This window comes from Halomonas sp. I1 (assembly GCF_032334135.1).
Lineage (GTDB): Bacteria > Pseudomonadota > Gammaproteobacteria > Pseudomonadales > Halomonadaceae > Halomonas.
In genome coordinates, this window is record NZ_JAVXUS010000010.1 from 1 (window position 1) to 56,813 (window position 56,813).

Here is a 56,813-nt window from a genome sequence, read left to right on the forward strand (position 1 = left end):
CTACGAGCTACGAGCTACGAGCTACGAGCTACGAGCTACGAGCTACGAGCTACGAGCTACGAGCTACGAGCTACGAGCTACGCCCCCCCGCCCGGGATGTTCGAGTGGTAATTTCCGTCGTCTGCTCTTGACGCGAGGCTCACGTCAGTCGTCATCCTGCTCGCCGCTCGCCGCTCGCCGCTCGCCGCTCGCCGCTCGCCGCTCGCCGCTCGCCGCTTACGGCTCACCGAGGGTTTCCAGCGGCCAGCGGGGGACGGCCTGCATCTGCCCGGGCTCGTCGTGTTCGCCGGCACGCAGGCGTTGTGCGCCCGCATAGGCGATCATGGCGCCGTTGTCGGTGCAGAAACGGCCACGTGGATAGTAGACCCTGGCGTCACGCTTGGTGGCTTCGTGCTCGAGGCGTGCGCGCAGGCGATGGTTGGCGCTGACGCCGCCGGCCACCACCAGTCGTGTCAGGCCGGTGGCGTCGAGGGCGCGTCGGCACTTGATCGACAGGGTGTCGACCACCGCGTCTTCGAAGGCGCGCGCCACATCGGCACGGGCCTGGTCGTCGAGCATGCCTTTGGCCTCGAGCTGGCGGATGGCGGTCAGGGTGTGGGTCTTCAAGCCGGAAAAGCTGAAGTCCAGGCCCGGGCGATCGGTCATGGGTCGCGGGAACCGTAGCCGGCCCGGGTCGCCGGTTTCGGCGAGCCGGGCCACCGCCGGACCGCCGGGGTAGTCCAGATCGAGCATCTTGGCTGCCTTGTCGAAGGCCTCGCCAGCGGCGTCGTCCACCGATTCGCCGAGCAGTCGGTAGCGCCCGATCCCTGCGACCTCCACCAGTTGGGTGTGCCCGCCGGAGACCAGCAGGGCCACGAAGGGGAAGTCGGGGGGATCATCCTCCAGCATGGGGGCCAGCAGGTGGCCTTCCATGTGGTGAACGCCGAGTACCGGAATGCCGAGGGCCCGGGCCATGCCGTGAGCGGTGCTGGCCCCGACCATCAGGGCGCCGACCAGGCCCGGACCGGCGGTGTAGGCGATGGCGTCGAGGTCCCGGCGGCTCGCGCCGGCGTCGTCGAGCACCCGCTGAATCAGCGGCAGCAGGCGACGGGTATGGTCGCGGGAGGCCAGTTCGGGCACCACGCCACCGTATTCGGCGTGCATGGCAATCTGGCTATGCAGGGCGTCGGCCGCAAGGCCTCGCTCGGTGTCGAAGAGGGCGACGCCGGTTTCGTCGCAGGAGGTCTCGATGCCCAGTACGCGCATGGTCATGGCTCGGTGGATCGGAAATGGCGGTATTCTACGCGTTTTGGCCATGAGGCGGCAGGGGCCGTCCGCGAAACCAGGGCTATCGCAGTTAAGCGTTGTCGCTCGGGCTGCTCCGTCGACAGGCCTGCGAGGGGGCGCTGTGAATCCTTCCCTGGAGGCTACCGATGCCATCCATGGCATCGGACCCCCTCTTCGGCCTGTCCCCGGCGCCCCTCGCCAGATCCAGCTGCGATAGCCCTGTCCGCGAAACGGTTTGCATGGCAGCACCACGACGACTAGAATACTGTGCGCTGCAAGACTGGGTCGTGCGCCCGGGGTTCGTTTTTTCGTTTTCGCCGCGCTGCGGCTCGTCCGAGCGAAGCGTGATGAATGCCCCAAGGCGTGCGTTCGAACCGAACTCAAGTTTTCAAGGTAGGTGAGTGCTTAATGCCTTCTGTCAAAGTACGCGATAACGAGCCGTTTGACGTCGCGCTGCGTCGCTTCAAGCGTTCCTGTGAAAAAGCCGGTGTGCTCTCTGAGGTTCGCCGTCGCGAGCAGTACGAGAAGCCGACTGCGGAACGCAAGCGCAAGGCGGCGGCTGCCGTCAAGCGTCACGCCAAGAAGCTCCAGCGTGAGCGTAAGCGTTTCGAACGGCTCTATTGATCCGTACTTGGGGCGGCCCTTCTCGGGTCGTCTCGGGAGGACGCCAAGCGGCCGCCAATCGGTGGCCGCTTGTTTTTGCGTTGTTCTTCTCGCCCTCGTTTTCTCCGCTTTCGGGATAGCCTGAATGGCTGGACAGATTCCGCAACGTTTCATCGATGACCTGCTGGCTCGTACCGATGTGGTCGACATCGTGGGTGAGCGGGTCAAGCTCAAGAAGGCGGGGCGCAATCACTCGGGGCTGTGCCCCTTCCACCAGGAAAAGTCGCCGTCGTTCACCGTGAGTGCCGACAAGCAGTTCTATCACTGTTTCGGTTGCGGCGCTCACGGTAACGCCCTGCGCTTCTTGATGGAGTATGACCGTCTGCGCTTCCCCGAGGCCGTGGAGCAACTGGCCGCTCGGCTAGGGCTCGATGTGCCGCGGGAGGGCGATGACGACCCTCGCCAGCAGGCACGTGAGCGCAAGCGCAAGGAAGGCGTCAACCTCCTGGAACTGGCGGCGAGCTTCTTTCGCGAACGCCTGAAGATGCCGGAAGGGGACGCGGCTCGTGCTTACCTCGACAAGCGGGGGCTCTCGCCGGAGGTGGTGCGCGATTTCGGTATCGGTTTCGCGCCCGCGGAGTGGGAGGCGATGCGTCATCACCTCGGCGAACGCGGCATCAGCGAGGCTGTCCAGATTGAGTATGGGCTCCTGGTGCACCGGGAAGACAGCGGCCGGACCTATGATCGCTTCCGCGACCGGGTGATGTTCCCGATTCGTGATATTCGCGGTCGTACCGTGGCTTTCGGCGGACGGGTGCTGGGCGATGCCAAGCCCAAATATCTCAATTCGCCTGAGACACCGGTGTTTCACAAGGGGCGCGAGCTCTACGGCCTCTACGAGGCGCGTCAGGCCAATGCTCGGCTGGAGCGTCTGGTGATCGTCGAGGGCTACATGGATGTGGTGGCCCTGGCCCAGTTCGGCATTCGCAATGCGGTAGCCACGCTGGGGACGGCGACCACCGAGGATCATCTGTCACGGCTTTTCCGCGTGGTCGATGAGGTGGTGTTCTGCTTCGATGGCGACCGTGCCGGCCGTCAGGCGGCGGACCGGGCCTTGCGCACGGCGTTGCCGATGATGATCGACGGTCGTCAGGCACGCTTCCTGTTCCTGCCCGAGGGGGAGGACCCGGACACTCTGGTGCGTCGAGAGGGTGCCGAGGCCTTCGAGGATCGGGTGACCTGTGCAAGCCCGCTGTCGGAGTTTCTGTTCGAGCTGGCGGCGCAGGGGCGTGACCTGGCGCGCATCGAAGAGCGAGAGCGGTATGCCAGTCAGGTGCTGGAGGCGATCGGGCTTCTGCCCGAGGGAATGCTGAAATCCCTGTTGCTGACGGAACTCTCGCGACGCACTGGCGTCGACCAGTCAAGCTTCGAGTCCTTGATGATGCGCCACGCCGGATCGGAACCTGGCGGTCGCCCTCCGGTGGAGGAGGCCGTTACGCCTCCGATGGCCGAGGCGGCAGCGTCGGACGAGGCGCCGACAACCGATGGAGCGCTTGGTCTGATGGCGCGTGCTCTGCAATTGCTGGTGCATGAGCCTGGCCTGGTCGAACGTCTGCCGGAGAGCGACGACTGGTGCGCCCATGAGGATGGGGATGCCCGACTGTGTCGCGAGGTGGTGCGCCTTCTCAAGGCGGGACGTTATCGCAGTGCTCAGGTGCTGCTGGCGCACTTTCATGGCACGCCGGAAGGCGAGCGCCTGGCGGCGCTGGCACGCCGAGAGCCTCTGGTGCCAAAGAGGCTGCGGGGTGTCGAGCTGGATAACTGGGTGGCGTATTTCCAGCGCCACCGTCGGAAGCGTTCCCCGCAGGAGGAGTATGACGCCCTGCTGGCCCGGAGTCGTACCGGCGAGCGGTTGTCGCAGGAAGAGCGCCAGCGGCTGAACGAACTGTTGATGGAGCTGAAGGGATGAGAGCCGTGCCGCCGTCCGGGCAGGCCCTGAAACCGCCGGGAAAAGTGGCGCGAGGGTTGATTTCTCTCCTACCATCACCACATTAAGAGCGTAACCGAACGGGACGCAACCGGACAAACTAACACACCTGAATGACCGCGCAAATACACCGAACTAGCAAAACAGTACGCTAAACCGCTATACTGTTCGGCTTATCGAGTTTTTCTCCGCCTCAGTGCTTCAGGTGCTTCATTCTTCTTCGTCGAGATAGGGTTTCTATGGCTGGAAATGCGCAGCAGCAGTCACGTCTGAAGGAGTTGATCGCGCGCGGCAAGGAACAGGGCTTCCTGACCTATGCCGAGGTCAACGACCATCTACCCGAGGATATCGCCGACCCGGATCAGGTGGAAGACATCATCGGCATGATCAACGACATGGGTATCAATGTCGTCGAGGAAGCCCCCGACGAAGACACCCTGATGATGGCCGATCAATCCACCGACGAGTCGGCGGCCGAGGAGGCCGTGGCGGCGCTGGCGGCGGTGGAAAGCGATGTGGGCCGCACCACCGACCCGGTGCGCATGTACATGCGCGAAATGGGGACCGTGGAGCTGTTGACCCGCGAAGGCGAGATCGAGATCGCCAAGCGCATCGAGGAAGGGACTCGAGAGGTAATGTCGGCGCTGGCCTATCTGCCCGGTGCCGTGGACTCCATCCTCGAGGCCTATGATGCCACTCAGGATGAAGAAGCCCCGGGGCGTCTTTCCGACCTGTTCTCGGGGTTCATCGATCCCGACGAGGGAATCCCCGGAGTGGCCGAGGCAGATGTGCCGGAGCCCGAACCCGAGCGCAATGCCGCGGACGGCGAAGCGTCCGACGAGGATGACGACGCCGAGGAAGAAGAAACCGGCGGTGGCCCGGATCCCGAAGAGGCGAAGGCTCGCTTCGAGCAGATCCGCGAGCAGAACGAGGCAGCCCGCCGCGCTATCGAGGCGCATGGTCGCGATGCCAAGCAGGCTCAGAGTGAACTGGCACGGCTCGCCGAGCTGTTTTCGCCGATCAAGCTGGTGCCCAAGCATTTCGAACGCCTGGTCGGCCAGGTGCGCATCAGTGTCGAGCAGGTGCGTGCTCAGGAAAAGGCGATCATGCAGTTGTGCGTCAAGAAGGCGAAGGTGCCGCGCAAGACCTTCATCAAGTCCTTCCCGGGCAATGAGTCCCGTCAGGACTGGCTGGATGGTTTCATGGCCGAGAATGCCAGGCACGCCGACCGGCTCGCGCCGCTGAAGGGCGATATTCAGCGCGCCCAGCGCAAGATCGCTTTCGAGGAAGAGATGGTGGCGCTGCTGGTGACTGACCTCAAGGAAGTCAACCGCAGGCTTTCCATCGGCGAGGCCAAGGCCCGCCGGGCCAAGAAGGAAATGGTCGAAGCCAACCTGCGCCTGGTGATCTCCATCGCCAAGAAGTACACCAACCGTGGCCTGCAGTTCCTGGACCTGATCCAGGAAGGCAACATCGGCCTGATGAAGGCCGTGGACAAGTTCGAATATCGTCGTGGCTACAAGTTCTCGACCTATGCCACCTGGTGGATTCGCCAGGCGATCACGCGCTCGATCGCCGACCAGGCGCGGACCATTCGTATTCCGGTGCACATGATCGAGACCATCAACAAGCTCAATCGTGTCTCGCGCCAGATGCTGCAGGAAATGGGCCGCGAGCCGACACCCGAGGAGCTTGGCGAGCGCCTCGAGATGCCCGAGGACAAGGTGCGCAAGGTGCTCAAGATCGCCAAAGAGCCGATCTCCATGGAGACACCCATCGGTGACGATGACGATTCGCACCTGGGGGACTTCATCGAAGATGGCACCATGATGCTGCCCATCGACTCGGCGACCGGCGAGGGGCTGATCGAGGCCACACGCAATGTGCTCGGTGGTTTGACGGCGCGAGAGGCCAAGGTGTTGCGCATGCGTTTCGGCATCGACATGAACACCGACCACACTCTCGAAGAGGTCGGCAAGCAGTTCGACGTGACCCGCGAGCGAATTCGCCAGATCGAAGCCAAGGCCTTGCGCAAGCTGCGCCACCCATCACGCTCCGAACCGCTGCGCTCCTTCCTCGATGAGTAGTCGTCGGTAGTGAATGGATGGCAGTGTCTCGTGCCATGCCTGAAGACGAACGGCCCGCGAAAGTTTCGCGGGCCGTTCGTCGTTATGCCACCCGGTAAGTGTTGCGTCACTCCCGGGCAGCCAAGCGGCGGCGTACTAGGAGTACCAGCTCCAGCATGGCGAACAACAATAGGGTGTAGCCGAACAGTTCGGTGATTTCTTCCGCTGCATCCTTGAAAGTGCGCAAGTAGTGGTCACCCAGAATTGCCTGCCATAGCTCGCTGCGCCCATAGAGGCGCGAAAAGGCATAGGTGGTCAGGAAGCCGGCCGAAAAGAGACCGAAGGAGAAGGTGCCGGTCATCGATTCGAGCTCGGCCACGAAGGCGCGGCGTTGTCGGATCACCACGAACAGCACGGGTAGCACCAGTAGGGTGACCAGTGTTTGCCAGGCGCCATCGAAGACGTGGGTGTCGAGCCAGGCATCCTGTTCACGGATCAGCGAGGCGCCGAGCAGGCCGACCAGTAACAGGGCGACATTGGGCAGCTGGCGCTGAATCAGGCGGGTGGCGAGGGCCAGTCCCGTTGCCAGCAGCAGCAGGACGGATTGGGTAATTTCCGTGAAGCCGGATTCCGAGAACTGGACGCTGGGGAGCCGTTGGGCTTCATGCATCACACCTTCCATCAGGGCGGCGATGATCAGGAGGTAGGCGAGGGCTCTCAGGCAGGTGGCACGAAAGCTGATCCGGTCGGGAGAGGTCTTGAGCATCCATCTTCTCGCGGCATGGTGTATCGAAGGCCGCTATTATACGCAACTTGTCCCGTCGTCGCCCGGGTGCTAGCGGGTGACATCTTGCCTTGCCGCCTCTTCCACGAGCCAGTCGTGAACGGCTTTCACGCGTCGGTCGTCCAGGGCGCCAGCGGCGTAGACGATACCATAGCGCATGCCGGTGGCGACGCGCTGCTCGAGGGGAGCGATCAGGGCACCGGTATCCAGTTCATTGGTGATCAGGGTCTGGCGGGCGATGGCCACGCCCATGCCGGCGATGGCGGCTTCCATGGTCAGATGGTTGCGATTGAAGGTATAGCCACGGTGAACGTTCACCGAAGGGGCTTCGATGGATGCCAGGTAGTGTTCCCATTCGCCATAATCACGGCTCCCTCGCCAGGCGGTAACGTCGTGCAGCAAGGGGTACCAGGCCAGGTCCTCGGGGCGACGCAAGGGCGGGCGCCCGCGAAGCAGGGAGGGCGAGCAGACTGGAAAGATGGTCTCCTCGATCAGCGGTGTGATGGCCAGTCCCGGTGTCTGGCCATCATTGAGATCCAGGGCGAGGTCGAAATCCCCCTCCCGCAGCGAGATGCTGCTGTCCTCGGCAGTGACGTGCAACTCGATGTCGGGGAAGCGCGCCTGCAGCCGGGGCAGGCGGGGCATCAACCACTTGTTGAGAAAGGAGGGGACGCTGCGTAACCGGATGATGCCGCTCATCACGCCGCTGCGCAGTCGCTTCACCTCGAGACCCACGGCCTGATAGGCATCATCGACCACCGTCGCCAGTCGTCGGCCTTCCTCGGTCAGGGCGAGTCGACGGGGCAGGCGCCGGAATAGCTTGAAGCCCAGGCGCGCCTCGAGCTGCTTTATCTGCTGGCTGACCGCCCCCGTCGTGACATGCAGCTCTTCCGCTGCCCGTGTGAAGGAGAGGTGGCGTGCGCTGACGGCGAAGACCTTCAGCCAGGCGTGGGTCTGAGAATTGAGAAGACGACTCATGGTTTAGTCATACTATATTGAAAGCGAGATATTCTCGATTGCTCCTGGGAAAACCTGGCCCCAACATAAGGGTCAAATGAGGTGAATACCAGTTGGCTTTAGCTTGACTGATAGAAAGCGCCAGTAAAAGGCTCCCGATAAGCACCTTCCTCCAGACCCTGACGATCGCGTCCATTCGGCCGCGCAATGAGGCTCCACCATGGCAATCAGCGTCTTCGACTTGTTCAAGATCGGTATCGGCCCCTCCAGCTCCCATACGGTAGGCCCGATGCAGGCGGGTCATGATTTCGTCCAGGCGTTACGTGGCCGCGACCTGCTCGAACGGGTCGCGCGGATAGAGATCCATCTGCACGGGTCGCTATCGGCCACCGGCAAGGGGCATGGCACCGATCGAGCGACCATCATGGGCTTGATGGGCGAGCGTCCCGACCTCATCGACCCGGCGATCGTCTCGCCCTGTATCGAGGAGCTGTTGGAATCCCAGACCCTGCTGCTCGATGGACACCTGGCGATCCCCTTCGTCTGGGCCCGTGATCTGCAATGGCACGACGAGAGTCTGCCCTATCACCCGAACGCCATGACCCTGGTGGCTCATGGTCATGCCGGTGAGCTTTATCGCAATGTCTTCTACTCGGTGGGAGGTGGCTTCGTGGTCGACCAGGGGCAGGTCGATCGGGATGAACTGGATGCCGATAACACGGCCTTGCCTTATGAGTTCAATAGTGCCGCCGAGCTGCTGGCGCTGTGCCGCCTGCATGACCTGCGCATCAGCGAGCTGATGATGGCCAACGAGAAGGCCTGGCGGGAGGAGCCCGAGATCCGTGCCGGTCTCTGGCGAATCTGGGAAGCCATGCAGGATTGCGTCAACCAGGGGTTCGCGCACGAGGGCATCCTGCCTGGCGGTCTCGAGGTCAAGCGACGCGCCTCTGCCCTGCATCAACGGCTGCTGGCGATGGAGGACGACGCCAGCCTGATCACCACGACGTTTTCCGCGATGGACTGGGTCAATGTCTTTGCCCTGGCGGTGAACGAGGAAAACGCCGCCGGTGGACGGATGGTCACGGCGCCCACCAATGGTGCAGCAGGTATCATCCCGGCGGTATTGCACTATTACATGAAATTCCAGCCGGACGCCTGCGAGCGCAATGTGGTGGATTTCCTGCTGACCGCTGGTGCGGTAGGTATCCTGTGCAAGAAGAATGCCTCCATTTCCGGTGCCGAGGTGGGATGCCAGGGCGAGGTGGGCTCCGCCTGCGCCATGGCCGCTGCCGGACTCACCGAGGTGATGGGTGGCAGTGTCGGTCAGATCGAGAATGCCGCCGAGATCGGCCTCGAGCACAATCTGGGCCTGACCTGCGACCCGGTGGGCGGCCTGGTGCAGGTGCCCTGCATCGAGCGTAACGCCATTGCCTCGGTGAAGGCGATCAATGCGACCCAGATGGCCTTGCGCGGCGATGGGGAGCATTTCATCTCCCTGGACAAGGCGATTCGCACCATGCGCGATACCGGCGCCGACATGCAGGAGAAGTACAAGGAGACCTCCAAGGGTGGCCTGGCGGTCAACGCCATCGAGTGCTGAACGATCTCTCTGTCGGGCGGCGGATGCCGTCCTGTCTGGCGCGTCGCTCCGGTGGCGCGCCTTTTTTATTTGCAACCTATTGAAATGGCGGTATCTACGCCATTGGTCGAGTTTAACGTTTCGATGGTTGCCGGTCCTCGTTTCGTCCTCTAGCTTACGTTGACGTAAAGGTTAAAGAGTCCTCGGGGCTTGGGCCTCGATGCCGGCGACCACGTCATGGTCTCGGTTTACAACAATGACAACAGCAACGTAACGACGGGCCGCCCCGGCGGCCTCGAGAGGACCTCACATGACCCAGGAGTTCGTGCTCGAGACTCGCGGGTTGACCAAGCAATTCCGCGGCTTCACCGCCGTGGACGACGTCGACCTGCAGATTCGGGAAGGCCATATCCATGCCTTGATCGGCCCCAACGGCGCCGGCAAGACCACCGTCTTCAACCTGCTCACCAAGTTCCTGCCGCCCAGCCGCGGCGAGATCCTCTATCGCGGCAAGCCGATCACCGGGATGAAGGCCAACGAGATCGCCCGGCTCGGCCTGGTGCGCTCCTTCCAGATCTCGGCGGTGTTCGCCCACATGACGGCGCTGGAGAACGTGCGGGTGGCCCTGCAGCGCAAGCTCGGCACCTCCTTCCATTTCTGGAAATCCGAGAAGACCCTGGAGCCCCTCAACGAGCGGGCCATGGCGCTGCTCGAGGAGGTCGATCTTCAGGACTATGCCGACGTGCTCACCGTGGAGATGCCCTATGGACGGAAGCGCGCTCTGGAAGTGGCCACCACCCTGGCCCTGGAGCCTTCGGTGATGCTGCTCGACGAGCCGACCCAGGGTATGGGGGCCGAGGACGTCGACCGCATCGTCGAGCTGATCCGCCGGGTCTCGGCCGGTCGCACCGTGCTGATGGTGGAGCACAACCTCAGCGTGGTCAGCCGGCTGTGCGATCGCATCACCGTGCTGGCGCGCGGCGCGGTGCTTGCCGAGGGCGACTATGCCAGCGTCTCGCGGGATGCTCGCGTCCGGGAGGCCTACATGGGCAGCGAGGCGGATGAGACAGAGGAGGCCGGCGCATGACGGAGGCCGCACTGGAATATCGAGACCTCGACGGTGCCGAGATGCTGCGCGTCCGCGACCTGCACGCCTTCTACGGCGAGTCGCACATCCTGCATGGGGTCGACTTCGACGTGCGCCGCGGTGAGCTGGTCACCCTGCTGGGACGCAACGGCGCCGGGCGCAGCACCACCCTGAAGGCAATCATGAACATGGTCGGTCATCGCACCGGTTCGATCGTCATCAACGGCAACGAGACCCTGGCCATGCGCCCCCACCGCATTCCACGGCTGGGCGTGGGTTACTGCCCGGAGGAGCGGGGCATCTTCGCGAGCCTCGACGTCGAGGAGAATCTGCTGCTGCCGCCCACGGTGCGCTCCGGCGGAATGAGCCTCGACGAGATCTACGCCATGTTTCCCAATCTCTACGAACGGCGCCGTAGCCAGGGCACCCGACTCTCCGGCGGCGAGCAGCAGATGCTGGCCATGGCGCGCATCCTGCGCACCGGGGCCCGCTTGCTGCTGCTCGACGAGATCACCGAAGGGCTGGCACCGGTCATCAACCAGGCGCTGGGCGAGGTGCTCGTCGAGCTCAAGGCGCGCGGCATGACCATCGTGCTGGTAGAGCAGAACTTCCGCTTTGCCGCGCCACTGGCGGACCGCCACTTCGTCATGGAGCACGGCCGCATCGTCGAGGAGATCTCGGCCGCCGAGCTGCCATCCCGGCGTGAGCACCTGAATTCCCTGCTGGGGGTCTGACGGCAATGCCGCCGTCCAGGCCACTCCACCATCTCTCGACAACAACAAACCGCCCCTTCGGGGCATGGAGAGCACAATGAGCTTCAACAAGCGCAGTCTCGCCGGCGCCATCGCCGTCGCCGCCACCGCCCTGGCCACCGGCACCGCCCAGGCCCAGATGAGCGACGATGCCGTGCGCATCGGCTACCTGGCCGACATGTCCGGCACTTATCGCGACCTGGCCGGCCCCGGTGGCCTCGAGGCCCTGAACATGGCCATCGAGGACTTCGGCGGCGAGGTGGGCGGGGTGCCCATCGAGGTATTCAGTGCCGACGACCGCAACAGCGCCGACGTGGGTGCCAACACCGTGCGCGGCTGGATCGACCAGGAGAACGTCGATCTGGTGGCCGGGATGGTGGCCTCCTCGGTATCCATCGCCGTGACCAAGGCCCTCGAGGAGGCGAACGGACTGGCCATCATCTCCGGCTCTGCCGCTTCCAGCATCACCAACGAACACTGCACGCCGAACCATATCCATTGGGTCTACGACACCTATCCGCTGGCCAACGGCACCGCCAAGGCGGTGGTCGAGCAGGGTGGCGACAGCTGGTTCATGCTCACCGCCGACTATGCCTTCGGCCATGCCCTGGAGGGCGACGTGACCAAGGTGGTGGAGGAGAACGGCGGCGAGGTGGTCGGCGGGGTACGTCATCCCTTCCCGACCAGCGACTTCTCGTCCTACATCCTCCAGGCCCAGGGTTCCGGGGCGGAGATCGTCGGCCTGGCCAACGCCGGCTCCGACACCGTCAACGCCATCAAGACCGCCAGCCAGTTCGGTCTGACTCAGGCCGGCCAGCAACTCGCCGGTCTGCTGATCTTCCTCAACGACGTTCATGCCATGGGGCTGGAGGCCACCCAGGGCCTGCTGCTGACCACCGGCTGGTACTGGGACATGGACGAGCAGTCCCGCGAGTGGGCCGAGCGATACTTCGAGCGCGTCGGGCGCATGCCGACCATGGTCCAGGCCGGCGTCTACTCCAGCACCATGCATTACCTGAACGCCGTGGAGGCCGCCGGCACCGACGAGCCCGAGACGGTCCGCGCCCGGATGGCCGAGACCCCGGTGGAGGACTTCTTCGCTCGCAACGGCCGCATCCGCGCGGACGGTCGCATGGTCCACGACATGTACCTGGCCGAGGTGAAGTCGCCGGCCGAGTCCAGCGGCGAGTGGGACCTCTACGAGATCAAGAGCACCATTCCCGCCGACCAGGCCTACCGCCCGCTCGACGAGAGCCAGTGCGACCTGGTTAACCAGTGAGCGGAATCCGACAGGGTGATCGCGGTTAGTGTCGGTCGGGGCTGATTCGGCGACAGGTCTGCGAGGGGGCGCTGTGAACCCTTCCCTGGGCGCTACCGACGCCCTGCGGCGCTCTCGCGTCCCGCTACGCTTGCAGGTCCGGTGCTGGCCATCCGTGGCTAGCCCGTTCGGAGGAATCCTCCTCACCCCTGGCGTAGGACCCCCTCTGTGACCTGTCCCCGGCGCCCCGCGCCGCATCCGACGGCGATGGCCCTGCGGAATCTGAATACGGCGGCGGCTGATGCCGTCGGTCCCTGATGGCGAGGAGACCCTTCTTATGACCATGATATTCGGGGTGCCGCTGGCGGTATTCATGGGCCAGCTGATGCTGGGCCTGATCAACGGCGCCTTCTATGCCCTGCTGAGCCTGGGGCTGGCGGTGATCTTCGGCCTGCTGAAGATCATCAACTTCGCCCACGGGGCCCAGTACATGCTGGGCGCCTTCGCGGCCCTGCTGGGCCTGCAGTATCTGGGCCTCGACTACTGGCTGGCGCTGCTGCTGGTGCCCCTGGTGGTGGGTGGGCTCGGCATGGTGATCGAGCGCACCATCCTGCGCCGCATCGCCCATCTCGACCATCTCTATGGTCTGCTGCTGACCTACGGGCTGGCGCTGATCTTCGAGGGCACCCTGATCAACCTCTTCGGCGTGTCCGGCGCTAGCTATCCGGTGCCCGAGGCATTGCAGGGCGGTCTCAACCTGGGCTTCATGTTCCTGCCCACCTACCGCGGCTGGGTGCTGGTCGCAGCACTGGCGGTGTGTCTCGCGACCTGGTTCATCATCGAGCGCACTCGCCTCGGCGCCTACCTGCGGGCCGGCACCGAGAACCCGGCGCTGATGCAGGCGTTCGGCGTCAACGTGCCCCAGCTGGTCACCCTGACCTACGGCTTCGGGGTAGCGCTGGCGGCCTTCGCCGGGGTGCTGGCCGCGCCTCTCTACCCGGTTTCGCCGACTATGGGCTCGAGCCTGCTGATCGTGGTCTTCGCCGTGGTGGTGATCGGCGGCATGGGCTCGATCCTCGGTGCCATCCTCACCGGCCTGGGCATGGGCCTGGTCGAGGGGCTGACCAAGGTGTACTACCCCGAGGCCGCCAACACCGTGATCTTCCTGGTGATGATCCTGGTGCTGATGCTGCGTCCCGCGGGACTCTTCGGCAAGGAGGCATGACATGACGGCCACCACCCAGACCCTTTCTCCCTCGATGAAGCGTCGTCGGCGCGCCCGGCAGCGTCGCGGGGCCCTCTACCTGGCCCTGCTGGCCATCGGCCTGGTCGCACCCTTCGTCGCCTATCCGGTGTTCCTGATGAAGGTGCTGTGCTTCGCGCTGTTCGCCTGCGCCTTCAACCTGCTGCTGGGCTACGCGGGCCTCCTGTCCTTCGGCCACGCGGCCTTCCTGGCCACCGGCGGCTATGTCACCGGCTACCTGCTGTCGAGCCATCCGGGCCTGACGCCGGAGACCGGGATCCTCGCCGGGACGCTCGCCAGCCTGATCCTCGGCCTGGGGTTCGGCGCCCTGGCGATCCGCCGCCAGGGCATCTACTTCGCCATGGTCACCCTGGCGCTGGCGCAGATGGTGTTCTTCTTCTACATCCAGGCGCCCTTCACCGGCGGCGAGGACGGCCTGCACGGTGTGCCCCGCGGGCGACTGTTCGGCCTGGTCGACCTGTCCAGCAACCTGGCCATGTACTACTTCGTGTTCGCGGTCTTCGTGATCGGCTTCGCCATCATTCAGCGCACCGTGCACTCGCCCTTCGGCCAGGTGCTCAAGGCGATCCGTGAAAACGAACCGCGGGCCGTGTCACTGGGCTATAACGTCGATGCCTACAAGCTGCTCGCCTTCGTGATCTCGGCGGGCCTGGCCGGCCTGGCGGGCGCCACCAAGACGGTGGTCTTCCAGCTGGCCTCGCTTACCGATGCCCACTGGCATATGTCCGGCGAGGTCATCCTGATGACCCTGCTCGGCGGGGTGGGCACCCTGTTCGGCCCGCTGATGGGGGCGGGGCTGGTGGTCAGCCTGCAGACCCAGCTCGCCCAGTCGCCGCTGGGTAACTGGGTCAGCGTGATCCTGGGGGCGATCTTCGTGGTCTGCGTGCTGAGCTTCCGTAGCGGTATCGTCGGCGAGATCGACAAGATCGTGCGCAAGAACTTCAAGTGAGAACGCTGTGTCTTGCCGGCATGAGCGTCAAACGTTCGGTCGGCGCTGTGCCGGCAGGCTCGGGCCGAGCTCGGCGACCAGGTAGTCGAGGAACTGCCTGACCTTGGGGGAGCGGTGTCGATGGCGCGGGTAGACGGCCCAGACCGCGGTGTCGTCGTGTCGGTAGGCATCGAGCACGCTGATCAGCTCGCCCCTGGCCAGGTGAGTGTCGACATAGTAATCGGGTAACTGGGCGAGTCCCAGGCCCTTGAGGGCGGCATCGAGCAGGGCCGGACCGGAATTGCCACGCCAGGGGCCGTCGATACGTATCTCGCGGCGGATGCCGTTGACGTCGAAGCGCCAATGGTCACGGGTGCCTATCAGGCAGCGGTGGCGGGACAGCTCGGAAAGCGCATGGGGCTGGCCGTGGTGGGTGAAATAGTCCGGCGAGCCGACCACGTACTCGCGACGCTCGCACAGCCGGCGGGCAATCAGTGTCGAGTCCTGTAGCGTACCCATGCGAATGGCGATATCGAAGCCTTCGTCGATGATGTCGACTCGCCGGTTGGTGAAATGCATGTGCACCTCGAGCTGCGGGTGGCAGCGCATGAAGTCGTGGACCAGCGGTGCCAGGTAGCGCTCGCCGAAAGTGGTGGCGCAGGTCAGGCCGAGCAGGCCGCTGGGGCGGGTCTGGAGTTCCTTGACCGCCGCTTCGGCTTCACGGAAGCCGTCGAACAGGTGGTGGCAGTGCTGGTAATAGAGGCGGCCGGCTTCCGTCAAGCGGATGCGGCGTGTCGTCCGGTAGAGCAGAGGGGTATCCAACTGGTTCTCCAGTTGGCTGACCAGTCGGCTGACGTGGGAGCTCGAGACCCTCAGTCGCTCGGCGGCGGCATTGAAGGCGCCCAGACGCACGACCTCGATGAAGGCTTCGACCCGATCCCAGCGTTGCATGTTGGCGTTCCCGCTCTATTGTTGCCAGATGACAATAATGTCATGCGTTTGATGCAGTTTATACCGGCCGGCACTCTTGCCTAGACTTCAGGGATGCCAATTACCCACCGAGAGGATGGATCATGAAGTCTCGTGCCGCCGTGGCCCTGGAAGCGGGCCAACCCCTGCAGCTGACCGAAATCGATGTCGAGGGCCCGAAGTCCGGCGAAGTGCTGGTGCGCATGGCCGCTACCAGCGTTTGTCATACCGATGCCTATACGCTGTCCGGCGCCGATCCCGAGGGCAATTTCCCTGCGGTGCTGGGCCATGAGGGCGCCGGGGTTGTCGAGGAAGTGGGCGAGGGCGTTACCAGCCTGCGCCCGGGCGATCATGTCATCCCGCTGTATACGGCCGAATGTGGCCAGTGCAAGTTCTGCCTGTCCGGCAAGACCAACCTGTGTGGCTCGGTGCGTGCGACCCAGGGCAAGGGCGTGATGCCGGATGGCACCAGCCGCTTCTCCCTCGAAGGTCAGAAGCTGCACCACTACATGGGCTGTTCCACCTTCAGCGAGTACACGGTGCTGCCGGAGGTGTCGCTGGCTTCGGTGTCGAAGCAGGCGCCCATGGACAAGATCTGCCTGCTGGGCTGCGGTGTCACCACCGGTATCGGCGCCGTCATGAACACTGCCAAGGTGGAGCCCGGGGCGACGGTCGCGGTGTTCGGCCTGGGTGCCATCGGCCTGGCGGTGATCCAGGGCGCGGTGATGGCCAAGGCGAGCCGCATCATTGCCATCGACGTCAACCCGGAGAAGTTCAAGCTCGCCGAGCAGTTCGGGGCGACCGAGTTCGTCAATCCCAAGGATCACTCGGCTTCCATCCAGGAAGTGATCGTCGACCTGACCGACGGTGGTGTCGATTACTCGTTCGAGTGCATCGGCAACGTCAATGTCATGCGCTCGGCCCTGGAGTGTTGCCACAAGGGGTGGGGCGAGTCCGTGGTTATCGGCGTGGCCGGGGCCGGCGAGGAGATCTCCACCCGCCCCTTCCAACTGGTCACCGGTCGGGTCTGGAAGGGCTCTGCCTTCGGTGGCGTCAAGGGGCGCACCGAGCTGCCGGGCTATGTCGAGCGTTACATGAACGGCGAGATCAACATCGACGACTTCATTACCCACGATATGCCCTTCGAGGAGATCAACGAGGCTTTCGAACTGTTGCACCGTGGGGAGAGCATTCGCACTGTGCTTCATTATTAATACGCCCCGATATCGCGCGAACCGTAATGACTGATTCACGCTCGGTGTCGTTCGAGTCGCATCGATCGATGCGCCCTCGACACCGGGCGAATCTCCTGAGGAGTCGCTCATGACCATGACCGAACACCTTGAACTGGTCTCGGCCAACCGCAGCTTCGGTGGCTGGCACAAGCGCTATCGCCATCGTTCGCGGGCGCTGGATTGCGAGATGGTGTTCGCTATCTATCTGCCGCCCCAGGCCGAAACCGAACGCGTGCCGCTGTTGTGGTGGCTGTCGGGCCTGACCTGCACCGACGAGAACTTCATGCAGAAGGCGGGTGCCCAGCGCCTGGCTGCCGAACTGGGCATCGCCATCGTCTGCCCGGACACCAGTCCTCGCGGCCTGAACCTGCCGGGCGAGGACGACAGCTACGACTTCGGCACCGGGGCTGGGTTCTACGTCAATGCCTCCGAGGCGCCCTGGAAGGATCACTACCGGATGTACGACTATGTGGCCGAAGAGTTGCCATCCGTGGTGCGCCAGCACTTTCCGGTCAATGGTCGCGAGTCGATCAGCGGACACTCCATGGGAGGACACGGGGCCCTGATCATGGCCTTGCGTCGTCCCGGCCATTATCGCTCGGTGTCGGCGTTTGCCCCGGTGGTCAACCCGACCCAGTGTCCCTGGGGGCGCAAGGCATTCAGTGCCTATCTGGGCGAGGACGTCAGTCGCTGGACGCAGTACGATGCCTGTGAGCTGGTGGCACGTGGTGCATCCCGACAGCCGCTGTTCATCGATCAGGGCGAGGCCGACGACTTCCTGGACGAGCAACTGTGTCCGGCTCGGCTGGAAGCGGTATGCGCCGAGCACGACCATCCGCTGACGCTGCGTCGCCAGCCCGGCTATGACCACAGCTACTTCTTCATCGCCAGCTTCATCGATGATCATCTGCGTTATCACGCCGAGCGCCTACACGCCTAGTGTCTCGGCACTGACATTTTTTCTCGTGACTCGCGCGCCGGTCCATTCCTGGGCCGGCGCGTTTGTTGGCGATGACGTGTCGTATCTCGGAGCGGCGCGCACATATCAAAAACCGACGTCATTGTCCCAGGACAACGGGAAAGGGGGCGCCGATAGGCAAATTTGACATGCCAGAAAACGACACAAGGATTACATTCTGAAGTGAGCTTGTCTGATCGCGACAGACGGCTCGGTCAACGGCGTCCGACGCCTTTCGACAATAACAAGATGGTCCACGATAACCGTGCTGGAGTTTCAAGATGACAACCGCTGCCCAAGCCCCGCCCAAGACCTCTCCCCAGACGCCTCCGCAGACGCTGGGATTTCTGCTGCTGGAAAACTTCACCCTGATTTCGCTGGCCTCGGCCATCGAACCCTTGCGCATGGCCAACCAGCTGGCCGGCCGAGAACTCTATCGCTGGTACACGCTGAGCATGGATGGCAACGCGGTACGTGCCAGCGATGGTCTGCAGGTTACGCCGGATGCTTCCACCACGGTCCCGTTGGCGCTGGATACGGTGATCGTCTGCGGGGGCGTGGCCCCGCATCGTAGCGTCCAGCGTGAACATGTCGGCTGGCTGCAGGCCCAGGCGCGTCGCTCGCGTCGACTGGGGTCGGTGTGCACGGGTAGCTGGGCGCTGGCACGGGCCGGGTTGCTGGACGGCTATGAGGCCAGCGTTCACTGGGAGTGCCTGGCTGCCATGCAGGAAGCCTTTCCCAAGGTGTCGTTGACCACACGGCTGTTTTCCATTGATCGCGACAGGGCTACGTCCTCCGGCGGCACGGCGCCTCTGGACATGATGCTGACCTTGATCGGGCGTGACCATGGCCGGGAGCTGTCGGCGGGGATCTCCGAGATGTTCATCTATGATCGCGTGCGCGGTGAGCAGGATCAGCAACGCGTGCCGCTCAAGCATGTACTTGGCACCACCCAGCCTCGGTTGCTGGAGATTGTCGCGTTGATGGAGGCCAATCTGGAGGAGCCGATCAGCCTCGACGAACTGGCCGATTATGTGAACGTCTCGCGTCGCCAGCTGGAGCGTCTGTTCCAGAAGAACCTGCATTGCTCCCCATCGCGCTACTACCTTAAACTGCGCCTGACACGGGCTCGCCAACTGCTCAAGCAGACCCCGATGTCGATCATCGAGGTCGCATCGGCCTGCGGTTTCGTGTCCACGCCGCACTTTTCCAAGTGTTATCGCGAATACTTCGGCATTCCGCCGCGTGACGAGCGGCTGAGCAGCAGTGCCGTGGAGCTGGTCCCCCCGGTGCGACTGGGCGAAGCGGCGGCGTCGATGCTGCAGACGGCGGCCGCGTTCGAGGCGCTGCCCAATGAACCGGTCTCCTCCGCCATGACGGCTCTGGATCAGGCACGGGGCGAGCCTACCTATGCCAGCGTGAGATTGAGAACATGAGAGGAAACACTGTTTAAATGCCTGCGCGTGCAAATCGCTGCGTTGCGCGGTACTCGAAAGCTCACCTAACGTGATGTTATGCCTCGCTTTCTGTGTTCCGGGCGCCTTGCGCTTCACGACGCTCGGCAATTTATTCAGCGTTTCCTGAGAGAGGCTTGATGCGGGAGTGGCTGCGACGGGCGGCTCGAGTCCTGGGACTCGCGCTGCTGGGGTGGGTGGGGCTGTCCGTCCTGCTGGTCCTGATGTTCCGGGTGGTGCCGGTTGGCGGCTCCATGGTGATGGTCGAGCGCAAGGTGGAAGCCTGGCTCGCCGGAGAAACCCTCGACATTCGCCAGCAGTGGCGCCCCTGGGCACGGCTTTCCGACAACGCCAAGCTGGCGGTGATCGCCGCCGAGGATCAGCGGTTTCCGGCGCATCATGGCTTCGACTTCGTCGAATTGCGCCGTGCCGTGATGGCGAGCCTGAACGGTGATGACCTGCGGGGCGCCAGTACCCTCAGTCAGCAGACCGCCAAGAACCTTTTCCTCTGGACCGGCCGAAACTGGGTCCGCAAGGGACTGGAGGCCTGGTTCACCCTGCTTCTCGAGCTGCTCTGGCCCAAGGAGCGCATTCTCGAGGTCTATCTCAATATCGCCGAATGGGACAGCGGTGTCTTCGGCCTGGAAATGGCGGCACAGCACTATTTCGGCGTCTCCGCCGACGAGCTGACGCCTGTCCAGGCCAGTCGCCTGGCGGCGATCCTTCCCAACCCCCGTGGCTGGAGCGCTTCCCGCCCGAGTTCCTACGTGCTTCAACGCAGCGACTGGATCCGTGGCCAGATGCGCAATCTGGGCCATGCCTACCTGAATCGCCTCTGAGTTCGTCCCGCTGTCGCGATCACGACGTCCGTGACGTTTTTGGGATTTTTACGGTCGCTCCCAGGCGCCGGGCCAGGGGGAGCGAGGGCTATGCTGCCGGCGTGATCATGCATCAACCGGAGCCCCGCCATGACCCCCGCCGAGCTGCACCAGGACGCCATCGTCATCGATGGCCTGATCATCGCCAAGTGGAATCGCGAACTCTTCGAGGACATGCGCAAGGGCGGACTGACGGCCGCCAATTGCACCGTCTCCGTCTGGGAAGGGTTCCAGGCTACCGTCGATAACATCGTCCAGACCAACGCCCTGCTGGCCGAGTCCAGTGACCTGGTGCGCCCCGTGCACACCACGGCGGACATCACTCGGGCCAAGGAAGAAGGCAAGACCGGCATTATCTATGGCTTTCAGAACGCCCATGCCTTCGAGGACCAGATCGGCTACGTCGAGATCTTCAAGCGCCTCGGCGTCGGGATCGTGCAGATGTGCTACAACACCCAGAATCTGGTCGGCACCGGCTGCTACGAGCGTGACGGTGGTCTGTCGGGCTTCGGTCGCGAAATCGTCGCCGAGATGAACCGCGTGGGTATCATGTGCGATCTCTCCCATGTCGGCGAGAAGACCTCCACCGAGGTCATCGAGGCGTCCGAAAAGCCGGTCTGCTATTCCCATTGCCTGCCTTCCGGGCTCAAGGACCATCCGCGCAACAAGTCCGACGAAGAACTGAAGTTCATCGCCGACCGCGGTGGTTTCGTCGGCGTCACCATGTTCACGCCCTTCCTGCGGGCCGGGGTCGACGCCACCATCGACGACTATGTCGAGGCCATCGAATACGTGATGAATATCGTCGGCGAGGATGCCATCGGTATCGGCACCGATTTCACCCAGGGCCAGGATCATGACTTCTTCGAGTGGTTGACCCACGACAAGGGGTATGCCCGCCGCCTGACCCGCTTCGGCAAGATCATCAACCCCGAGGGCATCCGCACCATCGGCGAATTCGGCAATCTCCCCGAGGCTCTGTTGCGGCGCGGCTTCAGCGAGCCCCAGGTGCGCAAGATCATGGGCGAGAACTGGATGCGCGTGCTGAAGGATGTCTGGGGCGCCTAAGCGCGAGGGATGAGGAGCGAGGTGTGAGGGGATAGCCATCATGCCGTTCTCGACTGCTTATCGAAGCCCGAAGACCCGAGGTTATCTCAATAGCACATAGCGAGGGGCGCGGGGGCAGGCCGGAGAGGAGGTCCTACGCCATGGGTGAGGAGCACTGCTCCGAACGGGCTGGCCATGGATGGCCAGCACCGGCCCTGCAAGCGGCGCAGGATGCGAGAGCGCCGCAGGACGTCGGTAGCGCCCAAGGAAGGGTTTACAGCGCCTCCTCGCAGGCCTGCCCCGGATCAGCCCCGAGCGGTACTGCCAACGGCAACTGCTTGAAGCCCCATAACAATCAGCAAGATTCGAGGAATACGACCGTGACCAAGATGGCCCCCGAACTGCCCATCGACGTGGACGTCGAGACCGGTGTCTGGACCACCGATGCGCTGCCCATGCTTTACGTGCCGCGCCACTTTTTCATCAATAACCACGTGGCCGTCGAGGAAGCGCTCGGCGCCGAGGCCTATGCCGGGATCCTCTATGACGCCGGCTACAAGAGCGCCTGGCATTGGTGTGAAAAGGAGGCCGAGTGCCACGGCCTGGAAGGCGAGGCGGTGTTCGAGCATTACATGACGCGGTTGTCCCAGCGCGGCTGGGGGCGATTCATCACCGAGCATATCGATCTCGAAGCCGGCACCTGCCGGGTGCGGCTCGAGCACAGTGCCTTCGTCTATCAACTGGGCAAGGTCGGGCGCCGGGTCGAGTACATGTTCACCGGCTGGTTCGCTGGCGCCATGGACCAGATTCTCGCTGCTCGGGGCCGTCAATTGCGGACCCTTGCGGAACAGACCCAGAGCGCCGCCGAAGCAGGATGTGACGTCGGCTATTTCGTCACCGTGCCGCGTGATACCCGGGATCAAGGCTGAGGAGAGAGACCATGGCGTTCGATGCGATGTTTCAGCCGATCCAGATCGGCAACCTGACCATTCGTAACCGGGTGGTGAGTACCGCCCATGCCGAGGTGCATGCCACCGACGGGGGCATGACCACGGAGCGTTACGTCAAATACTACGAGGAAAAGGCCAAGGGAGGCTGCGGCCTGTGCATCTGCGGCGGCTCCTCGATCGTCTCCATCGATAGCCCCCAGGCCTGGTGGAGCTCGGTGAACCTGTCCACCGACCGCATCATTCCGCACTTCCAGAATCTGGCGGACGCCGTGCACAAGCACGGCGGCAAGATCATGATCCAGATCACCCACATGGGCCGTCGCTCCCGTTGGGACGGCTTCGACTGGCCGAACCTGCTGTCGCCGTCCGGCATCCGCGAGCCGGTCCATCGCTCCACCTGCAAGACCATCGAGGAAGAGGACATCTGGCGGATCATCGGCGACTTTGCCCAGGCCGCGCGCCGGGCGAAGGAAGGCGGCCTCGACGGCGTCGAGCTCTCTGCCGTGCACCAGCACCTGATGGATCAGTTCTGGAGTCCACGGGTCAACAAGCGCACCGACCAGTGGGGCGGCAGCTTCGAGAATCGCATGCGATTCGGGATGGAGGTGCTCAAGGCCGTTCGCGAGGAAGTCGGCGACGATTTTGTGGTGGGCATGCGTATCTGCGGCGACGAGTTCCACCCGGACGGTCTGTCCCACGAGGACATGAAACAGATCGCCGCCTATTACGATGCCACCGGCCAAGTCGATTTCTTCGGCGTGGTCGGCTCCGGTTGCGATACGCACGACACCCTGGCGAACGTGATCCCCAACATGTCCTATCCGCCGGAGCCCTTCCTCCACTTGGCGGCAGGCATCAAGGAAGTGGTCAAGACGCCGGTGATTCACGCCCAGAACATCAAGGATCCGAACCAGGCCAACCGGATCCTCGAAGGGGGATACGTCGACCTGGTGGGCATGACCCGGGCGCACATCGCCGATCCGCACCTCATCACCAAGATCAAGATGGATCAGGTCGACCGGATCAAGCAGTGCGTGGGAGCCAACTACTGCATCGATCGCCAGTATCAGGGCCTTGATGTGTTGTGCATCCAGAATGCCGCCACGTCTCGCGAGTACATGGGGATGCCGCATGAGATCGAGGCATCCGAAGGACCCAGGCGGCGAGTGGTCGTGGTGGGAGGTGGCCCCGGTGGCATGGAAGCGGCCCGTGTCGCCGCCGAACGAGGGCACGACGTGACCTTGTTCGAAGCCGCCGAACAGCTCGGTGGCCAGATCACCATCGCTGCCAGGGCGCCGCAGCGTGACCAGATCGCCGGCATCACTCGCTGGTATCAACTCGAACTGGCGCGCTTGGGCGTCGATCAACGCCTGGGAACCCGGGCTGACGAGGCCACTATCCTCGACCTGCGTCCGGACGTCGTGGTACTGGCCACGGGCGGCCGGCCCTTCCTCGAACAGCATGAGGAATGGGGCTATGACGAAGACACCGACAAGAGCCTGGTGGTCAGTACCTGGGATATTCTCGAGGGACGTGTCGAGCCGGGTAGTAACGTCTTGATCTACGACACCATCTGCGAGTTTTCCGGTGTCTCGGCCGCGGACTATCTGGCCGACAAGGGGGCCAAGGTCGAGATCGTCACCGATGACATCAAGCCGGGTTCCGCCGTCGGTGGTACCACCTTCCCGACCTACTACCGCAGCCTCTATGAGAAGGAGGTGATCATGTCCTCCGATCTGGGGCTTCACAAGGTCTACCGCGAGGGCGAGTCTCTGGTGGCTGTGCTGGAGAACGAGTACACCGGCGTGCAGGAAGAACGCGTGGTCGATCAGGTCGTAGTGGAGAACGGCGTACGGCCCGATGAAGCGCTCTACTATACCCTCAAGCCTCAGTCCCGCAACAAGGGGCAGGTGGATATCGAGGCGCTTTACGCCGCTCAACCACAGCCCTGCCTGTCGGAGGAGGGTGATGGCTTGCTGCTGTTCCGCCTGGGCGACTGCACCTCGCCGCGCAATACTCACGCCGCGATTTATGATGCCCTGCGCCTCTGCAAGGACTTTTAACCTCAGCCATAAGCTGTAAGCCGGAAGCTGTAAGAACTTCTTTCCCAACGTATGGCGAGATGGGCAGTTGAGTAGCTCCTCTCGTCGACCGGGTTGTGAAAGGACCTTCACGAGGGAGGGGGTAACTTACCGCTTACAGCTTAAGGCTTACAGCTCCTCATTGAGGAGAGGTGAGTACCATGCTCGATACCTTACTTCCGATACTGATCTTCGCCGCGATTGCGTTGGCGGTGATCGGCGCCGGGCGGCGCGTCCGCCTGTGGCGCCAGGGACGGCCCGCACGGGTCGACCTGTTCAAGGGACTTGCCGCCATGCCGCGTCGCTACCTGGTGGATCTGCACCATGTCGTGGCGCGGGACAAGGTCATGTCCAACACCCATGTGGCCACTGCCGGCGGTTTCGTCGCCGCCGCCGTGCTGATGGTCCTGGTCCATGGGCTGGGGCTGGCCCAAGGCGTGCTTGGTTGGCCGTTGCTGCTGGCCAGCGCCACCATGTTCGTCGGCAGTCTTTTCGTGGCGCGCCGTCGTCGCCATCCACCGTCCCGGCTTTCCAGGGGCCCGTGGATGCGTCTGCCCAAGAGCCTGATGGCCTTCTCGCTGAGCGTCTTCCTGATCACCTTGCCGACGGTCGGCATATTGCCGGAAGACTTTGGACACTGGATCCTGGCCATCCTGTTGTCCGCCGTGCTGGTCTGGGGGCTGGGCGAGATGGTCTTCGGCATGGCCTGGGGCGGCCCGATGAAGCACGCCTTCGCCGGCGCCCTGCACCTGGCCTTCCACCGACGCGCCGAGCGCTTCGGGGAAGGCAACCGCTCCACGGGTCTCAAGGCCCTGGACCTGGACGACGAGAACGCCACCCTGGGGGTCGAGACGCCCAGCGACTTCACCTGGAACCAGTTGCTCGGTTTCGATGCCTGCGTGCAGTGCGGCCGCTGCGAGGCGGTGTGTCCAGCCTTTGCCGCCGGCCAGCCGCTCAACCCCAAGAAACTGATTCAGGATATGGTGGTGGGACTGGCCGGCGGCAGCGACGCTCGATATGCCGGTAGCCCCTATCCGGATCGCCCGGTGGGTGAGCACCAGGGCTCGCCGCATGGCCCGATCGTGGCCCGGGAAGGCAAGGCACTGGTCGATGCCGAGACGCTATGGTCCTGTACCACCTGCCGAGCCTGCGTCGAGGAGTGTCCGATGATGATCGAGCACGTCGATGCCATCGTCGACATGCGGCGTTTCCTGACGCTGGAGCATGGTCAGACCCCCGGCAAGGGTGCCGAGGTGCTCGACAACCTGATCGCCACCGACAACCCCGGTGGCTTTGATCCCGGCGCTCGAATGCACTGGGCTGCTGATCTGGAACTGCCGTTGATGGCACAGCAGGGCCAGGCCGAGGTGTTGCTGTGGTTGGGCGATGGTGCCTATGACATGCGTAACCAGCGGACCCTGCGTGCCCTGGTCAAGGTGTTGCGTGCTGCCGGTGTCGACTTCGCGGTGCTGGGCGACGAAGAGCGGGACAGCGGTGACGTGGCGCGTCGGTTGGGCGATGAGGCGACCTTTCAGTCGCTGGCCCGCCGCAACATTGCCACGCTGTCGAAGTATCGCTTTGAGCGCATCGTCACCTGCGACCCCCACAGTTTCCATGTGCTGGGCAACGAGTACGGTGAACTGGGGGGCGACTATGCCGTTTCCCATCACAGCACCTTCATTGCCGAACTGTATGATGCCGGGCGTCTCGCGTTTCGTGCCTGGAAAGGGGGCCGGGTGACCTATCACGATCCCTGTTATCTCGGGCGCTATAACGGCGAATTCGAGGCACCGCGCAATGTGCTCAAGGCGCTGGGCATCGAAGTCGCCGAGATGCAACGCTCCGGCTTCCGCTCGCGCTGCTGCGGCGGTGGTGGTGGTGCCCCGATCACCGATGTGCCCGGCAAGCAACGGATTCCCGACATGCGCATGGGGGACGTCCAGGAAACCGGTGCCGATCTGGTCGCCGTCGGTTGCCCGCAGTGCACGGCCATGCTGGAAGGCGTTGTCGACAGCGATGCCGACGTTCGCGATATCGCCGAGCTGGTGGCGGAAGCGCTGGTCGACAGCGCGCCGTCCAGCGCACCCGGCCCCGCATTGGCTCAGCAGCCGCTGGCCGAGGAGGTAGCGTGATGAGTGATATCAGGCGGCGCGACCCGCGCCAGGAATGGATCGCCCGGAACCGTCTTCACCCTCAGCATCTGGAGGTGTTGGCAGAGCTGGGCCAGGGGGCGGCCAGCGAATGGATGGGGCCAAACGGCGTGCTCCGTCGTAATCCCCATGCGGTGGGTTTCATCGGCCCCAATGGTCTAAGGCGGATCGATCGGAGTGGTGCGCAGCAGGGCGTGGCCAATGCCGGCACATCGGCCTCGGCCGCTGTCCAGAAACCGTGGGTCGAGATTGATGACCCCGCCTTCTCGGTGATGGTAGTACCCGACATGGCCGGTGGTCGCCTGAGCGGCCATGACCGTGACCTGCTCGGGTTGGCGCGCCGCCTTGCCGATGCGGATCCGGATGCTCGGGGCGTCGTGGTAGCCATCATCTTCGGCCCGCACAAGGAAGCGAATTTCGGTGAGGCGGGCATCGACCGCCTGCTGTGTCTCGACTCGCCCGAGATGGCAGGCTACTCGCCCGAAGCCCGACTGGTCGCCCTGGCGCAGGCCGAACAGTCGTGGTCACCTCGCCATTGGCTGTTGCCGGACTCCAGTCTGGGCGGTGGCGAGCTGGGCCGACGCCTGGCGGCACGTCTGGGCGAGCGGCCAGCGACGGGCGTCTGGCAGGTCGAGGCGGATGCCGAGGTGTCGTCGGGCTGGCGTTGCATCGCGCGTGGCGCGGCAGAGTCCCTGGATATTCAGCGTCCCTTGCCGCGGGTTGCACTGGCCCTGGCCGAATGTGCCGAGCCGGTCAGCGATACCCGCCATGCTGCCGCAGAACTGACCTTGCCACAGCCGTTGCCGTCGACGCTGTCACGCATCGAAGATCTCGGGCAGGTCGCCGTCGACCCATCCGGCGTTGCCTTGTCCGAGGCCGAGTTCATTCTTTCTGCCGGCAATGGAGTCAAGGACTGGGAAGGGTACCATCATGCTGCCGAGGTACTGGGGGCCACCGAAGGCGCGTCTCGGGTAGCCGTGGATGACGGCTTCATGGCGCGCGACCGTCAGGTCGGGGCCACTGGCACTTGGGTCAGCGCCCGGGTCTATGTGGCCGTTGGTATCAGTGGCGCCATTCAGCATCTGCAGGGCATCCAGACCTGCGAGAAAGTGGTGGCGATCAACATGGATCCGGGATGTGACATGATCAAGCGCGCCGATCTGGCGGTGATCGGGGACTCGGCCCGGATACTCGAGGCATTGGTGTCCCTGGTGAAACAAGCGCGAGAGGAGAAACGCAATGCGGCCTGACACAACCATGACGCCGGAGCTGGACGTGACGGTGCTGGTATCCATCGGGCGTCATCCGGTGACCGGCCGGGCAAGGCGTGCCGATCAGGATGCTCGAGGGGTCGAGCTGGCGCGTTCGCTGGGGAGCGCCAGGGTGCAACTGCTGCATGCCGGTGAGCAGGCAGAAGCCAGTGAGGCAGCATTGCGTGGCTATCTGGGCATGGGGTTCTCGGAACTGTCATTGCTCGAGCAGCCGCAGGGTGCCGATGTGTTGCCTGCCCTGGCCGAAGCCCTGGATGCATCGTCGCCGCAGCTGGTGATCACCGGAGAGCGTGCCGAACGGGGCGAAGGGTCAGGGTTGTTGCCCTATCTGCTGGCCGAACGGCTCGGCTGGCCTCTGGTGAGTGGTCTGGCAGCGGTGGAAGGTGTCGAGAATGGGGTGGCGACGCTGCTGCAGGCCTTGCCGAGAGGCCAGCGGCGGCGCTTGAAAGTGCGGTTGCCGGCCATTGTCACTGTCGAGGGTGCGGCTCCCGCGCCGCGCCAGAGTGCCTATGGGCCGGCGCGACGCGGGACGTTCGAGGTGCTCGCCGGACCGGTCTGTCATGACGAGGAATGGGCCGAATGGCAGGTGCAGCCGGCCCGCAAGCGTCCCAAACGCCTGAAGATCGTCAAGGCGGCATCGGCGCGGGACCGCTTTAAGGCTGCGGCGGCCAAGGCCGAAGGCGGTGGCGGCCAGGTGTTGACGGATGTGACGCCGGAGCAGGGCGCCGAGGCGATATTGAAGTTGCTGCGTGAGGAAGAGGTACTGCGCTGACAACACGAGCATGCCGGGACTTTCATGATCCGGGGCCCGAAGCTTGGTAAACCTGGTGCCGTTGACCAGGTGGTATCGGGATCATGGAAGTCTTCCCGACACGAAAACGGCGGCCTGCAGAGGGCCGCCGTTCTCGTTTCATGACATCCGGATCGATATCAGATCTGAGCCATGGCGTCGGTGAAGCCCATCAACGAGATATTCAGATCCATGCGCTGACCGGTGGGTGCGATCAGGCTCAGGGTCGCCGTGGTGCCGCCTCGCAGGCTTTGCAACAGCGAGGACTGGAGCGGCACATCGGCGCGGCAGCCCTGCTGCTGGCAGACTTGATAAGGGAACTGAACCGGCTCGCCGTTATCGACGCTGAGCTGAAGGCCCGGCGCCAGGCGAACCCCCAGCGGCAGCAGGAAGGTCATCACCGGGTCGTCGACCTGGGGGGGGTTGGCGATGACGACACGCATCATCGGCTGGTCGTTTTCGGTGTTGGTGATGACCTGATTCATGGTGCAGGGGCCCTGACTGGCATCCTGCGGGCAGATCACCTGCCAATCCTGGAACTGCTGGGTATTGACGTTGGCATTGCCCGTCGGCTGCTGCTGGGCGAAGGCCTGGGGGGCAAAGGTCAGCAGTGCAAGCAGGGCGGCGAGGCAGAGGCGCGGCGCGAGGCGGTCAAACATATATGGCAATCTCCTGTGGTGACAGCGAGTCCGTATCGCTGTAGGTAGTTCAACATGACTATCATCTCCGTGGCGAGTTCGCCAGGAAGCGATGTCGGTGGCTTCCCGTAACGGGCTGGTTCCATGCCCTTTCCATGACCGGAAACGCACCACTCATCATCTCGAGACTCTTTGTAAATCAATGGCCCCGTGCCGGGCAACCAAAGTCCGTTGAACAAGGGAAAATTGCCAATGGGTGGCGTCGAGACATCCGTCGGTGTCGTTGACGGTCATGGCCCCTGCCTTTCGGCGCGCGGCCCAGGGCAGGGCAGGCGAATAGTGCGTCAAAGCGCCATGGTGGATGTCTTGTTTTGACATGGCAGTGACTCGCTGGGAACAGTGCGCTTCCGTGGAGGAGCTATGGTCGAGATGCGGAGCTTCCGCCTCTCACAACAAGCCGAAGGAAGATAACCATGAGCACAGCCAACCGCGGTGTCGTCTACAAGGGGCCAGGGAAAGTCGCCGTCGAGTCGATTCCCTACCCGGAACTTGCGCTTGGCAATCGCAAATGCCAGCACGGCGTGATTCTCAAGGTCGTGACCACCAATATCTGTGGCAGTGACCAGCACATGGTACGAGGCCGCACCACGGCCCCCGAAGGGCTGGTTCTCGGCCACGAGATCACGGGAATCGTCATTGAAGCTGGGCGCGATGTCGAGTTCATCAAGCCGGGCGACCTGGTCTCGGTACCCTTCAATATCGCCTGCGGTCGCTGCCGAAACTGCAAGGAAGGGCAGACCGGTATCTGTCTCAACGTCAATCCGGCTCGTCCCGGTGCCGCCTACGGTTACGTCGACATGGGCGGCTGGTCCGGAGGCCAGACCGACTATGTCATGGTGCCCTATGCCGACTTCAACCTGCTGAAATTCCCGGATGCCGATCAGGCGATGGAGAAGATCCGTGACCTGACCTTGTTGTCCGATATCTTCCCTACCGGCTTCCATGGTTGTGTCACCGCTGGCGTAGGCCCCGGCAGCACCGTCTACATCGCCGGTGCCGGCCCGGTCGGTCTGGCCGCGGCGGTATCCGCGCAGCTGCTGGGCGCGGCCTGCGTCATCGTCGGTGACATGATCGAGGAGCGTCTGGCACAGGCCCGCAGCTTCGGCTGCGAGACGATCGACCTGACCCAGGATGGTGACATGGCCGACAAGATCGAGGTGATTCTGGGCGAGCGCGAGGTTGATGCCTTCGTCGACTGTGTCGGTTTCGAGGCCCACGCCTGTGGCTGTAACCATGGCAAGGAGGCGCCCGCGACCGTGCTTAACTCAGCCATGTCGCTGACCCGTGCCGGTGGGCAGATCGGCATTCCGGGCCTGTATGTGACCGAAGACCCTGGAGCCGCTGACGAAGCCGCCAAGCAAGGCGCTCTGAGCATGCGCTTCGGCCAGGGCTGGGCGAAATCCCATTCCTTCCATACCGGGCAGTGCCCGGTCATGAAATATCACCGACCTCTGATGCAGGCGATTCTGTTCGACAAGGTCAAGATCGCTGATGCGGTCAATGTCCAGATGATCACCCTGGATGAGGCGCCCAAGGGGTATGCCGACTTCGACGGTGGCGCGGCGAAGAAATTCGTCCTGGATCCTCATGGCAGTGTCGCTGCCTGAGGTCGAAGGCGACCAGGTGGTGGCTCGACGAGGTCCACCCGGTTTTCCGGGTGGACCTCTTTTGGCATTGCCTGTCCCTCGGGACGGTGCCAATCTTCGTCAAGAGCAAGCGTCACGCGCATCGTGGCCCAGCGTTGTGCCGGAATACGTCGATGCGGCGATGACCGAAGGGAGGATGACGCGATGATGATCGTTGAGCTGATCGATGGGGATGACTTTCGCGACCGGCTGGTCGCGCTGGGGGTTCGCATCCCCGAGCATGCCTGTCCCGAGACCTGTGCACGGATGGCACTGCTCAAGCATATGGAAGTGGGGGTGCCCGGGCTTCAGGAGCTGGTACGCGAGATGATGGACAAGTCGGACGTGCTGTTGCCCTCGGTGAGGGCGGCCATCGAGCGTTTTCTGTTGCCCGGGTTGCGCTGATTCCGTACGGAGCCGGCCCTGCAAGTCGGGCCGGCGTGCCCGTCCGGTCGTGTTCAGCCCCGGGCCAGGGTCAGGTGGGATGTCTGGCCGAGGTTTTCCAGCATGCGTTCGCTGTACCAGTCGACGAAGTCGATCACGCCGAATTCGAAGGTTTCCGAGTAAGGGCCCGGTTCGTAGGCGCGAGAGTTGATCCCGCGCTGGTTCTCTTCGGCGAGCCGGCGATCCTGGTCATTGGTGGCGTCCCAGACGCGACGCATCTGGTCGGGATCGTAATCGACGCCCTCGACGGCATCCTTGTGCACCAGCCACTTGGTGGTCACGACTGTTTTCTGCGGCCCCAGCGGCAGGACACGGAAGACCACGGCATGATCGCCCATGAAGTGATTCCAGGAATTGGGCAGGTGGAGGAGACGCAGAACGCCGAGATCGGGACTCGGCAGTCGTCCCATCAGCTTCCGGCAGGCCTGCTGGCCATCCATGGTCATGGAAACGGTGCCATTCAGTAACGGGGTGCGAGTCAGGCGGTTGCGTCGGCCGATCCGCTTGAGCTGCCAGGGTACGCCCATGGCCTGCCACTCTCCCTGCTTGCGCGCGACCAGTTCCTTGTAGGCTGGGGTGGCACGAGGGTCCTCGCTGTCATCGAACTCCTGCAGCGAGTTGAGCAATTCCGGGTGTGCGCCGTTGCAGTGATAGCATTCGCGGTTGTTCTCGATCACCAGCTTCCAGTTTGCCTGCTCGACGATGCTGGACTCCGCGGCCACCTTGACGTTGTCCATGTCGTAGAGGTCCAGGTAATGCTCGAGGGTCTCCAGTAGTTCATCGATGGCCGGCGGTTGTTCCGCCAGGTTGACGAAGATGTAACCGCCGGCGGTCCTGACATTGATGGGTTTCAGGCCATAGGCGGAGAGGTCGAAGTCCGTCCCCATGTCGGTGCCGGCGAACAGCAGTCGCCCGTCGAGTTCGTAGGTCCACTGGTGGTAGGGGCAGACCAGCTTGGCGACCTTGCCCTTGTCCTGCAGGCATAGCCGCGATCCACGATGCCGGCAGACGTTATGGAACGCATGTACCTGGCCGTTGTTGCCGCGCACGATGACCACCGGGTTATCGCCGACTTCCAGGGTGATGAAGTTGCCCTTGGCGGGAATCTCGCAGGTCAAGCCGGCGAACAGCCATTCTTTTTCGAAGATTTCCTGAATATCCAGTTGGAACAGTCGTTCGTCGTTATAGAACGGTTGCGGCAACGAGAAGTGACGACGACGTTGGGCCAGCATGTCGGCCGTGGCGTCGCGGGCGGGAGCCAGGGGATCATCCAGACGGGCGAAGGACAGGGAATCCATGGAAGCACTTCCTCATTGCAGGACCACTCGCGTGGCCTCGGGATTGTGGGTTGGGAGGAGCCGGTCAGGGTCAAGTGGGCCGCGCCAGGGTATGGGTCGTGGCGCATTGGCAGCGAGTTTGGAACACTGCCGTTGGCGAGGGATGTCCATCGACGACGCCGGGCGATGCAGTTACGACGCCGGGTATCAGAAAAATTGACGTCTCTGGATGCCACGGATATGCCCGTGTCGCTGACAGGCAAGTCAACAGGGGCGGGGCTGCGCAGAATTCGCTCAACGGCAGGCGGGAACCGCGGTCGGACACCTCCATGCTGCAGCATTAGGCGACGCGACGATGACCATGAACTTTCTCAACCCCGTCACCACCCAGACCTGGACCAATGGCCGCCATCTGGTGCGTTGCGTCAAGGTGATCCAGGAAACCTGGGATACCCGCACCTTCTGTTTCATGGCCGAACAGCCGGTCATGTTCTTCTTCAAGCCCGGGCAGTTCGTCACTCTGGAACTGGAGATCAATGGCGAGCCGATCATGCGCTCCTATACCATTTCCAGTTCACCGTCGGTTCCCTACAGCTTCTCGATCACGGTCAAGCGCATGCCGGGTGGCGTGGTGTCCAACTGGCTGCACGACAACCTGGGCATCAACGACGAACTGGCGGTGCATGGGCCGGTGGGCAACTTCAACATCATCGACTATCCGACCGACAAGGTGTTGATGCTGTCGGGCGGCGTCGGTATCACACCGCTGATGTCCATGGTGCGCTGGCTGTTCGACACCAATGCTGCCGTCGACCTGCAGTTCGTGCACAGCGCGCGTACGCCCCGGGATCTGATCTTTCATCGTGAGCTGGAGCATATCTTCTCGCGGATTCCTGAATTCAAGTTGCATATCGTCTGCGAGCGGGGCGACGAGCTGGGTGAGGCCTGGTCAGGATTTCGCGGTTACCTGAATCAGTCGATGCTCGAGCTGATGGCGCCGGACTTCATGGACCGGGAGATCTTCTGCTGCGGTCCCACCCCCTACATGAATGCCGTCAAGCAGTTGTTGAAGGCCAATGGCTTCAACATGGACCACTATCATGAGGAGTCCTTCGGCGCCACGCCCATGGAGGTGCAGGAAGAGGTCATCGAAAATGTCGAGCAGGCCGAGGCCGAAGCGGAAGAGGTCGATGCCTCCGACATGGTCACCGTCGAGTTCAGCTCCACCGGCAAGAGTGTGAAGATTCTGCCCAGCGAGACCGTGCATGCCGCTGCTTCCAAGCTTGGCCTGCACATCCCCAAGGCATGCGGCATGGGGATCTGCGGGACCTGCCGGGTCGGCTTGTCCGGAGGCCAGGTCGAGATGGAGCACAACGGTGGCATCACCGACGAGGACATCGAAGAAGGCTACATTCTCTCCTGCTGCAGCAAGCCTCTGGGGAATGTGGTGGTAGACTTCTAGGGCAGCCCCGGCCCCTGGCCAAGGGGGTTGCGCCATCGTCCAGCGACCGGGGCACTGCAAGGTGCCCGGTCGTATCGTTCAAGAGGCCATCATGACCGACTCCTCCGCACCGCCGCTCTCGGTCGGCTTCGTGCTGTTGCGCCGCTTCACCATGCTGCCCTTCGCGGCCTTCGTCGATTGCCTGCGACTGGCGGCGGACGAGGGCGATCGCAGTCGTCAGTTGCGTTGTCACTGGGTCTTCATGACCAGTGCCGGCCAGGATGCCATCTCCAGCTGCGGGGCGGCGGTAACACCCTGTACGGCCTTTCGCGAACCGACCGAGTTCGATTATATCGTGACCATCGGGGGCGTGCAGGACGAACATGATGATGTAGACGAAACGGCGATTGCCTACCTGCGTCGGGCGGCTCGGGCGGGCGTGCCGCTCATCGGGGTCTGTACCGGTGTCTTCGCGCTGATCAAGGCGGGCGTGATGGGCGGGCGACGCTGCTGTGTCAGTTGGTATCACCATGGCGATCTGACACGGCGCTTTCCCGACATCGAACCAGTGGCGGATCGTCTGTTCGTCGATGACGGCAAGCGGTTGACGTGTGCCGGTGGTACTGCCGCCGCCGATCTGGCGGCCTATCTGGTGGAGCGTCACCTGGGCAAGGCCTGGGCCATGAAGAGCCTGCATATCATGCTCATCGACGAGGCGCGTCGCGGCGACCACCCCCAGCCCCAGCCGGTCGTCTTCGACAAGGTCGAGGACAGGGTGGTACGACGCGCCATCGGTATCATCGAACAGCATCTCGGCGAGGCGATCACGGTGGATGAGCTGGCCCACCGGGTGGGGACGTCGAGACGCAACATCGAGCGCAAGTTCCGTGACGAACTCGGCATCGGGCCACAGAAGTTCGCCCGTGATCTGCGGTTACGCTACGGTCTCTGGCTGCTGCACTATACCGCCAAGAGCGTCACCGAGATCGGTGAACGCTGTGGCTTCTCCGATACGGCCCACTTTTCCCGCCACTTCCGTGACGCCTTCGGCTCTACTCCCTCCATGGTGCGCAAGACAGCCTCGGGACGCGAAGCGACCCGGGTCGATCCCTTCTTCCTGCATATCGAGTCGCACCCTGCCTGCGAGCCGTGACGCCGTTGCATCGGGGCGGATAGGTGACATCACCACGAGATGTTGCGCCATGGTGGATGCATTCAAATATTCGGTTATGAGAAAAATAAACAATAACAGCATCTTATGGCTTTAGTCGCGAATATGGCGCTAAAGTTGTCGCATATATTCAATCGCCCGTCGCCAGGGTTGGCTATTAATGGCACCAAGGAATTCGGGCCACGGTTCGACTGTCTTGCGCAACGATGACGGTGTCGTTTCCAGAATGCCGTGCGGTCCACGTTTTCTTGATGTTGTGAAGTCAACCTACAGGTGATGCCATGAACGACAATAACCTTACCCAGACCGATCCGCAGATCGCCGCTGCCATCGCCGACGAAGTGGTGCGACAGGAAGCGCATATCGAGCTCATCGCCTCGGAAAACTATGCCAGTCCGCAGGTCATGGCGGCGCAGGGAACCCAACTGACCAACAAGTATGCCGAAGGGTATCCCGGCAAGCGCTATTATGGCGGCTGCGAACACGTCGATGTGGTCGAGAAGCTGGCCATCGAGCGTGCCTGTGCCCTGTTCGGTGCCGACTATGCCAACGTCCAGCCGCACTCCGGCGCCCAGGCCAATGCTGCGGCCTTCATGGCGCTGGTATCACCGGGCGACACCGTACTGGGCATGAGCCTGGCTCACGGCGGCCACCTGACCCACGGGGCCGCGCCGAACTTCTCCGGCAAGTATTACCACGCCGTGCAGTATGGCCTGAACCCCGACACCGGCGAGATCGACTACGAGGAAGTCGAGCGTCTGGCCCACGAGCACCAGCCCAAGCTGATCATTGCCGGTTTCTCGGCCTACTCGCGGGTCATCAACTGGCGTCGCTTCCGTGACATCGCCGATGCCGTGGGCGCCTGGCTGCTGGTCGACATGGCGCATGTCGCCGGCCTGGTCGCCGCGGGGCATTATCCGAGCCCGCTGCCCCACGCCCATGTCGTGACCACCACGACCCACAAGACCCTGCGTGGTCCCCGTGGCGGCTTGATCCTGTCCGCCAGCGGCGACGAAGCGCTCTACAAGAAGCTCAACGGCGCGGTCTTCCCTGGCCAGCAGGGTGGCCCGCTGATGCATGTCATCGCCGCCAAGGCCGTGGCCTTCCGCGAGGCCATGAGCCAGGACTTCGTGCGGTATCAGGCACGGGTCATCGACAACGCCCGCGCCATGGCCGAGATCTTCATCGAGCGCGGCTGCGATGTGGTCTCCGGTGGCACCGACGATCATCTCTTTCTGGTATCGCTGATCAAGCTCGGCGTGACCGGCAAGGACGCTGATGCCGCTCTGGGGCGCGCCCATATCACTGTCAACAAGAATGCAGTACCCAACGATCCCCAGAGCCCCTTCGTGACCTCGGGCCTGCGTATCGGCACCCCGGCGGTGACCACCCGGGGCTTCGATCAGGCGGATTGCGAGGCTCTGGCTGGCTGGATCTGCGACATCCTCGATGTGCTGGCCAGGGAAGAGGACACCACCGAGATCGAGGCCGAGGTACGTGACAAGGTCGCCGGGCTGTGCGCTCGTCATCCGGTGTATGGCACTCCCCGGGAAAGCCAAACCGATACTGCGTCCATCGCGTGAAGCCCTTCCCGCTCGTCAGGGCGGGAATCCAGTAGGAGAGATTCCATGCAACGTTATTCAGGCTTCGGGCTGGTCAAGCATGCACTGAGCCACCACAAGAACTGGCAGCGCCAGTGGCGCAACCCCACGCCCAAGAAGGCCTATGATGTGATCATCGTCGGTGGGGGCGGTCATGGCCTGGGTACCGCCTACTATCTGGCCAAGGAGTTCGGTATCCGCAATGTGGCGGTGATCGAGAAGGGCTGGCTGGGTGGCGGCAACACGGCGCGCAATACCACCATCGTGCGGTCCAACTATCTGTGGGACGAGGCCGCCGCGCTCTACGAGCATTCCATGAAGCGCTGGGAAGGGCTGTCCCAGGACCTCAACTACAACGTCATGTTCTCCCAGCGCGGCGTGCTCAACCTCGGGCACACCCTGCAGGACATGCGCGATATCCAGCGCCGGGTCAACGCCAATCGGTTGAACGGCATCGATGGCGAGGTGCTCGACGCCAAGGGCGTGCAGGAGCTGGTGCCGATCATGGACTGCTCCAAAAACGCCCGGTATCCGGTGATGGGCGCCTCCTGGCAGCCCCGCGCCGGGGTGGCGCGCCACGATGCCGTGGCCTGGGGCTATGCCCGTGGTGCCGATGCGCTCGGCGTTGACATCCTGCAGCAGACCGAGGTCACCGGCTTCAAGATTCGCGATGGCCAGGTCTACGGCGTGCACACCAATCGCGGTGACATCGAGGCCAAGACCGTTGGCTGCGTGGCCGCCGGCAACTCCGGGGTACTGGCGAAGATGGCAGGGCTCAAGCTGCCGCTGGAATCGCACCCGCTGCAGGCGCTGGTCTCCGAGCCGCTCAAGCCGGTGCTCGATACCGTGGTGATGTCCAATCATGTGCATGGCTATATCAGCCAGTCGGACAAGGGCGACCTGGTCATCGGTGCCGGCATCGATGGCTACAACGGTTATGGACAGCGCGGCAGTTACCCGACCGTGGAGCATACTCTGCAGGCCGTCGTCGAGATGTTCCCGATCTTCTCCAGGGTACGCATGAATCGGCAGTGGGGCGGCATCGTCGACACCTGCCCGGATGCCTGCCCGCTGATTTCCAAGACCAAGGTGAAGGGGCTCTACTTCAACTGCGGCTGGGGAACCGGGGGCTTCAAGGCCACGCCAGGCTCGGCCCATGTCTTCGCCGCCAGCCTCGCCAAGGGGGAGATGCATCCGCTTGCCGCGCCGTTCTCCATCGATCGCTTCAATACCGGAGCCTTGATCGATGAGCACGGTGCTGCCGGTGTGGCCCACTAGGCGCTGACGAAAACGGTCTGTGCCCGAGGACTGTCGTTCAGCACCAGTGAGCGCAGAACAACCATTTTGCTTTCATCCTGAGTGATGGAGGAAAAGACATGTTTTATATCTATTGCCCCTATTGCGGCGAGCATCGGGAAGAAGAAGAGTTCCACCCGAAGGGCGAGGCCCATATCGTGCGTCCGGAGGATCCCGAGACGTGCAGCGACGAGGAGTGGGGCGATTACCTGTTCTTCCGCCACAATCCGCGTGGTATCCACCATGAGATGTGGGTGCACGCCGTGGGCTGCCGCAAGTTCTTCAACATCACCCGCAACACGGCGACCTACGAGATCCTCGAGACGTACAAGATGGGGGAAGCGCCGTCCATCACGGCTGAGCCCCGTGACGACAGGGCTGCGGCCGAGGCTGAAACCGCCGAGAAACAAGAAGGAGTCCGCGCATGAGCCAGTCCAACCGACTCGCCCAGGGCGGGCGCATTGACCGCTCCCGTGAGCTGAGCTTCACCTTCAACGGCAAGTCCTACCGGGGGCATCCCGGCGATACCCTGGCCTCGGCCCTGCTGGCCAATGGCGTGGATATCGTCAACCGCAGCTTCAAGTATTCCCGGCCTCGGGGCATCGTCGCCGCCGGCGCCGAGGAGCCCAATGCGGTCGTTCAGCTTGGCTCGACCGAGGCGGCCCAGGTGCCCAATGTGCGGGCCACGCAACAGGCCTTGTTCGATGGCCTCGAGGCGCGCAGCACCAACGGCTGGCCCAATGTGCAACGCGACCTGATGGGCGTGATCGGCAAGCTGGGCGGCCAGTTCATGCCGCCGGGGTTCTACTACAAGACCTTCATGGCGCCGGCCTCGATGTGGATGACCTACGAGAAATACATCCGCAAGAGCGCCGGGCTTGGGCGCAGCCCGATGGAAAAGGACCCGGACATCTATGATCACCTCAATCGCCACTGCGATGTGCTGGTGATCGGCGCCGGACCGGCAGGGCTTTCGGCAGCGCTGGCGGCCGGTCGCAGCGGTGCCCGTGTCATCCTGGCCGACGAGCAGGAGGAGATGGGTGGCTCGTTGCTCGATTCCCGCGAGCTGCTCGATGAGCGGCCGGCGGAGCAGTGGGTAGCCGAGGTAGTCGAAGAGCTTGCCGGGCTCGACAACGTGCTGCTGTTGCCGCGTACTACCGCCAACGGTTATCACGACCACAATTTCGTGACCCTGCACGAGCGGCGTACCGAGCACCTGGGCGAAACGGCGCCACGCGATAACGGTCGCCGACAGGCGCGATCTCGCCTGCATCGCGTCCGGGCCGGACGGGTGGTGCTGGCCACCGGCGCCCATGAGCGTCCGCTGGTCTACGGCAACAATGATGTACCGGGCAACCTGCAGGCCGGCGCTGTCTCCAGCTATATCCGCCGCTATGGGGTGGTTCCGGGCAACAAGCTGGTGCTTTCCACCAGCAATGATCATGCTTATCGCGCTGCGCTCGACTGGGCGGAAAGCGGACGCGAGGTGGTGGCTATTGCCGATGCGCGTCCCGAGCCCGTCGGGGAACTGGTCGAGCAGGCCCGAGCCAAGGGGATTCGCATCATTCCCGGCGCGGCGGTGCTCGAGGCGCGAGGGCAGAATCGCGTCACCGGTGCTCGGGTAGCGCGAGTGGACCTCGAGGACTTCCGGGTCGTCGGCGAGGCCGAATCGCTGGAATGCGACACCATTGCCAGCTCCGGCGGCTATAGCCCGGTCATTCACCTGGCGTCGCACACCGGAGCTCGTCCCGCCTGGCGCGATGACATCCTGGGCTTCGTGCCCAATCTGGTGGATGGGGTACTGGCCACTGGTGGTGCCCAGGGCGTCTATGCCACGTCGGACGTGCTGGCTGACGGCTGGACCTCAGGCGCTCGGGCGGCCGGGGAAACCGGTTTCGACGCCTCCGAGGCGCACCTGCCGCATGTCGAAGCACGGCAGGAGAGCGAGGCGGCCGCGCTGTATCAGGTGCCGCACGAGAAGCCGACCCTGCGCGGGCCGAAGCAGTTCGTCGACCTGCAGAATGACGTGACCGCCGCCGCCATTGAGGTAGCGACTCGCGAAGGCTTCGAGTCCATCGAGCACGTCAAGCGCTATACCGCCATGGGCTTCGGTACCGACCAGGGCAAGCTCGGTAATATCAATGGCATGGCCATCGCCGCGCGCTTTCTGGGGCGTTCTATCCCCGAAGTTGGCACCACGGTATTCCGGCCCAACTATACGCCGGTGACCTTTGGTGCCGTTGTCGGTCGCCACTGCCGCGAGCTGTTCGATCCCGAGCGCTACACCGCCATGCACCAGTGGCATGTGGAACATGGCGCCGAGTTCGAGGATGTCGGTCAATGGAAGCGCCCCTGGTACTTCCCGCGTCGCGTTGAAGGCCGCATGGAAACCATGCGCGAGGCGGTGGCCCGGGAGTGTCGTGCGGTGCGGGAGAAGGTCGGCATTCTCGATGCCTCGACGCTCGGCAAGATCGACATCCAAGGTCCGGATGCTCGCGAGTTCCTGGGGCGGGTCTACACCAACAAGTGGGCCAAGCTGGCGCCTGGTCGGGTGCGCTACGGTCTGATGTGCAAGGACGACGGCATGGTGATGGACGACGGCACCACCAGCTGTCTGGGCGAGAACCACTTCCTGATGACCACCAGCACCGGCGGCGCCGCGGCTGTGTTGGAGTGGCTCGAGGTGTGGCACCAGACCGAATGGCCCGAGCTCGAGGTCTACTTCAACTCGGTGACCGATCACTGGGCGACCATGACCGTGACCGGTCCCGAGGCACGCAAGTTGCTGGCCGAGATCACCGACATCGATCTCGACCGGGAGGCCTTCAAGTTCATGGACTGGCGCGAGGGCAGGGTGGCCGATGTGCCGGCGCGGGTGTTCCGCATCTCCTTCACCGGCGAGCTGGCCTACGAGATCAACGTCCAGGCCAACTATGCGCTGCATGTGTGGGAGACGCTGTTCGCCCATGGCGCGAAGTACGAGCTGACGCCTTACGGCACCGAGACCATGCACGTGTTGCGGGCCGAGAAGGGCTTCATCATCGCCGGCCAGGACACCGATGGTTCCGTGACGCCCGAAGATCTGGGCATGCACTGGGCGATCGGTTACGACAAGCCGTTCTCGTGGATTGGCAAGCGTGCCCTGACGCGCCCCGATACTGCGCGTACTGATCGCAAGCAACTGGTGGGGCTCAAGCCCCGTAACCCCGAGGTGGTGTTCGAGGAAGGTGCACAGATCGTCTTCGATCCTGAGCATGCGATCCCCATGCCCATGAAAGGGCATGTGACATCCAGCTATTACAGCCCGACCCTGGACAGCGGATTCGCCCTGGCCGTGGTCAAGGGCGGTCAGCAGCGGATGGGCGAGACCGTCTATCTACCGATGGCCGACGGCCAGGTCCATGAGGCCGAGATCGTCAGCCCGATCTTCGTCGATCCCAAGGGAGAGCGCCAGAATGTCTAACATTGTTGATGACAAGATCAAGACCTTCGATACCCGTACCGAGGCCAAGGTGCCGGTGGAGTCGCCGCTGGCCTACTCCTATCGACGTTCGGGGGCTCCGGCGCCCGGCAAAGACAGTGGCGTGACCGTGCGCGAGCGGCCTTTCCTCGGTCACCTGGTACTGCGAGGAGGGGCCATCGTCCTTGACGAGGCGTTGCGGGCGGTACTCGACATCTCACTGCCCGGGGAGCCCCAGGCGTTGGTCGTCGACGCCAGCGGCGAACGCAGCGTGCAGTGGATCTCACCCGATGAGTGGCTGCTGATCGTGCCCGGTGGCGAAGAGTTCGAGTTGGAGAACCGACTGCGGGACGCCCTGGGGGATGCGCATTTCGCCATCACCAATGTCGGCGGTGGCCAGACCCTGCTTGAACTGGAAGGTGCGGCGTCCAGCGAGTTGCTGATGAAGTCGGTGATCTACGATGTTCACCCGCACCATTTTCCGGTAGGCAAGGGCGTGACCACGGTGTTCGCCAAGACCTCAGTGATCCTTCGACGCCCTGCTGAGACACGCTGGGAGCTGGTGGTTCGGCGCAGTTTCGCCGATTACGTCTATCGCTGGCTGCTGGATGCCGGGGAAGAATACGCCATCGGCGTCGTGCGTTGATCCGTTGCGGAGTGTCAGTCGCCAAGGGCCGGGGCATGCCCCGGCCCGCTTTTATCAGGAGGTTTCGCCATGAGCCGTAGTGCCGATACCTGGATCATGACTGCCCAATGCCCCAGCCGGCTGGGTACGGTGGATGTGGTCACCCGCTTTCTCAAGGAAAACCGTTGCTATATCACAGAGCAGCAATCCTTCGACGATCGCCTGGCCGAGCATTTCTTCATCCGTACCGAGTTCCGGCCACTGGATGCCGACTTCGATGTAGACGCCTTCCGTGCCCGTTTCGCGAGCCGGGCGGCGGAGTTCGAGATGGTATTTGATCTGACGGCACCGGACAGCCGCATGCCGGTAGTGATCATGGTCTCCAAGGCGGATCATTGCCTGAACGACCTGTTGTATCGCTACCGCACCGGCCAGTTGCCCATCGATATTCGGGCGGTCGTGTCGAATCATCCCGATCTCGAATCGCTAGCCGACTGGCACGGCCTGCCCTACCATCATTTCCCGGTCACACCGGAGACCAAGGGCGAGCAGGAAGCCGAGGTCTGGCGAGTGATCGAGGAGACCGGTGCGGAGCTGGTCATCCTGGCGCGTTACATGCAGGTGCTCTCCAGTGATATGTGCGAGAAGCTCGCGGGGCGGGCGATCAACATTCACCATTCGCTGCTGCCCGGCTTCAAGGGTGCCAGGCCCTATCACCAGGCTTACGCCAAAGGCGTCAAGCTGGTTGGTGCCACGGCCCATTACATCAACGACGACCTGGATGAGGGGCCGATCATCTCCCAGGGCGTGGAGACGGTCAGCCATGTCGATTACCCGGAAGACCTGGTCGAGAAGGGGCGCGACATCGAACGCCTGACCCTGGCAAGGGCGGTGGCCTACCATGTCGAGCGTCGGGTCTTTCTCAACGATCAGCGTACGGTGGTGTTTACTCGCTGATGAACCCGAATCTCTTCAAGGCAGTTACAAACTGTTACGTTTTTATCTGAACTCGTGTCGACGGAGGACGTCACAGGGGGGCGCAATCACGAACACGCACCCAATGAATGACCGGAGATCTTCATGCAACGATTCACTACCTTGCTGTCCGCCGCCGTACTGACCACCGGGTTGATGGCAGGCGTTGCCCAGGCTCAGGAGTCCACCGCCACGACCGATCAGGCTCAGGCCCAGACCCAGAACTTTTCCGATCAGCAACTGCAGAAGTTCGCCGATGCCTCTCAGGAAATCGCGGTGATCTCTCAGGACTATACCCAGCAGCTGCAGGGGGCCGAGGGTGAGGAAGCCCAGCAGGCGATTCGTGAAGAAGCCAACGGCAAGATGATCGAGGCGGTCGAAGGTAGTGGCCTCGAAGTGGAGACCTTCAATTCCATCGGCCAGGCGATCCAGCAGGATCCCGAGCTGATGAAGCAGGTTCAGGACATGACCCAGAGTCAGTGAACGGCATGACGTCCTTCCCGTCACGACGGGGACCAGCGAATAGGCCACCTTCGGGTGGCCTATTTTCGTAGGGTTGAAGACCGGTGCTTTACACTATGTGAAGAGCCTTTCAGACTAGGTTTTACCTCTCTCTCTCGGAGCCTGTCCATGGATGTGGAATTGCTGGAAATTCGCCAGCACATGGGTCGTTTCCCGCCCTTCGAGACGCTTTCCGATGAGCTGCTCGATGAGGTGGTCGATCGTGTCGAGGTGGCATATTTCAAGGCCGGCGAGGAAATCCTGGCCCTGGACCAGGAGCTCCACGAGCTTTGCTATATCCGCAGTGGTGCGGTGGAAGTGTTCCGGCGAGGGGGGGAGCTGCACAATCGGCTCGGTGAGGGCGATATCTTTGGCCAGTTGAGCCTGCTTCGCCACCATCGGACCCGCTATCCCGCCAAGGCGATGGAAGACACCCTGCTGTATTTCATCCCCGAGGACGTGTTTCAGCGCCTCTGCGAAGCCGACGACGAGTTCGCCGATTTCGTCGAGTTGCAGCGGCCGCGGCTGGAAAGTGCCGTGGAGCAGCAGAAAAAGAATAACGACATGATCATTACCCGGGTACGCAAATTACTGACCCGCTACCCGGTGATGGTCGAAGCCTCGACCACGGTACAGGAGGCCGCCCGGCAGATCAGCGACTTCCAGGCGTCGGCGGTCCTGGTCCTGGACGAGCCTGGCGATAACCCCCGCTACACCTTTCGCGACAGCGAGGAGCGTGCCTGGCAGGTACGAGGCATTCTTACCGACAGCGATTTCCGTACTCGGGTGGTGGCCGAAGGGCGTCCGCCGGACACGCCGGTCGGGGATGTGGTCGTCAACAAGATGATCGCCGTCCAGTCCGATGAATCGGTCCATGAAGCGATGTTGTGCATGCTGCGCAACAATATCCATCACTTGCCGGTCATGCATCGACGGCGCCCGGTGGGCATCGTGCACCTGTCGGATATCATCCGTTACGAGACGCAGAGCAGTCTCTACCTGGTCAGCAACATTTTCCACCAGCCCAATATGGAGGGGCTGGCGCGCCTGGCACCGGATGTCAGCGGGGCCTTCGTGCGGATGGTCGAGGAGGGCGCGGATTCGCGCATGGTCGGCAGTGCCCTGTCGACCATCGGTCGCAGCTTCACGCGGCGCCTGCTGGAACTGGCAGAGGAGGCGTTGGGACCACCGCCGGTACCCTATTGCTTCATGGCGCTGGGCTCCATGGCCCGCAACGAGCAGTCGATCGTCACCGACCAGGACAATGCGCTGGTTCTGTCGGATGACTTCGATCCCGAGCAGCACGATGATTATTTCCGGGAGATGGCGCGTATCGTCAGCGATGGCCTGGACGCATGCGGTTATCCCTACTGCAAGGGCGACATCATGGCGACCAACGACCAGTGGCGCCAGCCGCTGGCGACCTGGAAGCGCTACTTCACCGAGTGGATCTCGGATCCCAACCCCGAACGGCTGCTGCACAGCTCGATCTTCTTCGATCTGGACAGCGTGCATGGCGAGAACGTCCTGGTCGAGCAGCTTCAGGATCTGGTGGCCCAGAAGGCGGCCCAGAGCCCGCTCTTCCTGGCGGCCATGGCTCGCAATGCCCTGAACCGAACGCCGCCGTTGGGCTTCTTCCGCACCTTCGTGATGGAGAAGGACGGCAAGCACAACAATTCGATCAACCTCAAGCGCCGTGGTACTGCCCCGCTGGTCGATCTGATCCGGGTTCATGCCCTGGCCTGCGGCTCCCGGTCCCAGAACAGTTTCGCGCGCCTCGACGATATCGATCGTACCTCTCTGCTGGCGCCCGGTGTCAGCGACCGACTGCGTTACTCGCTGGAACTGATGTCGATGTCGCGCATTCGCCACCAGGTCATCGACCTCGAACATGAGCAGCCACCGGACAACAACATCGAGCCGGAGAATGTGTCGAGCGAGGAGCGCCACAATCTCAAGGAAGCCTTCCAGGCGTTGAGCCATGCCCAGAAATTCCTCAAGTTTCGTTACCCGATGCCGTCGTCAAGGTCACGCTAGATGACGATGCTTGTACCCCGACGCCCCCAGGTCCCCGACTGGCCCGCCTATCTGGCCCATCACGCAGAACGGGCACGTGATCCGCGGCTCGCGCGGTTCTTTGCCGCTGGCACTCCCTCGCCCGATACACCAATCGGCGAGACACCCATGGTGGCGCTGGACATGGAGACCACGGGGCTTGATGCGCGTCATCACGCCATCGTCAGCATCGGGCTCGTGCCCTTCACTCTGGGGCGCATTGCCTTGAGCGAGCGACGTTACTGGATCGTCAGGCCGCAGCGCACGTTGCATGCCGAGTCGGTGACCTTCCATCACATTACGCATACCGACATCGAACGGGCGCCTGACTTCGGGGATATCCTGGAAGACGTGCTGGAAGCGCTTGCCGGTCGCCTGGTGGTGGTGCATTACCGACATATCGAGCGATTGTTTCTCGATGATTCGATAAAGGCGCGCCTGGGCGAGGGCTTGATGTTTCCTGTGATCGATACCATGGCGGTGGAAGCACGCTTTCATCGCCAATCCTGGCTGGCACGGTTCAAGCGCTGGATCGGTCGGCCGCCCGCCTCGATTCGTCTCTATGACAGCCGGGTTCGTTATGGCCTGCCGCTCTATCAGGGGCACCATGCCCTGACCGATGCCCTGGCCACGGCGGAGCTGCTGCAGGCGCAGGTTGCCAATCACTATCAGCCTGAGATGCCGATCGGCCAGCTCTGGACGTGACGCCTCAGTATTAACCCGGCAAGCTGTTATGTCGGGTTAATCGCGGCACAGGGATGTGCCGCCGCCGGCCGTCAGGCCGGCGCGAGCCCGCGCCACACCAGAAGATCCACGCCTCTGCGCCAGCGTGGTGCGGGCGACAATCCAATCGATCAGGACGATCTATTGGATTGCCAGGTTAATAGTCGATGCCGCGTCGCGCCTGCAGCCCGGCATTGAAGGCGTGGCGTACCTCCTGCATCTCGCTGATGGTATCGGCGGCCTCGAGAAGGTGCCGGTGGGCATTGCGCCCGGTGACGATCACCGTCTGCTCCGCCGGGCGATTGGCGAGGGCTTCCAGAACGTCAGCAATGTCCAGGTAGCCGAACTTGAGCATGTAGGTGATCTCGTCGAGCACCACCAGGTAGACATCCGGGTCGGCGAGCATCCGTTCGGCCTCGGCCCATACGTCGCGGCAGGCTTCGGTGTCGGCGTCACGGTTCTGCGTCTCCCAGGTGAAGCCGGTGGCCATGATCGCGACGTCGAGGTTGGGATCGTCCTCGAGTCGCGAGCGCTCGCCGCACTCCCACAGGCCCTTGATGAACTGCACCACTCCGACCTTGTAACCGTAGCCAAGGGCTCGGGTCACGGTGCCCCAGGCGGCGGTGGTCTTGCCCTTGCCGTTACCGGTGAAGACCAGTAACTGGCCGCGTTGCTCGCGGGCCTTGGCGACGCGCTCGTCGACATGGGACTTGAGTTTCTGCATGGCCTGGCGGTGGCGAGTGTCACGATCTGTCATGCGTGATGTCTGAGCTTGGCTTGGGGATAGATGGGCAGGTTACGTGACGCGACAGGCAACGTCGATGACTTCATGTCTGCTACAGGTCTTCATGAATAACCTTCATGTCCGCACGGCTGACAGCGCCATCCTGGCTCGCCACAATCGGCGTCAGAGTCACCGGACGCTGCATCATGATACCGATCTTGCGCCCTGCCGCGGGCCATGACCTGTCTTCACTGTGCCATCTCGAGGAAATCGCGCTGAGTGGTGATCGCTTCAGTCGGCGACAGTTCCACCACTTGCTGTACCGTGCCCACGCTCTGACGTTGGTGGCGGAGGGGGACGCCCAGCGTTTGCTGGGTTACGGTACCTTGCTGCTACGGCGTAACAGCACACAGGCCCGGCTCTACTCCTTTTGCGTGCACCCGGGAGCCCGGGGCCATGGTGTGGGGAGAGAGATGTTGCGGTGGCTGACGTCGGCAGCGTCCGAGCGCGGCTGCGACCGGCTCGTACTGGAAGTGCGAGTCGACAATCCGGTGGCGCTTGGCCTGTATCGCAGCGAGGGGTTCATGCCGGCCGCCTGGCTCACGAACTACTACGAGGACGGATGCGCCGCCTGGCGGATGACAAAGGGGCTGACCGGGTCCCGAATCGGGTAACGCCTTGCCCATAGACGCCTTTTGGCACCGTCATTGACGATGCCGATTGGCAGTTCACATGGCGATGCGCTTCAATGGGAAGCATCGTCTTTACCGCCACAGGGAGTGAGCGCCACATGTCACATGCACGCCGTGTCGCCTTCATGGCCCTGGCCGGTATCTGTTTCGTCCTGGGGGTGATCGGGGCCTTCCTGCCGATCATGCCGACGACCTGTTTCATGCTGCTGGCAGTCTGGTTCGCATCTCGCAGTTCTCCGCGCTTTGCCGCCTGGATTCGTCGCCATCCGCGTTTCGGTCCCACCGTCGTGGCCTGGGAAGCCGAGCGGGCCATTCCTCGTCATGCCAAGTGGCTGGCCGGCATCATGCTGATGGTCTCGATGGTGGTGCTGGCATTCACCGTCAGCCTGATGTGGCTCAAACTGCTGCTGATCCTGGGGCTGACACTGCTCGGTGCCTGGATCATGACGCGGCCGGAGCCGGCCACGGAGTCGTGAGCCCGACATGCACATCCTGCTTTGAGGTTCAGGCTCGCCGAGCCGTACAATGGATGGCAATTTTCGACAGGAGCCATCCTCGATGTCCCAACCCCAAGCGATTCACCTGAGCGACTACCGTCCGCCCGCCTACCGCGTCACGCATACCGAGTTGTCCTTCGATCTCGACCCTTCCGCCACTCGTGTCAAGGCGCGACTGCACCTCGAGCGTCACCCCGAGCGCGAGGCCGGCGAGGCGCTGGAGCTTGACGGTGAGCAGTTGACACTCAAGTCCATCGCCATCGATGGCCAGAAACTGGGAGAGAACGAGTACCGGCTCACCGAGGGAGGGTTGCGAATCGAGCGTGTACCGTCACGCTTCCTGCTCGATACCGAGGTGGAAATCGCGCCCGAGGCCAATACTGCCCTGGAGGGGCTCTATCAGTCCGGTGGCATGTTCTGCACCCAGTGCGAGGCGGAAGGTTTTCGTCGCATCACCTTCTACCCAGATCGGCCAGATGTCATGGCGACCTTCTCGACCACGGTGATCGGCGACGCTGGCAGCCTGCCGGTGCTGCTTTCCAACGGCAACCCGGTGGAGCAGGGCGAGTTGCCGAACGGGCGTCATTTCGTGACCTGGGAAGATCCGCATCCCAAGCCCTGTTACCTGTTTGCCCTGGTCGCCGGTGACCTGAAGAAGGTCGAGGATCGCTTCACCACCATGAGCGGTCGCGATGTCACCCTGCAGCTCTGGGTCGAGGAGGAGAACCTCGGCAAGACCGACCATGCCATGGCCTCTCTCAAGCGCGCCATGCGCTGGGACGAGGAGACCTACGGCCGCGAATACGATCTCGATCTGTTCATGATCGTGGCGGTCAACGACTTCAACATGGGCGCCATGGAGAACAAGGGGCTCAACATCTTCAACTCGGCGGCGGTGCTGACCCATCCCAATACTGCCACCGATGCGGCCTTCCAGCGGGTCGAGGGCATTGTGGCCCACGAATATTTCCACAATTGGTCCGGCAACCGGGTGACCTGCCGTGACTGGTTCCAGTTGTCGCTCAAGGAAGGTTTTACCGTCTTCCGCGACCAGAGCTTTTCCGCCGATGTGAACTCGGCGCCGGTCAAGCGCATCGAGGATGTCTCCTTCTTCCGCACCGCCCAGTTCGCCGAGGACGCCGGCCCCACCGCGCACCCGGTGCGCCCGGATCACTACATCGAGATCGGTAACTTCTATACCTTGACCATCTACGAGAAGGGTGCCGAGATCGTGCGCATGCTGCGCAATCTGGTGGGATGGGAGGCCTTCCGCCGTGGTTCGGACCTCTACTTCTCGCGTTTCGATGGCCAGGCGGTGACCATCGAGGACTTCGTGAGCTGCATGGCGGAAGCTTCCGGGCAGGACCTGGATCAGTTCATGCTGTGGTATTCCCAGGCCGGCACCCCGGAGATCGATGCTCATGGCGAGTACGACTATGCGCGCGCCGAGTATCGGTTGATCCTGCGTCAGCGCACCCCGGCGACGCCGGGCCAGGCTGACAAGCAGGCACTGCATATCCCGGTGCGTCTGGGCCTGGTGGGCACCAAATCCGGCCGCGACCTGGCGTTGACCCTGGACGGCGAGTCGCTGGGCCGCGATGCGGTGATCCACCTGCGCGAGGACGAGCAGGAGTTCGTCTTCACCGATCTCGCCGAGGCGCCCGTGCCGTCGCTGGCGCGGGGATTCTCGGCGCCGGTCAAGCTGAATTTCCCGTATTCCCGCGAGGACCTGGCCTTCCTGCTGGCCAACGACAGCGACGGCTTCAATCGCTGGGACGCCGGTCAGCGCCTGGCGCTGCTGGCGCTCGACGATCTGATTGCCGCGCATCGCAACGGTGTCGAAAAGGTCATGGACAATCGTGTCGTCGATGCCTTCCGGACCCTGCTGACCGGCGAGACTGACGACAAGGCAGTGCTGGCGGAGATGCTGACGCTGCCGTCCGAGGCCTATATCGCCGAACAGCAACCGCTGGTCGACGTGGATGCCATTCATGCCGCTCGACAGTTCGTCAAGCAGTCACTGGCCACTGCCTTGCGCGACGAATTCCTGGCCGTCTACCAGGCCAATCGCGATGACTCGGCCTATGCCCCCGAGCCCGACCAGATCGCCGGGCGCAGCCTGAAGAACGTGGCCTTGTCCTACCTGATGAGCATCGAGGACGAAGAAGGTGTGGAACTGTCACAGCGTCAGTTCGAGGCGGATCACAACATGACCGATGTACGTCATGCCCTGACCCTGCTGACGCACAGCAGTCGCGATGATCTCGCCGATCCCGCGCTCAAGGCCTTCGGCCAGAAATGGGCCCATGACCCGCTGGTCATGGATCAATGGTTCAGCATCCAGGTCTCGCGTCCCCAGGCGGATGCTCTGGAACGGGTCAAGTTCCTGATGGATCACCCGGCCTTCTCGCTGACCAACCCCAACAAGGTACGTGCCTTGATCGGCACCTTCGCCCAGAACCGGGTCAACTTCCACCGCCTGGACGGCGAGGGCTACAAGCTGCTGGCCGACGTCGTCATCGAGCTCAACCGCCTGAACCCGGAAATCGCCGCGCGCCTGATCACGCCGCTGACCCGCTGGGCTCGCTATGACGAAACCCGCCAGGACCTGATGAAGGACGAACTGGAACGTATTCGTGCCGAGGATCTGTCGCCGAATGTGTATGAGGTGGTAGAAAAAGCACTGGCTTGAGACGGTGTGAGTGCTGTATCCAGAAAAGCGCTGCCCGCCAGGGCAGCGCTTTTTTTCTCTCTAGTTGATCAGCCAGCCGAGCACCAGTAGGCCCAGCAGCCACCAGAACAGGGTGGCGATGATGGCGCGTTGCATCAGTGCGCGCAGGCCGCGCCACAGCATCCACAGGCCGAGCACCAGGATGGCCAGGCTGAGTAGTGACGGCGAGATGCCGAGCGAGCCGGACAGGCCATTCAGCAAGCCGTCGACGGCGTCGTCGGCATGGGTGAACAGGCCGGTCAAGAGGCCGACAATCAGGCGAATGCCCTCGCCCAGAGCATTCCCGATGAAGGCAAAGAGATCTTCCATGAGGCTTCCGTCGCTGGGCTGAATCGGTCGACAGTATCGCGGCTCATGGGGGAGTGGGGCAAGGCAGGGGGATCGGGGCGCACGGCATCAGCCGAGCTGGCCGATCTTTGCGTCGATACCGGCCTCCTCGGCGGCACTGTCGGCCAGCGCTCGGCCCGCTTCGTCATAGACGTGGAAGACCGCATGAGCGCCGAGTTCGCGGATCGGTTCGATCTCCTCGGGATACTCTACTACGGCGGTGATACGGCCCGGGAAATGACGCGAACGCAGTTGCTTGAGTGCTGCCAGGTTGCCGGCATGGTGTGGCATGGCCAGTACGACCATGCGGACGTCGGGAGACATCAGCAATTTGTCCCAGAAGTCGGAGTCCACGGCATCCCCTTCGAGGATGTGGAAGCCGCGCTCGCTCAGACGGGCAACGCTCTTGGGGTTACTGTCGATGCCCAGTACCTGAAGGCCGTACTCTTTCTGCAGACGACGGTAGGCGCTACGCCCGATGCGCCCCATGCCCAGCACGACGGCCTGGGCATTACCGACTTCGATGGGACGGTCGCTGGGAGAGAGGACGGCGGTATCGATGCTCGGCAAGCGGCCTTCGACGCGACGGTAGAGCTGTTCGCTGAACGCATTGAGCAGCGAGGAGGCGGCAAAGCTCATGGCCACCGCCAGGGACAGGGTCACCAGCCACTGAGCGGGCAGCCAGCCGGTACCAACGGCGATGGCGCCGACGATCAGGCCGAATTCCGAATAGTTGGTCAGGCTCAACGAGGCCAGCACGGAGGTGCGGTGGCGCATGCGAAAGCGCATGAACACCAATTGATAGAGCAGGCCTTTCAATGGCAGCAACAGGACCAGTAACGTTGCGACGCCCGCCTGCTCCCAGGTGGGCAGCGCCGTCAGGCCAAGGCTCAGGAAGAAGCCTACCAGCAAGAGCTCCTTGAGGCTGAACATCGAGCGTGCCAGGGTCTGAGCCGCCGGATGGGGCGCCAGCAGCAAACCGATGAGCAGCGCGCCGAGATCCCCCTTGACGCCGGCTGCCTCGAACAGCGCGTAGCCCAGCACCAGGGCCAGCAGGATGCCGAACAACATTTGCATCTCGCCGTGGCCAAGCCGGTCGAGCAGGGCGCGAAGAGCGGGTGCGAGGGGAATCAGCAGCACCAGACCCAGCGCCCAGGGACTCGGCAGGGTGCCGCTGGAGATGGTCAGAAAGGCCACCGCGAAGATGTCCTGCATGATCAATACGCCGATGGCCAGGCGGCCATAGGCGGTCTGGGTCTCGCTGCGCTTCTCCAGTACCTTGACCACGAAGACCGTACTCGAGAAGGACAGGGCAAAGGCCAGCAGCAGCAGTGTGGTCGGGGCGACACCGACCAGCAAAGGCAGGCCCAGTGCCTTCAGGGCCGTGAACATGGCCACCAGGGTCAGTGTCGAGACAAGCATGTGCAGGGTGGCACCACCCCAAACATCCCGGCGCAGCAGGGTGCGTATGTCCAGTTTGAGCCCGATGGTGAACAGCAGCAGTGTGACGCCCACGTCGGCCAGCACGCCGAGCAATGGCGAAGGCTCGACGCCCAGGAGGTTGAGCGCGAATCCCCCGGCCAGGAAGCCTACCAGGGGAGGCAGGTGCAGGCTCAGGGCGACGAGGCCGCCGAGGAAGGCAGCGATAATGATGGCCGGGTCGATCATGGAGGCTCCGCTGTACCGGGAACGCGTGCAGACAGACAGTGTAAGGAAGTCGTAAAGTGAATGGCATTCATCATTTCAGCGTATCGCGATGCCGTGAAGCGGACGTGACGCATCCGGTAATGTTCAAGGAGGCGGGGTGGGCATGACCAGGCTGATCCTCAACGGCCAGTCAGCGCAGTTGCCACAAGTGCGCGAGGCCGTTTTCGCCAGCCGGCGTGCCGGCGCCGATCTGGAAGTGCATGTGACCTGGGAGAAGGGGGATGCCGCCAGGCTGGCCGAGCAGGCGGGGCATGCCGGCAGGTCGCGCGTGATTGCAGGGGGTGGCGATGGCACCGTCAACGAAGTGGTCAATGGCTTGATGCGGCTGACGCCGGAGCGGCGTCCGGCACTGGGAATTCTGCCGCTGGGCAGCGCCAATGACCTGGCGACCTCTCTGGGGCTGCCTCTGACACCCGGCGAGGCCCTGGAGGCGGCCCTCTACCTGTCGTCTCGCCCCGTCGATGTAGCACGGCTGGGGGATCGCAGTTTCCTGAACATGACCACTGGCGGGTTCGGGGCCGAGGTCACGTCTTCGACCCCCAAGAGTCTCAAGCGACTGTTGGGGGGCGGTGCCTATTCACTGATCGGTGCGCTCAAGGCCTGGCAGCATCGTCCCTATCCGGGGCGTCTGAGCTGGGCGGATGATCAACGCGATGCCTCGCTGTTCGTGCTGGCCATGGGCAATGGCATTCAATCCGGTGGCGGCCAGCGGCTGACCCCGGGGGCGCGTCTCGACGACGGCCTGCTGGATATTCTGCTGGTACGTGATTTTGCCTCGCTACGGGAAATGGCGGCGATGCGCCGGGAATTACTGAGCCGGCCCGAAAGAGGGACGTTCGTCGAAACCTTCCGCACTCCCTGGCTGACGTTCGAGGGTGAAGACGATTTGCCGCTGACCCTGGATGGGGAGCCTTTGCAGAGCCGTGGCTTCCACGTCGAAGTCGACGCCGGCGCATTGGAACTCGTCGTCCCTGAGGGCTGTCCCTTGCTCGGCCTTAGCATGCCGGGGGCTGGCGCGTCATGGTCCCGCGCGGCATCATGACAGCAGTCGATGCTGCCAACATCTGGAGGAACCACCATGTTGACGCCGTTCCACCTCGCCGTTCAGGTGCGCGATCTGGCGGAGGCCCGACGCTTCTACGGTGAATTGCTGGGCTGCGATGAGGGCCGGTCCAGCGATACCTGGGTCGATTTCAATCTCTATGGCCATCAGTTCGTCTGCCATCTCAACCCCGCCCTGGGTGAGTCGGGGCTCGAGAATCATCACAATCCCGTGGATGGTCACGGTGTTCCGGTGCCGCACTTTGGTGTGGTGCTGGAGATGAAGGACTGGGACGTCCTGGTCGATCGCTTGACCTCGGCGGGGATTCGCTTCGAGATCGATCCCTATGTGCGCTTTCAGGGGGAGCCCGGCGAGCAGGCCACGATGTTCTTCCGGGATCCCAGCGGCAATGCCATCGAGTTCAAGGCGTTTCGGGATATTCAGGGACAGCTGTTTGCGACATAGGGAAGCGTTGCTTATTCCGGCGAATTTGTGCGCAGTGCTGGTATGCCAGCCTGGTCGAAAGCTTGCCTAACTACTCGTTATGTCTCGTTTTCTGTGTTCCGTGTGACTTGCGCTTCACGACGCTCGGCGATTTGTTCAGCGCTTCCATAGCTTGCGATGGTTCGGGAGCTCTGATGCAATGTCGCTTCGTTTCTTGGGAGGCAACGATGTCGATGAAATTCTGGACGCCGCTCGCATTGGCTCTGATGCTGGTGCTTGTCGGGTGTGGTGATGATGAGGGTGCTCCGACGGACGACGGAAGTGCGACGCAGGAAACGAGCGACGCGCCACAGCAGCAGAGCGATGGGACGGCGACAACCGACGACGCCTCGACACAGGATGAGCGGGTTGCGCGCGATGCCGAGGATGGCGGCGCGGCGGACCAGGCGATGAGTGAAACGTCGAATGCATCGACCGCCGAGCCGTCTCAGGAGGATGCCGGCGAGCTGACCGATGCGCCATCGGCCCTCGGGGCGCCGGATGACGGCGAGGCCGGCGGGGTATTGGATGAATCGGAGGCGATGCCGGGCGAGACCAGCAGTGATGATGTCGAGGACATCATCCAGGAGACTGAACGGCGTTTCGACGAAGCAAGCCAGAAGATCGATGAGCAGTTCAAGGAGGCTGAGCAGGAGACGCCCGAGCCGGTGGCACCTGAGTCCGAGACAGGAGCGGACCTCGATGCGGCACTCGAGTCATCGTCCGAGCTACCTGGTCCTGAAGACGCCACCACTCTGGAAGAGGCCAGTTCCGACCCCGAGGTCCGGGCGATCCTGGAGGAAACCGAACGGCGTTTCGAGGAAGCCAGCCAGGAAATCGACCGGCAGTTCGAGCAGGCCGAGAGCCGGGTGCCCGACGAGATCAGCGACTCGACGACAGTGTCGGGTGAAGATGAGGCCACATCGTCCGAGGATAATGAAACGACGCCGTGACACGGCACGAAAAAGGCCCACCTGCGGGTGGGCCTTCGTAAGATGTCGCATCGGATGATGGCGACTCCGGGTGGAGGTCGTTGACCTCAGTCGGTGACCCGGACGTTGGAGGCCTGAAGGCCTTTCTTGCCCTGGGTGACCTCGAAGGAGACCTTCTGGCCGTCCTGCAGGGACTTGAAGCCTTCAGCCTGAATCTCGGAGAAGTGGACAAAGAGGTCATCGCCGCCGTCTTCCGGAGAGATGAAGCCATAGCCCTTGGTGTCGTTGAACCACTTGACAGTGCCAGTTGCCATTGTCGATTTCCTTAACTAGCTAAATGATGATGCTGGGCCGAACGACCATCTACCGCGCCGTGACCCAAGTGCGTGGGCAAGACAAGAAAGAAGTGCGCACTGGGTGTATCGAAGGGATCGACGTACAACTGACGACTTTTCTACTTGCTGACCAACGCAATTGATGGTGCACCAGCACCCGGATTGCGTCAACCGAGTGCCGCAGGGAGACTGGTGCTTGCCACCTTGGTCACTGTAGATCGAAAGCCCCGGGGCGTCCAGCGGCTCGGGGCGCAGCGCAACCGCTTATTGCGAGACAGACTCATGCACCATACGCACATCGCTTCGGAAGGCACGCACAGCAAGCTGATCGGCTATCTGCTCTGGTTGTTCGGCTTTCTCGGTGCCCACCGCTTCTACTACGGCAAGCCGGTTACCGGCACGATCTGGTTTTTCACGCTCGGCCTGCTGGGCATCGGCTGGCTGATCGATCTTTTCCTGATCCCCTCCATGGACCGGCAGGCGGATCTTCGCTTCCAGGCCGGCCCGATCAACTACACCCTGGCCTGGTTGCTGCTGACCTTTCTGGGGGCCCTGGGGCTGCATCGCTTCTATCAGGGCAAGTGGCTCACCGGCCTCCTGTACCTCTGTACCTTCGGGCTGCTTGGGCTCGGCGTGCTGTATGATTTCTGGACGCTCAACGATCAGATCTCCATGCGACATACCGAACGCGGTATTTTCGGCTGAGGAACAGCGATGCTCTTCGATTCACAGTTCTGGCCCTTTCTGGTAGCCATCACTCTGCTCAGCATCACGCCGGGGGTCGATACCCTGCTGGTGATTCGCAATACCGCCCGGGGAGGCGTCAAGGACGGTGTCTTGACCAGCCTGGCGATCTGCAGCGGTTTGTTCGTGCACGCTGCCGTCTCGGCCCTGGGTATTTCACTGATCCTGTTGCAGTCGGCATGGGCGTTCGGGGTGCTCAAGCTGGCTGGGGCGGCCTACTTGATTTGGCTGGGGATCAATGGCCTGATGGCGGCACGACGAGGGCAGGGATTGCCGGTAGCCAGCGTCGAGGCGGAAAGGCATTCGGTGCCCATGTGGCGACCGCTCCGAGAGGGGCTGCTGTCCAATGTCCTCAACCCCAAGACCGTGGTCTTCTACATGGCCTTCCTGCCA

At 63.1% G+C, this 56,813-nt stretch carries 50 protein-coding genes (1 of these 50 running past the window's edge); 40 read left to right on the plus strand and 10 right to left on the minus strand.

Annotated features, from left to right (window positions below):
- Positions 1–216: 216 nt before the first annotated feature.
- Positions 217–1,245 carry a tRNA (adenosine(37)-N6)-threonylcarbamoyltransferase complex transferase subunit TsaD gene (tsaD, locus tag RSO41_RS11410; RefSeq protein ID WP_315619333.1) on the minus strand — a complete coding sequence of 343 codons (1,029 nt, stop codon included), beginning with the start codon at positions 1,243–1,245 and terminating at the stop codon, positions 217–219.
- A 429-nt stretch (positions 1,246–1,674) separates the two neighbouring features.
- Between tsaD and rpsU the strand changes: the two genes are divergently transcribed.
- From rpsU to rpoD, 3 genes are all read left to right on the plus strand, one after another.
- Entirely contained in the window at positions 1,675–1,890 is a 216-nt protein-coding gene (gene rpsU / locus RSO41_RS11415; protein WP_013333229.1) for a 30S ribosomal protein S21, read from the plus strand.
- 124 nt (positions 1,891–2,014) lie between these two features.
- Complete coding sequence (gene dnaG, locus RSO41_RS11420) at positions 2,015–3,838, plus strand: DNA primase (RefSeq protein ID WP_315619231.1); 1,824 nt, start codon at positions 2,015–2,017, stop codon at positions 3,836–3,838.
- A 257-nt stretch (positions 3,839–4,095) separates the two neighbouring features.
- Positions 4,096–5,943, plus strand: a complete 1,848-nt coding sequence (gene rpoD, locus RSO41_RS11425) for an RNA polymerase sigma factor RpoD (protein ID WP_315619232.1) — start codon at positions 4,096–4,098, stop codon at positions 5,941–5,943.
- A gap of 106 nt (positions 5,944–6,049) precedes the next feature.
- Here rpoD and RSO41_RS11430 read toward each other — a convergent pair whose 3' ends face one another.
- A complete protein-coding gene (locus RSO41_RS11430) occupies positions 6,050–6,688 on the minus strand; it encodes a hypothetical protein (RefSeq protein ID WP_315619233.1) in 639 nt (212 codons plus the stop codon).
- Between the two features lie 69 nt (positions 6,689–6,757).
- Entirely contained in the window at positions 6,758–7,684 is a 927-nt protein-coding gene (locus RSO41_RS11435; protein ID WP_315619234.1) for a LysR substrate-binding domain-containing protein, read from the minus strand.
- A gap of 199 nt (positions 7,685–7,883) precedes the next feature.
- Between RSO41_RS11435 and RSO41_RS11440 the strand changes: the two genes are divergently transcribed.
- The 6 genes from RSO41_RS11440 (at position 7,884) to RSO41_RS11465 (ending at position 14,552) form a co-directional block, all read left to right on the plus strand.
- Entirely contained in the window at positions 7,884–9,263 is a 1,380-nt protein-coding gene (locus RSO41_RS11440; RefSeq protein WP_315619235.1) for an L-serine ammonia-lyase, read from the plus strand.
- A 289-nt stretch (positions 9,264–9,552) separates the two neighbouring features.
- Positions 9,553–10,329, plus strand: coding sequence for an ABC transporter ATP-binding protein (locus tag RSO41_RS11445; protein ID WP_315619236.1), 777 nt, complete (start codon positions 9,553–9,555; stop codon positions 10,327–10,329).
- Positions 10,326–11,063, plus strand: a complete 738-nt coding sequence (locus tag RSO41_RS11450; protein ID WP_315619237.1) for an ABC transporter ATP-binding protein — start codon at positions 10,326–10,328, stop codon at positions 11,061–11,063. The genes RSO41_RS11445 and RSO41_RS11450 overlap by 4 nt, the downstream gene beginning before the upstream one ends.
- Positions 11,064–11,139: 76 nt before the next feature.
- The gene (locus RSO41_RS11455) at positions 11,140–12,360 is read left to right on the plus strand and encodes an ABC transporter substrate-binding protein (protein WP_315619238.1); all 1,221 of its coding nucleotides are present in this window, start codon (positions 11,140–11,142) and stop codon (positions 12,358–12,360) included.
- 316 nt (positions 12,361–12,676) lie between these two features.
- Positions 12,677–13,564, plus strand: coding sequence for a branched-chain amino acid ABC transporter permease (locus tag RSO41_RS11460; protein ID WP_275287840.1), 888 nt, complete (start codon positions 12,677–12,679; stop codon positions 13,562–13,564).
- Between the two features lies 1 nt (position 13,565).
- On the plus strand, positions 13,566–14,552 hold the full coding sequence (locus RSO41_RS11465; RefSeq protein WP_410000331.1) for a branched-chain amino acid ABC transporter permease: 987 nt from the start codon (positions 13,566–13,568) through the stop codon (positions 14,550–14,552).
- Between the two features lie 27 nt (positions 14,553–14,579).
- Here the strand turns inward: RSO41_RS11465 and RSO41_RS11470 are convergent, their stop codons facing one another.
- Positions 14,580–15,482 carry a LysR family transcriptional regulator gene (locus RSO41_RS11470; RefSeq protein WP_315619239.1) on the minus strand — a complete coding sequence of 301 codons (903 nt, stop codon included), beginning with the start codon at positions 15,480–15,482 and terminating at the stop codon, positions 14,580–14,582.
- Between the two features lie 122 nt (positions 15,483–15,604).
- Between RSO41_RS11470 and RSO41_RS11475 the strand changes: the two genes are divergently transcribed.
- The 10 genes from RSO41_RS11475 (at position 15,605) to RSO41_RS11520 (ending at position 28,296) form a co-directional block, all read left to right on the plus strand.
- A complete protein-coding gene (locus RSO41_RS11475; RefSeq protein WP_315619240.1) occupies positions 15,605–16,714 on the plus strand; it encodes an S-(hydroxymethyl)glutathione dehydrogenase/class III alcohol dehydrogenase in 1,110 nt (369 codons plus the stop codon).
- A 109-nt stretch (positions 16,715–16,823) separates the two neighbouring features.
- Positions 16,824–17,675, plus strand: coding sequence for an S-formylglutathione hydrolase (gene fghA / locus RSO41_RS11480; protein ID WP_315619241.1), 852 nt, complete (start codon positions 16,824–16,826; stop codon positions 17,673–17,675).
- 299 nt (positions 17,676–17,974) lie between these two features.
- Complete coding sequence (locus RSO41_RS11485) at positions 17,975–19,129, plus strand: GlxA family transcriptional regulator (protein WP_315619242.1); 1,155 nt, start codon at positions 17,975–17,977, stop codon at positions 19,127–19,129.
- Positions 19,130–19,287: 158 nt separating this feature from the next.
- Positions 19,288–19,986, plus strand: coding sequence for a monofunctional biosynthetic peptidoglycan transglycosylase (mtgA, locus tag RSO41_RS11490; RefSeq protein WP_315619243.1), 699 nt, complete (start codon positions 19,288–19,290; stop codon positions 19,984–19,986).
- A gap of 129 nt (positions 19,987–20,115) precedes the next feature.
- Positions 20,116–21,093 carry a dipeptidase gene (locus tag RSO41_RS11495; protein WP_315619244.1) on the plus strand — a complete coding sequence of 326 codons (978 nt, stop codon included), beginning with the start codon at positions 20,116–20,118 and terminating at the stop codon, positions 21,091–21,093.
- Between the two features lie 359 nt (positions 21,094–21,452).
- Positions 21,453–22,001, plus strand: coding sequence for a DUF5943 domain-containing protein (locus RSO41_RS11500; RefSeq protein ID WP_315619245.1), 549 nt, complete (start codon positions 21,453–21,455; stop codon positions 21,999–22,001).
- Between the two features lie 11 nt (positions 22,002–22,012).
- Complete coding sequence (dgcA, locus tag RSO41_RS11505; protein WP_315619246.1) at positions 22,013–24,085, plus strand: dimethylglycine demethylation protein DgcA; 2,073 nt, start codon at positions 22,013–22,015, stop codon at positions 24,083–24,085.
- 179 nt (positions 24,086–24,264) lie between these two features.
- The gene (locus RSO41_RS11510; RefSeq protein ID WP_315619247.1) at positions 24,265–26,235 is read left to right on the plus strand and encodes a (Fe-S)-binding protein; all 1,971 of its coding nucleotides are present in this window, start codon (positions 24,265–24,267) and stop codon (positions 26,233–26,235) included.
- Positions 26,235–27,503 carry an electron transfer flavoprotein subunit alpha/FixB family protein gene (locus tag RSO41_RS11515; RefSeq protein ID WP_315619248.1) on the plus strand — a complete coding sequence of 423 codons (1,269 nt, stop codon included), beginning with the start codon at positions 26,235–26,237 and terminating at the stop codon, positions 27,501–27,503. The genes RSO41_RS11510 and RSO41_RS11515 overlap by 1 nt, the downstream gene beginning before the upstream one ends.
- A complete protein-coding gene (locus RSO41_RS11520; protein WP_315619249.1) occupies positions 27,493–28,296 on the plus strand; it encodes an electron transfer flavoprotein subunit beta in 804 nt (267 codons plus the stop codon). Before RSO41_RS11515 ends, RSO41_RS11520 begins: the two co-directional genes overlap by 11 nt.
- A gap of 158 nt (positions 28,297–28,454) precedes the next feature.
- On the opposite strand, the gene RSO41_RS11525 is transcribed toward RSO41_RS11520, so the two are convergent.
- Complete coding sequence (locus RSO41_RS11525) at positions 28,455–28,973, minus strand: invasion associated locus B family protein (protein WP_315619250.1); 519 nt, start codon at positions 28,971–28,973, stop codon at positions 28,455–28,457.
- A gap of 452 nt (positions 28,974–29,425) precedes the next feature.
- On the opposite strand from RSO41_RS11525, the gene fdhA reads away from it, so the two are divergent.
- Together fdhA and RSO41_RS11535 are read left to right on the plus strand one after the other, a co-directional pair.
- The gene (gene fdhA / locus RSO41_RS11530; protein ID WP_315619251.1) at positions 29,426–30,619 is read left to right on the plus strand and encodes a formaldehyde dehydrogenase, glutathione-independent; all 1,194 of its coding nucleotides are present in this window, start codon (positions 29,426–29,428) and stop codon (positions 30,617–30,619) included.
- A gap of 183 nt (positions 30,620–30,802) precedes the next feature.
- Complete coding sequence (locus tag RSO41_RS11535) at positions 30,803–31,042, plus strand: hypothetical protein (protein WP_315619252.1); 240 nt, start codon at positions 30,803–30,805, stop codon at positions 31,040–31,042.
- Between the two features lie 53 nt (positions 31,043–31,095).
- Here RSO41_RS11535 and RSO41_RS11540 read toward each other — a convergent pair whose 3' ends face one another.
- Positions 31,096–32,379, minus strand: coding sequence for an aromatic ring-hydroxylating dioxygenase subunit alpha (locus RSO41_RS11540; RefSeq protein WP_315619253.1), 1,284 nt, complete (start codon positions 32,377–32,379; stop codon positions 31,096–31,098).
- A 334-nt stretch (positions 32,380–32,713) separates the two neighbouring features.
- Here RSO41_RS11540 and RSO41_RS11545 point away from each other — a divergent pair, with 334 nt between their 5' ends.
- From RSO41_RS11545 to RSO41_RS11595, 11 genes are all read left to right on the plus strand, one after another.
- Positions 32,714–33,820, plus strand: a complete 1,107-nt coding sequence (locus RSO41_RS11545) for a hybrid-cluster NAD(P)-dependent oxidoreductase (protein WP_315619254.1) — start codon at positions 32,714–32,716, stop codon at positions 33,818–33,820.
- 91 nt (positions 33,821–33,911) lie between these two features.
- Positions 33,912–34,952 carry a GlxA family transcriptional regulator gene (locus RSO41_RS11550; protein ID WP_315619255.1) on the plus strand — a complete coding sequence of 347 codons (1,041 nt, stop codon included), beginning with the start codon at positions 33,912–33,914 and terminating at the stop codon, positions 34,950–34,952.
- Between the two features lie 299 nt (positions 34,953–35,251).
- Positions 35,252–36,553, plus strand: a complete 1,302-nt coding sequence (gene glyA / locus RSO41_RS11555) for a serine hydroxymethyltransferase (RefSeq protein ID WP_315619257.1) — start codon at positions 35,252–35,254, stop codon at positions 36,551–36,553.
- 45 nt (positions 36,554–36,598) lie between these two features.
- Positions 36,599–37,849 carry a sarcosine oxidase subunit beta family protein gene (locus RSO41_RS11560; protein ID WP_315619258.1) on the plus strand — a complete coding sequence of 417 codons (1,251 nt, stop codon included), beginning with the start codon at positions 36,599–36,601 and terminating at the stop codon, positions 37,847–37,849.
- Positions 37,850–37,947: 98 nt separating this feature from the next.
- A complete protein-coding gene (locus tag RSO41_RS11565) occupies positions 37,948–38,295 on the plus strand; it encodes a sarcosine oxidase subunit delta (RefSeq protein WP_315619259.1) in 348 nt (115 codons plus the stop codon).
- On the plus strand, positions 38,292–41,330 hold the full coding sequence (locus tag RSO41_RS11570; RefSeq protein ID WP_315619260.1) for a sarcosine oxidase subunit alpha family protein: 3,039 nt from the start codon (positions 38,292–38,294) through the stop codon (positions 41,328–41,330). The genes RSO41_RS11565 and RSO41_RS11570 overlap by 4 nt, the downstream gene beginning before the upstream one ends.
- Entirely contained in the window at positions 41,323–41,973 is a 651-nt protein-coding gene (locus RSO41_RS11575) for a sarcosine oxidase subunit gamma (RefSeq protein WP_315619261.1), read from the plus strand. The genes RSO41_RS11570 and RSO41_RS11575 overlap by 8 nt, the downstream gene beginning before the upstream one ends.
- A gap of 69 nt (positions 41,974–42,042) precedes the next feature.
- Entirely contained in the window at positions 42,043–42,909 is an 867-nt protein-coding gene (gene purU, locus RSO41_RS11580) for a formyltetrahydrofolate deformylase (RefSeq protein WP_315619263.1), read from the plus strand.
- 123 nt (positions 42,910–43,032) lie between these two features.
- A complete protein-coding gene (locus RSO41_RS11585) occupies positions 43,033–43,410 on the plus strand; it encodes a DUF4168 domain-containing protein (protein WP_315619264.1) in 378 nt (125 codons plus the stop codon).
- A gap of 147 nt (positions 43,411–43,557) precedes the next feature.
- Positions 43,558–45,465, plus strand: a complete 1,908-nt coding sequence (locus RSO41_RS11590; RefSeq protein ID WP_315619265.1) for a DUF294 nucleotidyltransferase-like domain-containing protein — start codon at positions 43,558–43,560, stop codon at positions 45,463–45,465.
- A complete protein-coding gene (locus RSO41_RS11595) occupies positions 45,466–46,188 on the plus strand; it encodes a 3'-5' exonuclease (protein ID WP_315619266.1) in 723 nt (240 codons plus the stop codon). It abuts the gene before it with no gap.
- A gap of 175 nt (positions 46,189–46,363) precedes the next feature.
- On the opposite strand, the gene cobO is transcribed toward RSO41_RS11595, so the two are convergent.
- Positions 46,364–46,963 (minus strand): cob(I)yrinic acid a,c-diamide adenosyltransferase, encoded by a 600-nt coding sequence (gene cobO, locus RSO41_RS11600; protein WP_315619267.1) that lies wholly within the window; start codon positions 46,961–46,963, stop codon positions 46,364–46,366.
- 173 nt (positions 46,964–47,136) lie between these two features.
- On the opposite strand from cobO, the gene RSO41_RS11605 reads away from it, so the two are divergent.
- From RSO41_RS11605 to pepN, 3 genes are all read left to right on the plus strand, one after another.
- Positions 47,137–47,604 (plus strand): GNAT family N-acetyltransferase, encoded by a 468-nt coding sequence (locus RSO41_RS11605; protein WP_315619268.1) that lies wholly within the window; start codon positions 47,137–47,139, stop codon positions 47,602–47,604.
- A 116-nt stretch (positions 47,605–47,720) separates the two neighbouring features.
- A complete protein-coding gene (locus RSO41_RS11610; RefSeq protein WP_315619269.1) occupies positions 47,721–48,098 on the plus strand; it encodes a YbaN family protein in 378 nt (125 codons plus the stop codon).
- Positions 48,099–48,180: 82 nt separating this feature from the next.
- Complete coding sequence (gene pepN / locus RSO41_RS11615) at positions 48,181–50,811, plus strand: aminopeptidase N (RefSeq protein ID WP_315619270.1); 2,631 nt, start codon at positions 48,181–48,183, stop codon at positions 50,809–50,811.
- Positions 50,812–50,871: 60 nt separating this feature from the next.
- Here pepN and RSO41_RS11620 read toward each other — a convergent pair whose 3' ends face one another.
- The gene (locus tag RSO41_RS11620; RefSeq protein WP_275287872.1) at positions 50,872–51,159 is read right to left on the minus strand and encodes a hypothetical protein; all 288 of its coding nucleotides are present in this window, start codon (positions 51,157–51,159) and stop codon (positions 50,872–50,874) included.
- 87 nt (positions 51,160–51,246) lie between these two features.
- Positions 51,247–52,845 carry a cation:proton antiporter family protein gene (locus RSO41_RS11625; RefSeq protein WP_315619271.1) on the minus strand — a complete coding sequence of 533 codons (1,599 nt, stop codon included), beginning with the start codon at positions 52,843–52,845 and terminating at the stop codon, positions 51,247–51,249.
- A gap of 142 nt (positions 52,846–52,987) precedes the next feature.
- Between RSO41_RS11625 and yegS the strand changes: the two genes are divergently transcribed.
- The 3 genes from yegS to RSO41_RS11640 all read left to right on the plus strand — a co-directional run bounded on the left by yegS (position 52,988) and on the right by RSO41_RS11640 (position 55,362).
- Positions 52,988–53,926 (plus strand): lipid kinase YegS, encoded by a 939-nt coding sequence (yegS, locus tag RSO41_RS11630; protein ID WP_315619272.1) that lies wholly within the window; start codon positions 52,988–52,990, stop codon positions 53,924–53,926.
- A gap of 36 nt (positions 53,927–53,962) precedes the next feature.
- Positions 53,963–54,391: a VOC family protein gene (locus RSO41_RS11635; protein WP_315619273.1), complete on the plus strand. Its 429-nt coding sequence runs from the start codon at positions 53,963–53,965 to the stop codon at positions 54,389–54,391.
- A 107-nt stretch (positions 54,392–54,498) separates the two neighbouring features.
- Complete coding sequence (locus RSO41_RS11640; RefSeq protein WP_315619274.1) at positions 54,499–55,362, plus strand: hypothetical protein; 864 nt, start codon at positions 54,499–54,501, stop codon at positions 55,360–55,362.
- 86 nt (positions 55,363–55,448) lie between these two features.
- On the opposite strand, the gene RSO41_RS11645 is transcribed toward RSO41_RS11640, so the two are convergent.
- On the minus strand, positions 55,449–55,655 hold the full coding sequence (locus RSO41_RS11645; RefSeq protein ID WP_013333187.1) for a cold-shock protein: 207 nt from the start codon (positions 55,653–55,655) through the stop codon (positions 55,449–55,451).
- 303 nt (positions 55,656–55,958) lie between these two features.
- On the opposite strand from RSO41_RS11645, the gene RSO41_RS11650 reads away from it, so the two are divergent.
- Both RSO41_RS11650 and RSO41_RS11655 read left to right on the plus strand, forming a co-directional pair.
- Positions 55,959–56,381 carry a TM2 domain-containing protein gene (locus RSO41_RS11650; protein ID WP_315619275.1) on the plus strand — a complete coding sequence of 141 codons (423 nt, stop codon included), beginning with the start codon at positions 55,959–55,961 and terminating at the stop codon, positions 56,379–56,381.
- Positions 56,382–56,390: 9 nt separating this feature from the next.
- Positions 56,391–56,813, plus strand: partial view of a LysE family translocator gene (locus RSO41_RS11655; RefSeq protein WP_315619276.1) — the 5' portion only. Its footprint extends 219 nt past the window's final position; the window shows 423 of its 642 coding nt (coding positions 1–423); its start codon is at positions 56,391–56,393; its stop codon lies beyond the right edge, outside the window.

Bases quoted from the DNA above. Each gene is read 5' to 3' on its own strand.
- tsaD (WP_315619333.1), bottom strand. From the start codon at position 1,245: ATGCGCGTACTGGGCATCGAGACCTCCTGCGACGAAACCGGCGTCGCC.
- rpsU (WP_013333229.1), top strand. From the start codon at position 1,675: ATGCCTTCTGTCAAAGTACGCGATAACGAGCCGTTTGACGTCGCGCTG.
- dnaG (WP_315619231.1), top strand. From the start codon at position 2,015: ATGGCTGGACAGATTCCGCAACGTTTCATCGATGACCTGCTGGCTCGT.
- rpoD (WP_315619232.1), top strand. From the start codon at position 4,096: ATGGCTGGAAATGCGCAGCAGCAGTCACGTCTGAAGGAGTTGATCGCG.
- RSO41_RS11430 (WP_315619233.1), bottom strand. From the start codon at position 6,688: ATGCTCAAGACCTCTCCCGACCGGATCAGCTTTCGTGCCACCTGCCTG.
- RSO41_RS11435 (WP_315619234.1), bottom strand. From the start codon at position 7,684: ATGAGTCGTCTTCTCAATTCTCAGACCCACGCCTGGCTGAAGGTCTTC.
- RSO41_RS11440 (WP_315619235.1), top strand. From the start codon at position 7,884: ATGGCAATCAGCGTCTTCGACTTGTTCAAGATCGGTATCGGCCCCTCC.
- RSO41_RS11445 (WP_315619236.1), top strand. From the start codon at position 9,553: ATGACCCAGGAGTTCGTGCTCGAGACTCGCGGGTTGACCAAGCAATTC.
- RSO41_RS11450 (WP_315619237.1), top strand. From the start codon at position 10,326: ATGACGGAGGCCGCACTGGAATATCGAGACCTCGACGGTGCCGAGATG.
- RSO41_RS11455 (WP_315619238.1), top strand. From the start codon at position 11,140: ATGAGCTTCAACAAGCGCAGTCTCGCCGGCGCCATCGCCGTCGCCGCC.
- RSO41_RS11460 (WP_275287840.1), top strand. From the start codon at position 12,677: ATGACCATGATATTCGGGGTGCCGCTGGCGGTATTCATGGGCCAGCTG.
- RSO41_RS11465 (WP_410000331.1), top strand. From the start codon at position 13,566: ATGACGGCCACCACCCAGACCCTTTCTCCCTCGATGAAGCGTCGTCGG.
- RSO41_RS11470 (WP_315619239.1), bottom strand. From the start codon at position 15,482: ATGCAACGCTGGGATCGGGTCGAAGCCTTCATCGAGGTCGTGCGTCTG.
- RSO41_RS11475 (WP_315619240.1), top strand. From the start codon at position 15,605: ATGAAGTCTCGTGCCGCCGTGGCCCTGGAAGCGGGCCAACCCCTGCAG.
- fghA (WP_315619241.1), top strand. From the start codon at position 16,824: ATGACCATGACCGAACACCTTGAACTGGTCTCGGCCAACCGCAGCTTC.
- RSO41_RS11485 (WP_315619242.1), top strand. From the start codon at position 17,975: ATGACAACCGCTGCCCAAGCCCCGCCCAAGACCTCTCCCCAGACGCCT.
- mtgA (WP_315619243.1), top strand. From the start codon at position 19,288: ATGCGGGAGTGGCTGCGACGGGCGGCTCGAGTCCTGGGACTCGCGCTG.
- RSO41_RS11495 (WP_315619244.1), top strand. From the start codon at position 20,116: ATGACCCCCGCCGAGCTGCACCAGGACGCCATCGTCATCGATGGCCTG.
- dgcA (WP_315619246.1), top strand. From the start codon at position 22,013: ATGGCGTTCGATGCGATGTTTCAGCCGATCCAGATCGGCAACCTGACC.
- RSO41_RS11510 (WP_315619247.1), top strand. From the start codon at position 24,265: ATGCTCGATACCTTACTTCCGATACTGATCTTCGCCGCGATTGCGTTG.
- RSO41_RS11515 (WP_315619248.1), top strand. From the start codon at position 26,235: ATGAGTGATATCAGGCGGCGCGACCCGCGCCAGGAATGGATCGCCCGG.
- RSO41_RS11520 (WP_315619249.1), top strand. From the start codon at position 27,493: ATGCGGCCTGACACAACCATGACGCCGGAGCTGGACGTGACGGTGCTG.
- RSO41_RS11525 (WP_315619250.1), bottom strand. From the start codon at position 28,973: ATGTTTGACCGCCTCGCGCCGCGCCTCTGCCTCGCCGCCCTGCTTGCA.
- fdhA (WP_315619251.1), top strand. From the start codon at position 29,426: ATGAGCACAGCCAACCGCGGTGTCGTCTACAAGGGGCCAGGGAAAGTC.
- RSO41_RS11535 (WP_315619252.1), top strand. From the start codon at position 30,803: ATGATGATCGTTGAGCTGATCGATGGGGATGACTTTCGCGACCGGCTG.
- RSO41_RS11540 (WP_315619253.1), bottom strand. From the start codon at position 32,379: ATGGATTCCCTGTCCTTCGCCCGTCTGGATGATCCCCTGGCTCCCGCC.
- RSO41_RS11545 (WP_315619254.1), top strand. From the start codon at position 32,714: ATGACCATGAACTTTCTCAACCCCGTCACCACCCAGACCTGGACCAAT.
- RSO41_RS11550 (WP_315619255.1), top strand. From the start codon at position 33,912: ATGACCGACTCCTCCGCACCGCCGCTCTCGGTCGGCTTCGTGCTGTTG.
- glyA (WP_315619257.1), top strand. From the start codon at position 35,252: ATGAACGACAATAACCTTACCCAGACCGATCCGCAGATCGCCGCTGCC.
- RSO41_RS11560 (WP_315619258.1), top strand. From the start codon at position 36,599: ATGCAACGTTATTCAGGCTTCGGGCTGGTCAAGCATGCACTGAGCCAC.
- RSO41_RS11565 (WP_315619259.1), top strand. From the start codon at position 37,948: ATGTTTTATATCTATTGCCCCTATTGCGGCGAGCATCGGGAAGAAGAA.
- RSO41_RS11570 (WP_315619260.1), top strand. From the start codon at position 38,292: ATGAGCCAGTCCAACCGACTCGCCCAGGGCGGGCGCATTGACCGCTCC.
- RSO41_RS11575 (WP_315619261.1), top strand. From the start codon at position 41,323: ATGTCTAACATTGTTGATGACAAGATCAAGACCTTCGATACCCGTACC.
- purU (WP_315619263.1), top strand. From the start codon at position 42,043: ATGAGCCGTAGTGCCGATACCTGGATCATGACTGCCCAATGCCCCAGC.
- RSO41_RS11585 (WP_315619264.1), top strand. From the start codon at position 43,033: ATGCAACGATTCACTACCTTGCTGTCCGCCGCCGTACTGACCACCGGG.
- RSO41_RS11590 (WP_315619265.1), top strand. From the start codon at position 43,558: ATGGATGTGGAATTGCTGGAAATTCGCCAGCACATGGGTCGTTTCCCG.
- RSO41_RS11595 (WP_315619266.1), top strand. From the start codon at position 45,466: ATGACGATGCTTGTACCCCGACGCCCCCAGGTCCCCGACTGGCCCGCC.
- cobO (WP_315619267.1), bottom strand. From the start codon at position 46,963: ATGACAGATCGTGACACTCGCCACCGCCAGGCCATGCAGAAACTCAAG.
- RSO41_RS11605 (WP_315619268.1), top strand. From the start codon at position 47,137: ATGATACCGATCTTGCGCCCTGCCGCGGGCCATGACCTGTCTTCACTG.
- RSO41_RS11610 (WP_315619269.1), top strand. From the start codon at position 47,721: ATGTCACATGCACGCCGTGTCGCCTTCATGGCCCTGGCCGGTATCTGT.
- pepN (WP_315619270.1), top strand. From the start codon at position 48,181: ATGTCCCAACCCCAAGCGATTCACCTGAGCGACTACCGTCCGCCCGCC.
- RSO41_RS11620 (WP_275287872.1), bottom strand. From the start codon at position 51,159: ATGGAAGATCTCTTTGCCTTCATCGGGAATGCTCTGGGCGAGGGCATT.
- RSO41_RS11625 (WP_315619271.1), bottom strand. From the start codon at position 52,845: ATGATCGACCCGGCCATCATTATCGCTGCCTTCCTCGGCGGCCTCGTC.
- yegS (WP_315619272.1), top strand. From the start codon at position 52,988: ATGACCAGGCTGATCCTCAACGGCCAGTCAGCGCAGTTGCCACAAGTG.
- RSO41_RS11635 (WP_315619273.1), top strand. From the start codon at position 53,963: ATGTTGACGCCGTTCCACCTCGCCGTTCAGGTGCGCGATCTGGCGGAG.
- RSO41_RS11645 (WP_013333187.1), bottom strand. From the start codon at position 55,655: ATGGCAACTGGCACTGTCAAGTGGTTCAACGACACCAAGGGCTATGGC.
- RSO41_RS11650 (WP_315619275.1), top strand. From the start codon at position 55,959: ATGCACCATACGCACATCGCTTCGGAAGGCACGCACAGCAAGCTGATC.